Raw genomic sequence first — 40,959 nt, forward strand, 5'->3', positions numbered from 1 at the left:
ATGAACCGGTCCAAGTCACCCTTCGGCTTGGGCGCCTTGAACGCGTGGTGCAGCAGCTGCCCCATGCGGAAACTGGTGGTGAAGCCCATGGCGTAGGGACCGTTGCGGAAGATCTTCGGATCGCGCCGGACGGTGATTCTGAGGCCGGAGACGCCTGCCGAGTCCCCGCCCAGGTGCACCCGCCCGTCGTGGACGAGCCCGACGATCACGGTCATGGTCCCCTCCTCCGCTGTACCACCCTCTCGATACTGCGCACGGCGAAACGGGCGGAAACCGAGTGGGGGCGGGAAGTGGGGGCCCGGTCCGTCCCAGCCGGCGGGTGGGCGGGTGCCTGCCGAGTCACCCGGTCGGCGGTGCCGCGTGGCGGTGGTGCTGTGAGAGGCCCACGATGACGGATGGGCGTGGGTGGGAGGCGAACGCGGCCGTACCGACGTCGGGGGCTGCCCGGAGCCGAAGGAGTTCGGACATGTCCCCACGTCGGCGCCACCTCGCCGTCTTCATAGCCGCCGCTGCCGTGACGGCCGGCGCCGGCCTGTGGGCCGCGGCCACCGTGGGGGCGATCCCCCACGTCCTGCCGGTCCCCGAGGTCACCTTGAGCCAGGCCAGTGCGGATCTCTGCCTGACCGATGCCGCGGCCAAGGCCCTCAAGGCCAACGGCCTGTCCCTCACCGCCGAGGCGCCCGCCGGCGTCATCGACAAGGGCGGCAGGGAGTGCGTGCACGTTCCCACCAAGGACGGCCGCCTTGCGACGGATTTCAGCACCGGCACCGTCACGTTCGACGGGTCGTTCGGGTTCGCCCGACCGTCGACGGGCAAACGCGTGCTGCTGAGCGACCTGACGGCCGACCTCACCAGCCGCAACATCGCCGGCACCGCGGCCGGTTTCCGTTCCGGTTTCGGGTCCGGGTCGGGTTTCGGTTTCGGCTCCGGGTCGGCCGGCCTGGCCGAGCCGAAGGAGCTGTTGAGCTTCACCCTCGATCTCACGAAGACGAAGATCGACCTGTCCCACGGCACCATGACGGGCACCGGCACGATCAGCCTGCTCGGCGCTGCGCACAGCATGGTCAAGGACGCCCTGGGTGCGGACCCCCTGCCCGGGCCGGCTCCGGTCTTCGACGCCACGGCCGGCGGTTCCGTGGCCGATTCCGTGGTCGATGCTCTTCTCCAGTCGCAGCCGCACCACGGGCACGCCCTGCCGGTACGTCGCCGATAGGCGGGAATCAGCCGCTGGAGTGGACGAAACGCCACAGCACAGGGCACCCGCCCCGGGACGGGGGAACAAGATCCAGCCACCCGCTGTTCGAAACGATCATGACAACGACATCCCAGTGGGTAGCAGGTTTCCGCTCCGCCGTCCTCAGCCCGTACGAGGACTACCAGCTCTTTCCGTCACGGAGCTTCACCGACCAGACCGTACGTCAGGTCCTGCGCCTGAACGGCGGCGGCGAAGCCGTCCGCATACGCCTGAGCAACAGGTTCGGCAAGGAGCCGCTGACCGTCGGGGCCGCGCGTCTGGCACGGCGCACCGAGGGGCACGGCATCGACGCGCAGACGTCCGTCACGCTCACCTTCGGCGGGGAGAGCGGGTTCACCCTCGCGGCCGGGGAGGAGGCCGTGAGCGATCCGGTGGTGGGCGACGTGTCCGCCGGTGACGAGCTCGCCCTCAGCCTCTACTTCCCGCACGACACCGGGCTCGCGACCTTCTCCGTGATCGCGTCCGAGACCGGCTTCGCCGCCCCGGGCGACGTGACCGCGGCCCCCGCCCTGGACGGCGCCGAGGAGTTGCTGCTCTCCCGGTACTTCGTCTCCGGCATCGACGTCCTCGCCCCCGAGGGCACGGCGGTCGCCGTGGCGTTCGGCGACTCGTGGATGGAGGGGGCGGGCACCACCCCCGGTGCCGACGCCCGCTTCCCCGACCAGCTCAACCGTCGTCTGGAGCGCGGCTGGGTGGTCAACCAGGGCATCTCCGGGAACCGGCTGCTGACCGACGAGATCGGCGAGCACGCCCTCGCCCGTCTGCAGCGCGATGCCGTCGACGTGCCCGGCGTCACCCACGTGCTGTTCCACTTCGGCCTCAACGACCTCGGCAGTCCCGGCTCCATCGACCCGGCCTCCCCCCGGCCACTGCCCACGGTCGAGCAGCTCATCGACGGATACACCGAGCTGGCCCGCAGAGTGCACGAGGCCGGCCTCACCGTCATCGCCCACACGATCGGCCCCTACGCGGGAACGGTCTACGAGGGGTACGACTCCGAGGAGGGCCGGGCCGTCCGCCGCAAGGTCAACGAGTGGATCCGCACGGCCGACGTCTTCGATGCCGTGACGGACGTCGCAGCGGCCGTCGAGGACCCGGCCGACCCGGAGCGGATCCTCCCGGCCTACGACTGCGGCGACCACCTGCACCTCAACGACGCAGGGACGAAGGCGATGGCTGCGGCGGTCGATCTGTCGCACCTGAAGCTCTAGCCGAGTTCGAGCACCGCCTTGCCGTGGAGCCGGCGGCCGAGCAGGGCCTCGGCTGCTTCGGCTGCCTTTTCCCAGCTCCCCCGCCAGGAGATCTGCGGGTCGAGGTCACCGGCGGCGACCCGGGCGGAGAGCCAGGTGAGGTCGGGGCCCAGACCGGTGCAGGCCGTCAGGAAGAACGTGACGATCGACCGGTCGTGGCGCCCCTGGTCGCCGAAGAAGGCGCCGAACGGAAAGACCTCGTCCTCACCCGACGCGTGCCCCACGGCCACGAGCGTGCCCCCCTCGCCCAGCTTCTCGTAGGCGTCGACGAGCCGGCGGCCGCCCACCAGCTCCACGATGCCGTCCACCGGTGCGCCGAGCGCCGCGGGCCCGGCGATCACTTCGTGGGCGCCGAGGGCGCGCAGGCCCTCACCGTGTGCCGCGGGGTCCGCGGCGCAGGCGACGACGTGCGCGCCGCCGAGCCGGGCGAGCTGGACCGCGTACCGCCCGACGCCGCCGGTTGCCCCCGTGATCAGTACCCGCCTGCCGAGGATCGGGCCCAGACGGTGCAGGGCGCGCAGGGCGCTGGCGGCCGCGACGGGGACCGTGCTGATCGCTCCGGCGTCGGCGCCCGCGGGGACCGTGCCGATCATGCCGGTGTCCACGGCACGGAGTTCGGCCCAGGCCCCGTCCGGGGCCAGTGTCACCACCGGGGTGCCCACGGCAGGGCCCGAGCCGTCCGCTGCGGCCTGCACCACGACGCCGGCCGCGTCCCAGCCGAGCACGGCTCCGTCGGGCGCGTTCTCCAGGCCGTACTTGACCTCGCCGTGGTTGAACGACGTCGCGGCCACCCGGATCAGGGCCTGGTGGGGCGCCGGCACGGGGTCGGGCACCTGTCCCAGGCGCAGTCCGGCGGGAACGGAGCGGTCGACGAGCAGAGCGCGCATGACGGTGGACCTTTCGGCAGGGCGGAGTGACGCTTCGGCGGACGTGCCGGAAACAGTTATGCCACTGAGTGGCATAAGTTCACAAGTGGCATTCACGCCTGTGGGGCCCTTGCAGGTACGCTGCCGCCATGCCTGACGCCGAGACCGGGACCACGACCGGAGCCACGACCGGGGCCGCGACCGATGCGGAGCGGCTGCCGCTGCGCGAGCGCAAGAAACTGCGCACCCGTCAGGCGCTGATCGATACGGCCCTGGAGCGGTTCACCGAGCACGGCTTCGACGGCACCACCCTCGACGAGCTCTGCGACGCCGTGGACGTCTCCAAGCGCACGTTCTTCCGCAATTTCACGAGCAAGGAAGACGTGGCCATGGCGCCGACCCAGGACTTCTGGACGGCCTTCGTCGACGGCCTCGAAACCCGGGCGCCGGACAGCCCCACGCTCCTGGAAATGCTGCAGGACACGCTGCTGGAGACCCTGGAACGGATGCCGGCCGACGGCTGGGCCCGTCGTGTCCTGCTCAGCCGCCGGCTCGCGGAGAAGACACCCTCGATGGATGCGCACGGCCTCCACTTCTGCGACCGCACCACCCGTGCCGCGCTGGCCGTCCTGCACCGCAGGTTCGACCTCGGCGGCGCGGCGGACCTGCGCGCGCGGCTCGCGCTGGATGTCCTGATCGCCGCGTTCCACCGCGCGCTGGACATCTGGACGGCGCGGCCGGGCACCCCCACGCGCGCCGCCCTCGCAGCCGACCTGCGCACGGCGTTCGCCGCCGTTCCCGGCAGCCTGACGCTCACCGTGACCCCGCGGAAGGCCGGCTGACGCAACGGCCGGCCGGGCCCGGCGGAATCGGCGGCTACCCGGCGCGCGCCCCGGGCACCTCCCCCACGACCGTGGCCATCCGGGCCAGGGCCTCGGCGTCCCTGCTGCCCTCGTCGGCACTGAACACGTGCACGACCAGGCCCACCTCACCGGGCGCCGTCGGCACGTGCAGCGCCTCGTGGTCCAGGTGCAGCAGCCCGGCCACCGGGTGCCGCAGCCGCTTGCGCCCCGCTGTGCACATCACGACCTCGCCCGTGGCCCAGATCCTCCGGAACTCCGGGCTGTGCCCGGACAGTTCGTTGATGAGCCCGGCCAGTTCCGCATCGTCGGGGTAACGCCCCGCGGAGACCCGCAGCTGGCCCACGGCCTCCACCGCCCTGTCCTCCCACTCGGGGAAGACCTCCCGGCAGGCGGGGTCGAGGAAGAGGTACCGGGCCTGGTTCCGGTCGCGGCGACCGGGCTCGGCCAGGCCGCCCATCAGTTCGGCGCCCAGAACGTTCCAGGCCACCACGTCGAGGCGATGGTCCGTTGCGAAGGCCGGGAGGTCGGCCATGGCGTCCATGACGCGCTGCAGCAGGGGGCTCACCCGGGCCCTGGGCGCGGGGCCGCCCCGGGAGCAGGCCAGGGTGGTGAGGTGCCTGCGCTCCGCCGCGTCGAGCCCGAGTGCCCCGGCGAGGGCGTCGAGCACCTCGACCGACGGCTGGGTGGCCCTGCCCTGTTCGAGGCGGACGTAGTAGTCCACGCTGATGCCTGCCAGCTGGGCCAGCTCCTCCCGGCGCAGCCCGCGCACCCGTCGGCGACGGCTGCCGGCCAGCCCGACGTGCTCGGGTGCGACGCGCTCCCGGCGGGCGCGCAGAAAACCGCCGAGCGCCCGCCGCGGATCGCCGAGCCCGTCGATGCGTTTGTCCGCACTGCCTGTGCGCTCCATGTGGTCCACGCTGTTCATGCGTTCAAGTATGGGTGGCCCTCGCAGTACCAGGATCGCCGATCCGTTGGTTGAACAGGGTGCTGGCTGCTCCGCCGCGGTCGCGGGAACGTAGCCGCATGATGGAAACCACACCGCAGCAGAAGAAGATCCTCGTCGTCAGCGCCCACCCCGAACCCCTTTCTCTCAACGCCTCTCTCACCGCCTTCGCCGTAGAGCACTTGCGCGCGGCCGGTCACGAGGTACGGGTGTCCGACCTCTACGCGATGAAGTGGAAGGCGACGGTGGACGCCGACGACTTCCCCGACCACGCCGGGGACCGGCGACTGCAGGTGATGGGCGCCTCGGAGCGCGCCACGCTGGCGGGGCGGCTGTCGCCGGACATAGCGGCGGAGCAGGAGAAGGTGCGCTGGTCCGACGCGGTGGTCCTGCAGTTCCCCCTGTGGTGGTTCTCGGCGCCCGCGATCCTGAAGGGCTGGATCGACCGGGTGTTCACCAGCGGCTTCGGCTACGGCCCGGAGGTCCCGCCGCCCTACAGCGAGGGCGCCCTGGCGGGGCGGCGGGCGCTGGTGTCGGTGACGGCCGGCTCCCGCGCGTCGGCGTTCTCCGACCGGGGCATCCACGGGCGGCTGGAGGACGTCCTCCACCCGCTCCAGCACGGCTTGTTCTGGTTCACCGGCATGGAGCCTCTCGAACCGTTCGCGGTCCACGGAGCGCACGACCTGCCGGAGGAGGGGTTCGCGGCGGCGAAGCAGGCGTACGGGCGACGGCTCGACGGGCTCTTCACGGACGAGCCGGTACCGTTCCGCTCGCTCGTCGGTGGCGACTACGACCACGACATGCGCCTGCTGCCGGGCGTGGAGGTACCGGGGGCGGGCGGACTGGACCTGCACGTCCGCCCGCGGGGCTGAGCGGGATCAGGCCGGCAGTACGGCCTCGACGGCAGCGGTGACCTCGGGGGCGTCGGGCTCGGTGCGCGGGCTGAACCGGGCGGCGACGGCGCCGTCGGGGGCGATGAGGAACTTCTCGAAGTTCCAGCGGATGTCGCCACTGTGGCCTTCGGCGTCCGGCGTGCCGACGAGTTCGGCATACAGGGGGTGACGGTACTCGCCGTTGACGTCCGTCTTCTCGGTCATGGGGAAGGTGACGCCGTAGGTGGCCGAGCAGAAGGCGGCGATCTCCTCATGGGTGCCGGGCTCCTGCCCCATGAACTGGTTGCAGGGGACGCCCAGGACCGTGAATCCGCGCGCGGCGTACTGCTGGTGGAGCTTCTCCAGACCGGCGTACTGCGGGGTCAGCCCGCATCGGGAAGCGACGTTGACGACCAGGACGGCCGTGCCCTTGTACTGGGCGAGGTTCGCGGGGCCGCCGTTGAGGGCGTCGATTTCCACATCGTGGAGGGACATGTCGCTCCTTGCGTTTCGGTTGGTACGGCTGCTGTACCGGTGTACCGGAATTCCGGTCGATTGTCGCCGATCAGGCCGGCGGCGCAGCCACGGCCCGGGCGCGGACCAGGAGGACGACGGGCAAGGCGGTCAGCGGGTGGTGTTTGAGGACCGAGGCGACGCCGAAGGCGAGCCCCAGGGTGCCGAGAACCAATGTGGGCCGACGGGGCCCCTGGGAACGGCGAACGCTGCGGCCGGGAGCCCCGTGGCTCCCGGCCGCAGTCGGCTGTCGATCGGCTGTCAGTCGGCGTCCGTGGTGACCTGGAGTGCGGCCAGGGCCTCCAGGCGTGGCCCCTCGGCCGCGCGGGAGACGTCGGTGAACTCGGCCGGCAATTCGATGTCCCTGCTGCGCTGACCCGCATCCGGTGCGAAGGTCACCGGAGGAGCGTCGTCGGCGTACGCGGCCAGGGCCACTACGCGCCCACTGCTGTCATGCGTGACGAAGGCTCGCATTTCCCTCCTCGTTTCCCGTCAAGGCGAGATGAGGCCGAGTTCCACGTACCAGATGTACATGGTGTCGCGCCCCGTGTTCCGGACCGTGATCTCGACGAACTGATCGGGGGTGGTGCGACGCCGCACCTCGGTCACCACCAGGGTGCGGTCCGATCCGGAGGCGTCGAAGGGGTGCGCATTGACCAGTACGGCACTCTGGTTCCATGCGTACGGACCGAAAAAGAAGCCCCGGGACGTTCCGGGCGCAAATCCGTTGCTGTCGGAGAACTCGTAGTGGAAGTGGGTGACACTGGCCACGCGGCCTCCTGGGGTTTCCACCTCGGCGGCGGTGATTTCACCGTCTGCACGCCGATGCTGGCAGGCCCTCCGATACGGAGGTAACTCGGCCACCGGCCAACCCGCATGATGTTCCGTCGCACTGATGCGACGAATGCGTTCGGCGTCGGCCCGCTATCGGCGGACCATTGGGCCGGGCCGGGAACACCGGGGAGCAGGGGGCGGCCTTGGGTCCGTATTTTCCGCTTGTCGTACGGCGTATGGGTGTGGCCGAAACCGCACCGCCTGGCACCGCACTTTCGCGGTACGCCTAGGAGTGCAGGCTGATCAGCATGACCCCTGCCAGCGTCATCACCAGGCCGGCGAGGGCCAGGACGACTCCGCGGATGCGGAAGCGCGTCACGCTGGTGCCCCTCGCGAGCGTTGCGGGCGTGCCCAGACTGTCGAAACCGCCGAGAGTGCCCTGGCCGCCCAGTCGGCGGTAGACGCGTTCGCTCCGGGCTTGGGCGTTCTGTGACAGGGCGGTGGCCACGCCACCGATGTCGAAGGCGAGGCTGATACCGAAGAGGGCCGCTGCGGCGCCCAGCACGGTGAAGACTATCGGCACGATCATGGCCGGAATCCTACGGTCTCCGCCTCCTGCACCAGGCTCCCCCGGTGGCCCCGGGTCGCCGCCGCGACGGGCGCGGGGCAGGTCGGCCGCCCGACCGGGCGGCGACCGGGGCGGTCACCAGGGGACGCCGGCCGGTGGGTCAGCAGGTGACGACCTTGCCGTAGGAGCCCCTCCCCCAGTGCCATTCCCACTGGTAACCGGGCTGGTAGGTGAGGCAGCGCGAGTCAGGGCCCCAGTCGATGACGACCTTGAGGTGCATCACCTCCCGACAGGTGTTGGTCACCTTCACGTACTTCTCGTGCTTGATGACGTCCCGCGTGACGCAGGCGGGGGCCGTCCCCGTCACCTTGACCGCCGCGGGTTCGGCCGCCGTGGCCGGTGGGGCCATGACCAGGCCGCTGCCCAGGACGGCAGTGGCCATGATGCCGAGGGCGGCGCTCTTGCAGATCTTCATGGTGGTGATCCCTTCAGATCGCGTTCAGGGCACGTCTGTCCCGGCACGGGACCTACCCTGCTGCACACGAAGCTCACCCGATGTTGACGCAAGAGTCAGTCTGTGGGGCCGCCTTGTGCGAGTGAAGGGTAAATTCCGCCTATGCGCACCCGTCTGCGGAAAAGGTTCCGGGCCGGTGGAGAGCATCGGGCGCATCGCGGCCGCCGGCCTGGTCCAGGTCGTAGCTGAAGGTGTACGAGAAGGACGGTTCGCCGTGCCTGGCCGTGAAGGTGCCGGTTCCGTGGAGGCCCGTCAAAGCTCCGGTGCCCGATCCCGGCACGACCTCGAAGGTGCAGTGCACGGTGCCGTCGTCGTCGAACCGGCCGCGTTCCTCGACGACGAGCGTGCCCTCGCGCCCGTCCAGCCGGCCGCTCAGCACCTCCATGCCCGTGAACGTACCGGTCTTCGCCGTGACGTAGGCGATGACGTACTCACACGCCGTCTCCACCGCTTCGATGCCCCCGGAGAAGGCGTTGACCACGGAAGCGCGGGCGAGGCGCGGACCGGGCCCGCCCTGCTCGGCAGGCGTGGGTTCGTCCCACGTGACGGGCGTGATGTGGCCGGTGGTGTGCATGGGCACGGGCGTCCTCTCGATCGGTCGCACGCGCAGGTGCGCGGCGGTGTGCACCCAGCCTGACCGCCCTACCCGACACCTTCTGTCAGGTACACGAGAGAATTCCGCCATGCGCGCCGACCGACTTCTCCGCCTGCTCCTGCTGCTCCAGAACCGCGGGCGCATGACGGCCACCGAGCTTGCCGCCGAGCTGGAGGTGTCGGTCCGTACGGTCTACCGGGACATCGAGGCGCTCCAGGCGTCGGGCGTCCCGGTCTGCGCCGAGCGCGGGCCCGACGGCGGCTACCGCCTGATGGACGGCTACCGCACACGGCTGACGGGGCTCACCGACGCCGAGGCCGACGCGCTGTTCCTCGCCGGAGCGCCCGGCCCCGCCCGTGAACTGGGCCTCGGCGCCGTACTGGCGACCGCCCAGCTGAAGCTGCAAGCCGCCCTCCCGAGCGGGGCGGCCGAGCGCACCCGGCGCGTCCAGGACCGCTTCCACCTCGACGCGCCGGCTTGGTTCCGCGACAGCGACCCGGTCGCGCATCTGGGGCCCGTCGCGCAGGCAGTGTGGGAACAGCGGGTGCTGCGCGTGCACTACCGGCGCTGGAGCGGCGAGATCCACCGCGAAATGCACCCGCTCGGCCTCGTCCTCAAAAGCGGCATCTGGTACCTGGTGGCCCGCACCGACGACACCGTACGGACCTACCGGATATCGAGGCTCGTGGCCGTGGAGGTCACGGACACGGTCTTCGAGCGGCCCACCGACTTCGATCTGGCCGCCCATTGGCAGGAATCCTCCCGGCGCCTGGAAGCCACGTTCCACCAGGGGACTGCGCACCTGCGGATTTCTCCCCGGGCACAACGGCTGTTGCCCGTGCAGTTCGGAAACGCCGGCTCCCGAGCCCTGGACAGCGCAGGGCCGCCGGACGACGAGGGCTGGGTGCGGGTGGACATGCCGGTCGAGTCGCCCACCGTCGCGGTCGGCGACCTGCTCAGACTCGGCACGGAGGCAGAGGTCATCGGCCCGCCCGCCCTACGACGGGCCGTCGCCGAGGCCGTGACCGTCCTGGCCGACCGCTATGCAGGGACACCCTGAACACGCCAGGCTGTCCCTGCCCCACCCCGCGCGTCCGTTCCGTTGCGCACAACTCCCCGGCTGAGAGCCGAAGGCTCCTCCCTGAGAAGGAGTGACATGCCCACCTTGCGCTCCCGGCCGTGGCTGCTCGCCACGGCCTGCACTCTCGCCACGTCCATAACCGCCTGCGCAGCCATGGCCGCGCCCACCCCGGCGACGGCACACGGGCCCGAGCGGCCGTCACCCGCCGCCGACTGCGCGCTCAAGGGCCGGACCGGCTGGACCGACGAGGGCCATGACACCGACCGGGCGCAGTTCCGGCGTGCCACGGGCGTCCACCGGGTCCTGACGCTGTTCGTGGACTTCCCCGATGCCCGGGCCACCGACTCGACCGCCGCGTACGCCGACCTCCTCGCCCCCGCCGCCGAGTGGATGCGCACGGCCTCCTACGGCCGCTCGCAGCTGGACCTGACGTTCGCGCACCGCTGGATCCGGATGCCGGCGGCGTCCACGGGTTACGGATTCCAGCGCGGGCTCACCTTCGAGGCCCACGAACGCTACCTGCGCGACGCGGTCGCGGCCGCCGACCCGTACGCGGACTTCTCCCGCTACGACATGGTCTACGTCGTCCCCACCAGAGCGGCCGCAGCGATCTCCTTCTCCCCCACCTACCTCTACGACCCGTCCACGCCCGGTGTCGTGGCCGACGGAACCCGCGTCAAATGGGCCGTCACCTTCGGCCAGGACATGTGGCGCTGGGGGCACAAGGTCGCCGCGCACGAGACCGGCCACGTCTTCGGACTGCCCGATCTGTACGCCTTCACCGGCGACACCCACGGATTCGTGGGCGGCTGGGACGTCATGGGCAACATCGGGGGCCATGCCCCGCAGCACCTCGGCTGGCATTCGTGGAAGCTCGGCTGGACCCGTGACGACCAGGTCGCCTGCCCGGCCCGGCCCGGCCGGCGCACCGTCCGGCTGACGCCTGTGGAGCGCCCGGGCGGCACCAAGATCGCCGTCGTCCGCACGGGCGCGACCACGGCGTACGTGGCCGAGTCGCGTCGGGCCGAGGGCAACGACCCGCGCCCCTGTTCCACGGGTGTGCTGATCTACAAGGTGGACTCCGCGGTCACGACGGGCAACGGGCCGGTCCGGGTGTTGAACGGACGCCCTGCCACCACCCCGCCGGCCGGGTGCGGCCCGCTCGACCTCGCGGCGTACGGGCCCGGCCAGTCCTTCACCGACCCGGCCGCGGGCGTCCGCATCGACGTCGTCGCGGGCGGCCGCTCAGGAGACACGGTGCGCATCACCGCCACCGGACAGGCCACTTGAGACGCACCCGGCTCCCCGGACGAACCGGACGACCGCCACGACGCCCGTGAGAAGATCCACCTGCAGTGTGCCCTGATTCCTGTGGTGGAAGGTGACGATGTACGCGATATCCCTGGGCGACGACGGTGCGGAACTGCGCCCGCTCGAACCGTGGCAGGCCGAGGAGTTCCTGGCCCACATCGACCGCGGACGGGAGTTCATCGGGCAGCACAACGGGCTGCCCGACATCGTCACCGACCTCGCGTCGAGCCGGGCGTTCCTCCAGGCTTACGCGGACAAGACCGCGGCCGACGCCGGGCGGATCTGGGGCATCTGGACGGACGGCAAGCTGGTCGGCGCCGTCATCTTCCGGAGGATGGACGTCGGGCAGCGCACCGCCGAGGCGGGCTGCTGGCTGGAGCCGTCGGGGGTGGGCCAGGGGCTGGTGACCCGGGCCGTGCGCGTGATCATCGACTGGGCCGTCGAGGAGCGGGGCATCCATCGCGTGGAGTGGTGGGTGTCGTCGGCGAACGAGCCCAGCATCGCCGTGGCCCGGCGGCTCGGGATGACGAAGGACGGCGTGCTGCGGGAGAGCTACCTCTACCGCGGGAAGCGGCACGACGAGGAGATCTGGTCGGTGCTGGCGCCGGACTGGCGGGCGGCCAGGCAGACGTCCTGAGCCGGTCGCTCCGGGTACCGCTGCCCGGGCGGTGTCGGTGCCGGCGCTCACGGTTTCCGTGCGGCCGGCCTGTCGCAGCATCAGGTCGCGTGCTTCTCGCCCGCGTTCGCCTGCCACGTGTGTCCGATCGCCCGGAGCAGCGCCGGATACACCCCCACGTACCGGAAGGGTTTGATGCTTGCCATGTAGACGGCGCCGAGCAGCCCGTTCGGCTTCACCAGGACGGCCATCTGGCCGCGGTAGCCGCCGGCCCCGTCCGGGACCCAGCCGATGTGCATGACCCCGTGCATGGTCCGGTTGGCTATCTCGGCCGCCCACTCGTCGTGCGTTCGGTAGACGGAGGTGAACGGGCGCGAGGAGAACGCGGGCCCCTGGGGACCGTCGCGGAGGTCCGCCGGCAACCGGTCGCGCAGTGTCTGCACCCGGCCGCCGACGCCGGCGTCGGGCTTGTCCCAGCCGAGCAGCGCTCCGAGCTTCCAACGGATCGCGAAGAGAGCGCGCGACACGGGTGAGGAGTCGCCCGTCGCGTCGCCTTCCGTGAACTGGCGCACCAGTCGCGGGAAGTCGTCGGGGCCGCCTGGTGTCGGGAGCGCCCACACGTCCTCGACCTGGAAGTCGCCGGCGATCCCGTGGATCCGCCAAGGCCGGGAGGTGTGGGCGGTTTTGGGGAGTCTCATGGAACAAGCCCCTCGATCTATACGGCTACGTATAGATCGAGGTTAGTCCCGTCCGTGCACCCGCGTACAGCCGACGGGGCGTGAGGGCGGACACACCGGCTCCTCCGGGGTCGCGCGCCCGCTTGCGAGGGCTGGCCTACCGTTGCGCCGGCTCGACCGACTGCCAGAACCCGCAGTGGTGGTCCGTGCCGAAGGTGTTGGTGGTGACGCTTCCCGTGGGGCGGAGGGAGAGGAAGCTGTCCGTGGGGTTGCGGTATGCGTACCAGCGGGCGCGGTCCTTGCCGTTCGGGTCGAGGGTGGTGACGAAGGAGCTCCAGTAGGCGATCATCCGGTCCGAGAGCTTCTGCTGCTTCTCGGTGAAGGTGACGCCCGGGAAGTCGAAGAGATAGGGCAGTTCGGTCGCGTGGGCGGCGAGGACGTTCTTGGTGCCGAAGAACTGCTGCACGCCGGACCAGGCGACGGGGGCGGGGTCCGCGAACTCGTAGGCGTACACCGGCATGTGCGGGGAGAGCGTACGGTTCATGGAGCGGGCCCGGCAGGCGAAGTCGCCGTCCGTGACGGCGTGGCCGTAGGCGAGTCCGGCGTCGCCCTTGTGGGCGCTCCGGGGGTACGCGCGGGCGATGGCCCCGCCCTTGGCGCCGTAGTGGGCCTTCAGTCCGGTGACGAAGTCCTGCTGCGGGACCTTGCCGGTCAGGGTGTAGGTGAGCTCGTCGTGGTTGGTGCCGTTGAGGACGGGCACCTTGACGGCCGGGACGCCGGCAGCGGGGCCGGGCAACAGGGCCGTGCCGTACGAGAGCGTGCTCACCGAGGCGGCGGGTGCCTCCGGGATCGCGAAGACGCCCTTGGCGCCGTGCTGCGGCGGGTTCGTCAGGGCGCTCGCGGGCAGGGCGCGCAGGCAGCCGGCGGCCGTGGCCTCGACGAAGCAGCCGAGCGACGCGGCGAAGGCCGTACCGGCCTGCCGCGCGGCGCCGGCCTCCTGGCCTCCGCACGGGCCGCTCTGCAGGATCGCGGCGCGGAACAGGCCCCGCGAGGCCGGGGAGTTGAGGAGGGCGCAGACGGAGGCGCCGCCCGCGGATTCACCGGCGACCGTCACCTTGGCGGGGTCGCCGCCGAACGCGGCGATGTTGCCCTTGACCCAGCGCAGGGCCGCCTGCTGGTCCATGAGGCCGTAGTTCCCCGTCTCCTTGCCGTTCGCGAGCGCGGGGTGGGCCAGGTACCCGAGGGCCCCCAGCCGGTAGTTGATCGTGACGACGACGATGCCGCCCTGCGTGGCCAGCCGCCGGGCGGGGTACGCGTCGCCGCTGCCCCAGCTCAGGGCGCCGCCGTGGAGCCACACCATGACCGGCGCCCGTTCCCCGCGGCGCCGGTCCGGCGCCCACACGTTGAGGAAGAGGCAGTCCTCGCGGCCCGTGGCCGCCGATCCGGCCACCCCCGGCTGCGGGCACTGCGAGCCGGGCATGGTGGCGTCCCGGACGCCCTCCCACTCGGAGGGCCGCTCCGGGGCGCGCCAGCGGCGTCCGCCGGTCGGCGGTGCGGCGTACGGGATGCCCTGGAAGAGCCGGTAGCCCTCGCGGACCGCCCCGCGCAGCCGCCCCGACTTCACGGTGACGACGTGCCCGTCGGCCGCGTCGGCCTCCTCGTCCCCCAACGGGGCGCAGCCCGCGACGGTCAGCAACAGCACGGCCGCCACGGCGAGCAGCCGGATGAACCTCGACCTCGCCGGTGGCAGCACGGTGCCTCCTGAGAGACGTCACAGAGAGTCGGCATTCGCACTGTATGCGAGTGATGCCGGTCCCGCCGCCCGGGAGCCGCCGCCCGGGTACCGACTCGCCTGGCCGCCGCACCCCGGGGCCGGACCTGCGGTTTTGCGCGGTCGGCCGGCCCGTGCGCCTCAGCCCGCTGCCGGGGCCTCATCGACGCCGAGGGGCTGCGGGGCCCGGGCGCCGGCACCCCCGGGGAGCGTCAGCGCCGAGTCCGCGTGCAGGGTGATGCGGACGGGTGCGAAGTCGGTGGCGTCGACCGCCGACTCCCCCGTGCCGGGGTTGCGGGCGTAGCGGGGGTGGGCGCCGCCGCTGATCTGCCAGCGAATCCGGTGACCGGCGGCGAAGCGGTGGGCGGTGGAACTCATCGGCACCCTGACCGTCGTCGGCGCCTGCCCGGGCGCCCGCAGCCGGGCCAGCCCGTCGCAGACGTTGGTGGAGCGGCCTTGCGCGTCCACCTCGGACAGGCGGGTGAAGACGTCGGCGTGTCCGGTGTCCGTGGAGACGGTCAGCCGTGCGGTGACGGGGCCGAGGACGTCCACGGGCTCGGTCAGCGGCGGGGTGGTGAACGTCAGGACGTCCTCCCGGGCTTCGAGTGCGCTGTTGTCGCGGGGGCCGGCGGCGCGGGAGAGCAGGGGGCCGCCGACGGACGGGGTGGGGGCGGCCGGGTCGTAGCGGAAGGAGGCCAGCGGTGCGGAGTCCGTGGGGGCCAGCTCGGTGAGGTGCCCGCCCGGGGTGGGGAACCACGCCGTGGTGGCCGGAGCCTGAGCGAAGGCGACGGCCGGAGCGGGGGGCGGCGGCCAGTCGTCGAGGTCCCGCCATGCGTTTTCGCCGCCGATGTGCACGCGCACCCGGGTGGGGCGCAGGCCGGAGGGATCGTCGCACAGGTGCGCGCGCAGCCAGGCCAGGCTCTCGGCGAACACCTCGGGCCAGCCCTGCTGGAGGGCGGAGGTGTGGGTCCAGGGTCCGACGAGCAGGGCGGTCTCGCAGCCGGCCCGGCGCAGTCGGCCGTACTGCTCGAAGGTCTGGTCGGCCAGGATGTCGTGCCATCCGGTGATCAGGGCGGTGGGGACGTTCAGCCGGTCCGCGGCCTCCCCCACGCGCGTACCGGACCAGAACGGGTCGTCGGCGTCCGGGTGCGCCATCACCTCGTCCAGCCAGGGCACTTCGCCGAGGGCGGCCACGTGCGCCCGGCGCAGCGGCCGTGCGGTGGTGATCGTGCGCAGGTGGCGTTGCAGGCGCATCGTCGCCTTCACGAGGGGGACCAGCCCGCGGTGCTGGGTGGTCATGGCGGCGCCGATGATGAGGGCGTCCTCCAGGTGGAACGCGCCGCCCGCGTGGAAGAGGGCGTGGGGATCGTGCAGCCCCACCTGCACCGCCATCGCCTTCAGCTCCGGCGGCGGGTCCAGGGCGAGCGCCCACTGCACGTGGCCCAGGTAGCTGGGGCCGACGGTGCCCAGCGTTCCGTTGAACCAGGGCTGTTCCCGCAGCCAGGAGACCGTGGCCCGGCCGTCGGCGGCCTCGTCGCGCCACAGGTCGAACCGGCCGCCGGATCCGCCGGTGCCGCGGCAGCTCTGCAGGACCACGTGGAAGCCCTGTTCGGCGAAGAGGATGCCGTACATCGGTGACCACGGCACGCCCCTGCCGTAGGGCGAGCGCACGAGGAGGGTGGGGAAGTCGCCCGCTGTGCGGGGGAAGTAGTGGTCGGTGATCAACGGGCTGCCGTCCGCGGCCGGAACGACCAGCCCGGGCTCCCACCCGACGTCGTACCGCTTGGGCGGGAGCTTGCGCCAGGCCGCCCGCATCATCCGTGAGGGCAGTGGCGGCTTCCCGGAAGTCGGCGTCCAGACCGCCGCCCGCGGCGCGGCGGCGTCACGCGTGGGTGATGTCATCGTTCCCCTCCACCATTTCCGTACGTCGTACGAGAATGATGATAGGGGATGCTGGAACCCCACCCACCCGTGCTGCAGCCGCAAGGCGACGCGAGAGAAGGAGTACGAAGATCGTGACCGGTGACGGCGGGTCGGACGCCTCGGGCGTCGACCCCCAGGAACTCTGGCTGACGTCCGACCGGCCCCGCAGGGGGCGCAAGCCCGCCTTCAGCCGTGAGTCGATCACGGCGGCCGCCGTCGCCCTCGCGGACGCGGAGGGGCTCGACGCGGTCACGATGCGGCGGGTCGCCTCGGAGGTCGGAGCCGGCGTCATGTCGCTCTACAGCTACGCCCCCGACAAGGCGACGCTGATCGAGCTGATGGTCGACCACGTCAGCGGCGAACTACCGGTGTCGGGCGCCCCCACCGGCGACTGGCGCGCCGACCTCAAGGCCATCGCCCACCTCCAGCGCGCCCTCATGCTGCGGCACCCCTGGCTGCCCGCCGCCTTGTCCACCCGTCGTTCGCTCGGCCCCCACACCCTGGCCTTCCTGGAACGCGCGCTCGCGGCCCTGCGGCCCACCGGGCTGGACGGCGCGGCGAAGCTGGAGGTCTTCGCCCAGCTCACCGGGTTCGTGGCCGGCCACGTCGCCCACGAGATCGCGCAGGCCGCAGCCGCACGTTCGCCCGAGCGGGCCGCTGCCGAAGCCCGCTACCTGGCCGTCGTCGCCGCGGACGGCCACCACCCGGAGCTCGCGGAAGCCCTCGCCGCCCCCGGCCGCGCCCTCACCCCCGAGGCCACGTTCACCCGGTTCCTCAACCGTCTGGTCGACGGGCTCGACAGCGACTGATCCGGCACAGTGGGGGCATGAACGCAGAGGAGAGCAACGCTCTGGCCCGGGCACACGTGGCGACGAGGCTTCCGGCCCGGAGTCTGGAGCGGGCGCGGCGTTTCTACTCGCAGCAGCTGGGCCTGGAACCCGTCGACGAACGGCCCGGTGGGCTGCTGTACCGGTGCGGGGGCGTGGAATTCGTGGTCTTCCAGTCGACGGGCGCCTCTCCCGGCACGTTCACTCAGATGGCGTGGACGGTCGACGACATCGAGGCGGTCGTCACGGAGCTCGGGCGGCGCGGCGTCGTGTTCGAGGAGGTCGACGTCCCGGGGTTCCGGACGAGGAACGGAATCGCTGAGATCGAAGGGAACTACCCCAGCAAGGGCGCCCGGGGTGAACGCGGCGCCTGGTTCCGTGACAGCGAGGGGAACATGCTGGGGATCGGCGCGCCGGTCCGGGACGACCCCTCCCGCAGCACGTGATCTCCGTCGTAGTGACGGTGGTGACGGCGGGCATAGGTTCCACCCGTGAACAGACACATATCCTTCGAGCGGTTGCACAACTTCCGTGATCTGGGCGGCTACACGACCGAGGATGGCCGGACGGTCCGTTGGGGCCGGCTGTTCCGGTCCGACTCGCTGGGCAAGCTCCAGGGCGCGGACTGGGAGCGGTTCGTCGCCCTCGGCATCACCACCGTCATCGATCTGCGCTACCCCTGGGAGATCGCGGCCAAGGGCCGCGTCCCGGACCACGCGTCACTCGCCTACCACAACCTCAGCATCGAGCACCGCCCCTACGACCAGGCCGCGCTCGGCGCCGATGTCGAGACCGGGCCGTTCCTTGCCGACCGGTACATGGAGGTCGCCCACGACGGCGTGGAGGAACTGCGCCAGGCGCTGGAAGTGATCGCCTCCCAGGACGGCCCCGTGGTCTTCCACTGCGCGTCCGGCAAGGACCGCACGGGGCTGCTGGCCGCGCTCGTCCTCTCCCTGCTGGACGTGCCCGAGAAGGACATCGTCGGGGACTTCGCCCTCACCGGGCTCGCCACCGAACGCCTCGTCGCCGACTGGCGGGCCGGCCACCCGGGCCGGGAGCCGGCCTGGCCCGGGTTCGGGCGGGCGCCCGCCGACGTCATGCGCCTGTTCCTCGCGGCACTGGCAGAGCGACACGGGTCCGTACGCGGCTACGCAACAAACCTGCTGGGCGTCGACGACGCCCTGACCGGCGCCCTGCGCCAGAACCTGCTCGAACCGGTGTGAGGGTGGTCCGGCGAGGCGTGCCGCCAGGTGCGACCCTGCCGTGCGGGGGCCACGAGGCCCACCGCACGGCAGGCCGGGGTCAGATCCCGAAGGGGGCCGCGTAGCGGACGGTGCCGCTGGGCAGCGGGTGGGTCCCGTCCAGGGTCATGGCCATCATGGCCTCGTCCGGCACGTCGACGCTCAGGCCGATGCCGTGCGCGGAGGCACGGGTGAAGCCGAACCGCGGGTAGTACGCCGGGTGTCCGAGGACGGTGACGTACTTCTCCCCCATGTCTCCGGCCGCCTTCAGCGCGGCGCGGACGGCGGCCGAGCCGGCGCCGCTCCGCTGGTGCTCGGGGCGTACGGCGACGGGGGCCAGACAGAGGGCCGGGGTGTCGTCGATGTGGCAGCGCGTGAGGAGGGCGTGGCCGATGATGCTGCCGTGCTCGTCGGTGCTGACGAGGGACAGACCGTCGATCCAGGCGGGGTCGGCACGCAGTGCGTCGACGAGGTCGGCCTCCAGCGGCGTTTCGAACGCCGCGAGGAGGATCTCGCGAACGACGGGAACGTCGGCACCGGTCTCGGCGCGGGTGATCCAGTTGGTGTGTGTACGCATGACGGGATGAAGATCCGTTTCATGGTGAGGTTCGTGCACGGACTGCAGGATCCGCGGAGAGTGCAGGATCTGCAGGGCGGCCTCGCGAGCTCACGCTCTCAGCGGGGCCGGGGTGACCGGGTCAGACCGTCGCCCGGGACGTGAGGGCGGTCCGGGCGCTGCTCGTCGCAGTGGCCATGAGCGCGGCCATCGGCCCCACCTCCCTTTCGTCCTCGATCCCAAACCGTACGAACGTTCCCCAACGTACCACGCAGGCTCCCCCGGCTTCCCCTTCTTATTGCTGGTGCCGGAACGCCTCCCGGGCGAGCCGGTCGTCGGGCGGGAGGATCGTGGAGTCCCACTCGGCCCCCCGTGCCTCGACGAGTTCGGCGGCGCCCACGTGGGCCTCCGCACCCGCGCCGACCAGGCGTGCCGCGTACGGCGAGCCGGCGTGGGCGGCCAGGACGCGGACGCGGCCGTCGCCCGAGCCGCGCGGGGAGAGGGGGACGACGGCCACCGGCAGGCCCTGTTCGTCCGCCACGAACAGCTCGAAGTCGTCGAAGCGGAAGTGGTCGATGTCCACGATCGGCTTGGGGTAGTGGTGGTACCCGGCCGCGGTCGGCAGCACGCCGGAGTGGGCACCGGCGGGGAGGGGGACCGAGGCGTTGAAGATGGAGTCCGTCCATTCGGCGACTTGTTCGGCCGTCTCGATGGCCGTGCTCAGCAGCCGTTCGCCGTCGTCGTAGCCGAGGGCGGCGTAGCCCGGAAGGGTGTCGGGGAAGGCCCGCACCAGACGCACGGCGTAGCGCCGGATGCCGTCCACCTTCTTCGGGTCCGCGCAGAACTGGGCGGACCACTCCACGCCGAGCGGCAGGAACACGCAGAACCAGCCGTCCTCGTCCTTGACCCACACGCCGCCGCCGTGGTGGTCCTGGTACGGCCCCGGGGCGAAGGCCCAGTCGCCGGTCGTGTCGACCAGCTTGCGCATCAGGTTCCGGCTCGCCCGGTACTGAGCGCTCTCCTTGCGCGGCGGGTGGTCCGCCACGGAGATCGTCCAGGGGAAGTCCTCGTGCCGCGGGTGGGTCGCCGCCCGTTCCCTGTCGTTCATGGCTCGCCCTTCTCCAGGCTTCCCGCCGCCTCCCGCCGGCCACGGTGATGTCCCCGGCGGTCGCGTCGCATCGCGTGCCGTGATGGGTCCCACGGGTGGTCCCGGCGATAACCCCGGAGGCCGCGAAGCCCACATTCGGCCCAGTGACCCCGGAGATGCCTGCCGCACCGGGATTCCGGTGACATGTCCACATCGATAGCATCCTGGGTAGTCCCGCCCACCGGTCTCAGCCCCCGTTCGCCACGGCGCGAGCACAGTGAGGGAGCCTCCCTTGAGATCTTTGCCGGACCGCCTGAAATCCTTACCGGACCGCCCGGGGTCCTCACCGGACCGTCGCCTCGTGGCCGCCGCCGGTCTCCTGGCGCTCACGGCCCTCCTGCAGCCCGTCGCGGCCCGGGCGGCCGAGCCGGTGCCGCCCGCCGGCATCGGGCACGGCGCGGAGGGCGGCCACCACGCCGGCTCCGGCCTCGCCGCAGCCGGGCGCGGCCCGGCCGCCGGCCCCGCGGCGGCGGCCGCCGTACGAGGTCTGGACGTCAGCGGCCACCAGGGGAACGTGGACTGGTCGGCCGTCGCCGCCGCCGGGGCCTCCTTCGCCTACGTCAAGGCGACCGAGGGACTGACGTACAAGAGCGAGTTCTTCGCGCAGCAGTACAACGGTTCCGCCGCCGCGGGACTGGTCCGCGGCGCCTACCACTTCGCCCGGCCCGACACCTCGGGCGGTGCCGCACAGGCCGATGCCTTCCTCGCCGCGGGCGGCGGCTGGAACGCCGACGGCAGGACACTGCCGGGGGCGCTCGACGTGGAGCGCCTCTCGCAGGACGCTCCCGTCTGTTACGGGCTGGAACCCGGCGCCATGGTCGCCTGGATCAGCGCCTTCACCGAGCGGTACCGGCAGCGCACCGGGCGGTACCCGGTCCTCTACACCAACACCGGCTGGTGGTCCCGGTGCACCGGCGACTCCCAGGCGTTCGCGGACACGTCGCCGCTGTGGATCGCCAACTACAACGGCACGGCCCACCCCTTGCCCAAGGGGTGGACGGCCCACACCTTCTGGCAGACCTCCGACCGCGGCCCGTTCCCCGGCGACCAGGACGTCTTCAACGGCTCGGAGCAGGACCTGCGCACCTTCGCGAACGGCGACTACACGCCCCCGCCGGCCTCCGACTGGCCCCTGCTGGCCCAAGGAGCCCGCGGCCCCCAGGTCACCGCCGCCCAGTACCTTCTGGGCGGCCGGGGTGCCGCCCTGGAGGCGGACGGCGCGTTCGGCCCCGCCACCCGCGAGGCCGTCGCCGTCTTCCAGCGCTCCGCCGGCCTCACTCCCGACGGCGTCATCGGCCCGAAGACCTGGCAGGCCCTCGTCGTCACGGTCCGGTCCGGCTCCGACGGTCCCGCCGTACGGGCGGCCCAGCACCTGCTCAACAGCCACGGCGCCACGCTGCAGGTGGACGGCGTCTTCGGCACGGGCACGAGGGATGCGGCCGTCGCCTTCCAGAAGTCCCGCGACCTCGGCACGGACGGCATCGTCGGCCCTGCCACCTGGAAGGCACTGCTTTCCTGAACCCCCTCTGTGCTGCGACGAGCTCAGCCGCTGCTCCGCCGAACCGCTTCCCACCAGCCCCGATGAAATCGAGCTGGGCAACCGGCCTTCCGCCCACCACACTTCAGGGAGTCCTCAGGGACGAAGCCCTCTCCCACCCGGCCGTCCTCAAGCCCCCGGAGTTGACCGATGCCGACGGAAGTCACCTTGTGGCTCACCCCCGAAGAGGCCGCCTTCGGCGTCACCAGAGCCGTCGGCCTGCCGAGCGGGCCGGTCAACGTCCGCATCCCACCGGTCCGGGACGGCGATCTCATCAGGGTCTCCACCGACAAGGGCGAGGCGCACCTCCGGATCCGTGTCGGCGGCGCGCCGACACCGCAGCCGCCGGGGGCCGGGCGGGCGCTCCGGCGCAGCCCGCTGCTCAAGCCGCTGCTCGTCCTCGCGGCGCTCGGCGTACTCGTCGTCGTGCTCCTGACCCAGCGCGACGGCTCCTCCTCGTCGGCTGCGCCCGGCTCCGGCAGGACCCCGTCGCCGTCGACCTCCCGCACGCCCTTCTCCCCCGGCACGGGCGACGAGCACACGGCTCCGGGCCTTCCCGACCCGCTCGGCAGCACCGACCGCCCCACCCGCGGCCCCAGCAGGCTCCCCACGCCTCCCGCCCCCTATCGCACGGGGACGTGCCTCAACGGGACCATCCCCGACTCCACGACTCCGGTGAAGGTGAACAACGTCGGCGTCGTCGCCTGTTCGTCGTCCGACGCGCACTACCGGGTCATCCAGACGTTCCACGGCACCACCGACATGAGCCGCTGCCGCGAGAACTCCGACACCCAGTACTCCTTCTCCTCCGAGACGACGCTGGGGGGCCGGACCATCAGTTCGGTCGTCTACTGCCTGGTCGGCATCGGTTCCTATGAGAGGTGAGAGGATTCCGGGGTTTCTCCTGATCTGATGTGGCGTGAGCAAGGAACGTGACGATGGACGAGCCCAGAAGTCTGATAGAGCGCTTCGAGGAAGCCCGGCCTCATCTACGGGCGGTGGCCTACCGGATGCTCGGCTCGCTCAGCGAGGCCGATGACGCCCTGCAGGAGACCTGGCTGCGCGTCAGTCGCGCCGACACCACCGGCGTGGAGAACCTCACCGGGTGGCTGACCACGGTGGTGGGGCGGGTGTGTCTGAACATGCTGCGTGCGCGCCAGTCGCGGCGCGAGGACCCCTTCGAGATGCAGGCGCCCGGCCGGAGCGCCGGCCAGGAGGAGGCGGACGACCCCGAGCAGGAAGCGCTGATGGCCGACTCGGTCGGGCTGGCGCTGCTCGTGGTGCTCGACACGCTGACGCCCGCCGAGCGGCTCGCCTTCGTGCTGCACGACATGTTCGCCGTGCCCTTCGACGAGATCGCCCCGATGATCGAGCGCACGCCGGCGGCGGCCCGGCAGCTGGCGAGCCGCGCCCGACGCCGGGTCAAGGGGGGCACCCCGGCGCCCGACGCCGATCCGGCCCGGCGGCGCCGGGTCGTCGACGCCTTCCTGGCCGCGACCCGGGGCGGGAACTTCGAGGCGCTGGTCGCCCTGCTCCATCCGGACGTGGTGCTCCGGGCCGACGCGATGGTCGTCCCCTCCCCCGAACCCATCGTCGTCCGTGGTGCCGTGGCCGTCGCCCGGGGCGCGATGGCCGCCATGGGGCGCGCCCGGTTCACCGGTGCGGCGCTGGTCGACGGGGCGGCCGGGCTGGCGATGGCCCCGCGCGGCAGGCTGTTCCTGGTGCTCACCTTCGCGGTCACGGACGACGGCCTGATCAGTGCCGTCGATGTGATCGCCGACCCGGAGCAGCTCCGCCGGGTCGACATCGCCGTTCTCGACGCCTGACGGCGCGGCACCGGCCGGCTCCGCGCAGCGGGAGCCGGCCGGTGTTCGCTCCGCGAGCCGGGGTCCGGTCGGAGGGAATCAGGTGCCGAGGGCGCTCACGGCCTGGTAGTAGGTCCAGGCGGTGGCGTTGCACGCGGTGTGCTTGGCCCCGGTGTAGGCGTTGCAGACGCGCTTGAGGTCTTCGTGGAGAGCGTTGTCGAGGCGGGCCTTGTTCGCCTCCAGGGCGCCGGTGACCTTGTGGTTGCGGTAGCCGAAGTCGTGGCGGGCGCAGGAGTTCTGGAAGGGGAAGCCGAAGGGGTTGTCGGGCGACTTGGAGCAGTAGTCGGTCGACCGGTCGAATCTGTAGGAGGCCCAGGCGCCCTGGTTCTGGCGGGCGCGTTCCACGCGCTGGAGCTGGAGGCACTGCTCTGGGTCCAACTGGCCAGAATCTGTGCCTTGTCAGCGGGGACGGCCTGGGCGGGTGAGGCGAGGTGACCACGGCGGTCACGGTGAGGGCGGCTGCGGCCAGGGGGGGTGGTGAACCGATGCACGGAGATCCTCCGGAGGGGCACCCGCACACGTGCGCGGGAGGGATGACCAGGAGCTGTGCTCACCGGCAGAGAGCGCCGGGGGGAGCAACGCGCCTCATCCCAACCGATCATGCGTTGGGCTGTCCATGCCCCACGGCGTGATGACCGGAACCGGGTCGGCGGAGGAGCGGAGGGGCTGCGCCGGCGTGTCCTGAAATCAGCGCTCCGCTTACCGTGCAGTTGCACGCGCCGGCGTCGGCGCCGCCCTTTCCCGGGCGACGCACCCGACGGCCGGATCCGGCGTGGATTCAGCGGGCGTGGATTCAGCGGGTGTGGACGACGCGGAACGGGATCCCGGCCGCCTCCAGCCGGCCGATCAGCGCGTCGCCCATCGCCGTCGCCGGCGTGACCTGGCCCGCAGTCTCCGGCAGATCGTCCAGGGCGAGGCACAAGGACGCCTCCGCGAGCATCTTCGCGGTCTCACCGTAGCCCGGGTCACCGCCCGTGACCTCGGTGAACACGCGCCGGCCGCCGCCTTCGCCGACGAACCGCATCCGGAACCAGCCGCGTGCCCGCTGCCGCGCGCTCGGCCCGCGCCCCGCCGGGTACCGGTTCATCAGCCAGGTCCTGGCGGGCGGCAGCTGCGCGGCGGCCGCCAGCGCGCCCAGTCCGACCGGTCCCGCCAGGGCCATGGGCAGCGTCTTCACCGACGCGTAGTGCCGGTAGCGGAAGTCGGGGCCGTAGCGTTCCAGTGCGGCGGCCGAACGCCCCACGACGAGCGGGTCGAGCGTGGGCAGCGGCAGCGCCCACGTGCCCGTCTCCTTGCTGAAGCGCGGTGCTCCCAGCGGGGTGCGGACGCGGCGTCCGGCCGGCGGCTGCTCCAGCCGCCGTCGCTCCCGTGCCGCCGCACCCGCCTGCCGCTGCCGCCCGATGATGGTCAGGGACGAGGCGAGCGTCCCGCCGGAGATCAGTCCCGAGGCCCGTACGAAGCCGTCCACGCTCAGCGGTACCTTCTCCGGCAGCTGCTGGACGGTGAAGTACGCGCCCAGGTCGTGCGGCAGGGAGTCGAAGCCGCAGGCGTGCACGAGCCGCGCGCCGGTCTCCCGGGCCCGCTCGCCGTACCGCACGAACATCAGGTCCACGAACTCCGGCTCGCCGGTGAGATCCGTGTAGTCGGTGCCGGACTCCGCGCAGGCGGCCACCAGTTCCTCGCCGTACCAGATGTACGGCCCGACGGTCGAGGCCACGACGTGCGCGGATTCTGCGAGCGCGCGCATCGCCGCCCGGTCGCCCGCGTCCGCGGCCACCAGCGCCAGGCCGGCGGCGCGGTCGGGGTCGAGCGCGGCCAGCCTCTCCCGCAGCTTCTCCAGCTTCTCCCGGCTGCGTCCGGCGAGCGCCAGCCGGCAGTCCTGCGGCGCGTGCGCCAGCAGGTACTCGGCGGTGAGCTCCCCCACGAAGCCCGTCGCCCCGAAGAGTACGACGTCGTAGGGGCGTTCAGTACCGGTCCGCCTGTTCATGGCACCTCCGTCACAGGGGTCGCGTCACTGGAGACCGTAACGCGTGAAGGATCGTTTCAGCCCCTGATTCGGGTGACCGGACAGCGGGCCCACGCGCTCGTACGCCTCAGCGCTTGGGCCAGTGCCACAGCGGTTCGTCCAGGAGCCCCTGGCCCTCCACCTGCGTCTGCCCGAAGTCCTTGACCAGCTCGATGACGTTGGCTCCGCGGGCGAGGGCGGCCGCGAGCGGGCGGGCGTGCGTCACGACCACGACCTGGCTGTGTCCGGACGCCCTGCGGATCAGGTCGGCCAGCGGCGCGAGCAGGTCCGGGTGGAGGCTGGTCTCGGGCTCGTTCAGGACGAGGAGCCGCGGCGGGCGCGGGGTGAGGAGGGCCGCGGTCCACAGCAGGTAGCGCAACGTCCCGTCGGAGAGCTCGGCGGCGGTCAGGGGGCGCAGCAGTCCGTGCTGGCGGATCCGCAGTTCGAAGCGCGGGCCCAGCAGACCGATGTCGACGCGGCTGCCGGGGAAGGCGGCGTCGACGGCCTCGTCGAGGGCGTCGTGGTCGCCGGTCTCGCGGATGGTCTGCAGGGCGGCGGCGAGGTCGGAGCCGTCGCCGCTCAGGACGGGCGTGCGGGTGCCGATGTGGGTGGCGCGGGCGGGCGCGTGGGCGTCGGTGCGCACGTGGTCGTAGAAGCGCCAGTCGCGGATCTGCTCGCGCACGGCGAGCACGTCGGGGGCGTGCTGCGGGTCGGCGACCTCGCCGAGCATGGAGTCGTACGGGCGGATCGCCCCGGCCCGGCGGTGCCAGGTGCCGTCCAGGCCGCGGACCTTCACGGCGCTGCCCTTGCGTTCGGAGAGCAGGGCCGCGGGGCGCAGGACGGGGCCGCTCCAGATCGCCTCGGACTTGATTTCGGGGTCGAGGGAGAAGAGGGAGGTGGCGGGTGTGCCGCCGGGGTGTCCGAAGTCGACGGCGTATCCGAAGTCGTCCCCGGCGAAGCCGAGGCGCAGGCCGGCGGGGGCCGTGGAGGCCGTGCCCTGGACGGGGTGCAGGCCCTCGCGGACGGCGCGGCCGACCTTCTCCGGGCCCGCCCAGAGGGTGGACGGAAGGCCGCCCTCCCGGGCGAGCGCGGCCACGGCCCCGCCGCGCGCGGCGTCGGCGAGCAGTTTCAGGGCCCGGTAGAGGGAGGACTTGCCGGTGCCGTTCGCGCCGGTCACCACGTTGAGGCGGTCGAGGGGGACGACGAGGTGGCGTAGGGAGCGGTAGTTCTCGACGGCGAGCGTGGTGATCATATGTTCGAGCGTACGGGGTCGGCCGGTGGTGTGCGGGGCAGCGGCGCCGCTGCGGCTCGCGCGTGCGCGGCCGGCCGCCGGTGGGTCCGGCGGCCGGCCGCGTGGCTCACGCCTGGGCGGCCAGGTCGCGGCAGGCCGGGTGGCCCCAGCCCTTCGCGTTCTTGGCGATGGATTCCCCGGCCGCGTACGACTGTCCGCAGACGCACCGGCCCGCGAACTTCGCGCGGAGGGTCTTCGTGCTGCGCGCGGCTCCGCCGGTCGAGGGCTTTCCGGCCCTGGCGGCACGGGGCTTGGCCTGCGCGGGTTCGGGGCGCTGGGCGGGCACCGGCGGGGCCGACGCCCCGTGGGACGTTCCCGCGGGGAGCTGCGCGGTGGCCGCGTCGCTGGCCGCCTGGTCGGCGATGGCGTTCAGGTGGTCCCCGTCCACCTGGTGCGCCGGTACGTAGCGGAATTCCACCGGGCGGCCCGTGAGCAGGGTGTCGATGCGGGCGACGAGCTCCTGGTTGGCGACGGGCTTGCCGGCCGCGGTCTTCCAGCCGTTGCGCTTCCAGCCGGGCAGCCACTTGGTGACCGCGTTCATGGCGTACTGCGAGTCCATGCGCACCTCGATGGGCACGGCCGGGTCGGTGGCCCCGAGAAGCTGCTCCAGGGCGGTGAGCTCCGCGACGTTGTTCGTGGCCCGGCCGAGCGGGCCCGCCTCCCAGCGCTCGGGGGTTCCTTGCGCGTCGGCTATGACCCAGGCCCAGGCTGCGGGCCCCGGGTTGCCCTTGGAGGCCCCGTCACAGGCGGCGATGATGCGTTCAGACATGCTCCGATGATCTCAGCTCGGGGCACGGTTGCGGCGCAGGCCCGGCGGGGGCCCCGGGCTGCCCCCTCTTCGGCGACGACCGGCCGCTAGGGAGTGAAGCGCAGCGCGCGCAGCAGTTCGTCGTCGTCGGCCGGGTGGGCCTTCTTCAGCATGCGGCGCAGTGCGGGGGTGTCGGCCGGCCCGGAGACGGTGACGGTGAGGGTGAGGCCCTCCCGCCGCAGGGCCAGCGTGTGGGAGGTGCTGCCGTCGCCCAGTCGCCGGGTCGCCTCGACGAATCCGCCGTCCAGGTCGGTGCAGGTCGCGGGGCCGGGCAGCGTGGTGTCGGCGCAGGGGGAGGCGTTGCCGGGCGCCACCTCGTACTGGAGGGTCTCCCGCGCCGTGCCGGGGCCGGCGTAGCGGTAGCCGAGCCGGAACCCCTGGCGCGACACGCTGCCGTTGCCCGCGTCGATCGTGTAACCGTCGGGGACCTCGGGCACGAGGAGCTGCTTGCGGGACAGCGGAGAGTCCTCCAGCAGCGACGCCAGCTCCTTCGCCCGGTCGCCTTGGTGGCCGGACCACGCCACGAGGACCACGGAGCCGGCCACCGCCGTCGCGCCCACGGCACGGGCCGCCCGGCCGGGGACGAACAGCGCCGCGACCAGTGCGTACGGCAGCCCGCACCAGAGGAAGAGGGTCGCGTCGCCACCGAGGCCGACATCGCCGGAGAGCCGGGCGCGGTAGCCGAGCGCGACTCCCGCGCCGCCGCCCAGGAACACCGCGACCGCCCATGCCAGGCGTCGCCCGGCGGTGCGGCAGGCGGGCACCGCGTCCCGGACGGCGGTGCCGGCGGCGAACAGCCATGCCACCATCGCCGCGCCTGCGGCCCCGAACGCGACCGCCAGGCCGGGCAGGCCCCCCGCCCAGGCCCAGGCGACGCCGACGCTCCAGGCCGTCGGCACCAGGGCCGCTCCTGCAGCCCATACCACCGCCAGGAAGAGGGCGATCTGCGTCCGGCGTGGTCTTTTCCCTTGATGCATGGGGCAAGCATGCGCACCTGTACCGGGAGGCGCCTGAGTACGCGTACTCAGGCGGTCCGCCTGCGGTGAGGTCCCGCGACCGCGCGCGGTCGCGGGACCCGCGGCCGTGACCGGCGCCGTTCAGTCGTCGGCGAGTGCGACCGCCTGCACCGGACAGGCCATGGGCACGTCGCGTACGTGCGGGTCGGCCGTGCCGTCCTCGTGCCCCGGGAGCAGGGTGACCAGCCCGTCGTCGTCCTGGGTGAAGACGGCGGGCGCGGCCAGTACGCACTGGCCGGCGCCGATGCACCGGTCGCGGTCGATGGTGATGCGCATGGCGCGCTCCGTCTCCGTTCCCCCGGCCCGCGTCGTCACCAGGTGACGGGGAGCTCGATCGGGCCCTGGGCGTCGTGGCCGGCCTTGATGGGCACCTCGTCGAGGGGGACGGCCAGCCGGAGGTCCGGGATGCGGGCGAAGAGGGTGCCGAGGGCGATTTCGAGCTCGGCGCGTGCGAGGTTCTGCCCGAGGCACTGGTGGATGCCGTGGCCGAAGCCCACGTGGTGACGTGCGGACCGCCCGATGTCGAAGGTGTCCGGATCCTCGTAGGCCTTGCCGTCGCGGTTCATCAGCGTGATGGAGACGATCACGGCGTCGCCGGCCTTGACGGTCTCGCCGCCGACTTCGATGTCCTCCTTCGCCAGCCGGACCATGTAGTCCGAGACGGAGGTGAAGCGCAGCAGCTCCTCGACCGTCTGGGAGATCAGAGCGGGGTCGCGCCGCAGCGCGTCGAGCTGCTCGGGGTGCTGCAGGAGCGTGAGGGCCCCGAGGGCGATCGCGTTGACGGTGGTCTCGTGGCCGGCCACCAGCAGGACGAGGGTCATCAGGACCAGCTCGTCGTAGTCCAGCTTGCCCTCGGCGAGCTGAACGGCGATCAGCTCGTCCAGCAGGCCGTCCCCGGGCTCGTCCCTCTTCCGCTCGACCAGGCCGTGGAGGTACTGGTGCAGCTGGGCGAAGGCCGCGTCGGCCTCGGCCGACGTCGCCGCGCCCACGAAGTCGCGCGAACGCTCCTCGAAGAAGTCGTGGTCGCCGTAGGGCACGTCGAGCAACGAGCAGATCGCCATCGAGGGCACGGGAAGGGCGAAGGCGGACACCAGGTCGGCGGTCGGCCCCTTTTCCAGCATCGCGTCCAGCAGCCCGTCGACGTCGCGCTGGATCATGGGGCGCAGGGCGGCCATGCGCTTGACGCCGAAGCTCGGAATGAGCATGCGCCGTTGCCGTGCGTGCTCGGGGTCGTCGACGCCGATCAGCGGGAACGAGAGCCCGCCGCGGCCCTCCGTGCGCTGGACGACGACGGGGAAGATCGGGTTGCCCCACTCGGAGGACAGGCGGGGGTCGGCGAGCAGGGCGCGTCCCTCGGCGTGCCCGGTCACCATCCACGCCATGCGGCCGTCGAAGAGCCGCACCTGCGTCAGCGGTGCGTCGCCGCGTAACTGCGCGTAGCTCTCCGGCGGCTGGAACGGGCAGGTCCTGTCCTTGGGGAAGGCGGGGGCCGAAGCCCCGGTGGGGCGGATCTCGGTCTCGGTCATGTCGTGCCTTTCAAGCGATCGGTGGGCCTTGCCCAGTCCGGCCGGTGCCTGGTCGTCCCGTCCACGTTTGGATGCTATGTGCATGAATTGCTGGACGGCAGTGGGTGATTCCCTAGTGTTCCCCGGCTGCCGGCGGTGGGCCGGCGGGTCCCGGAGGGGTTACGCGTCGTGGATCTCGATCGCCCCCGACGGGCAGAACCGCTCGGCGTCGCGGACCTCTGCGCTCAGGCGCTCGGAGGGCCGGCTGACGAGCAGCACCACGCAGCCGTCCAGGTCGTCCTGGTCGAACACCTCGTCGGCGGCCCGGACGCACTGCCCGGCACCCACGCACCTGTCCCTGTCGATCGTGATCTTCATCGTGGTTCCTCAGCGTCTGGAATGCGGCAAGCAGCGCCCGCAGGCCGCGGGCGCTGCTTGCCGGGGGGATTCACCGTGGTGCGGGGGTCACCAGGTGACGGGGAGCTCGTGCACGCCGTAGAAGACCATGTCGTTGCGGAAGCGGAGCTCCTCCACCGGCTTGGCCAGGCGCAGCGTGGGGAAGCGCCGGAACAGGGTGCTGAAGACGATCTGGAGCTCGATGCGGGCCAGCTGCTGCCCGATGCACTGGTGCGGGCCGAAGCCGAACGCCAGGTGCGGGGCGGGGCGGCGGGTGATGTCGAAGCGCTCCGGCTCGTCCACGAACGCGGGGTCGAAGTCGGCGGCCAGGACGTGCGCCACGACCTGCTCGCCCTTGCCGATCCGCACGCCGCCGATCTCCACGTCCTGGGTGGCGACGCGCTCACCGCCGAACTGGCCGATGGTGAGGTAGCGCAGCAGTTCCTCGACGGCGTTGCCGATCAGCTCCGGGTCCTCGCGGAGCAGGGCCAGCTGGTCGGGGCGGTCCAGGAGCAGGGCCGCGCCGAGGCCGATCATGCACGCGGTGGTGTCGTGCGCGGCGATGAGCAGGGTGCCGGCGGCGTTCATCAGGAACATGTCGTCGACGGCGCCGTCGGGGTCCTCGGTGGTGATCAGCGCCGAGATCAGGTCGTCGCCGGGGTTGGCCCGGCGCTCCTGGACGAGCTGGTAGAGCAGCCCGCCGAGCCGCATGCCGGCGGCCTCGGTGGCGGCGGCGTCCTGGTCGACGCGCATCATCGCCTCGGCGATCTCCTGGAACTCCGCGCGCCGCTCGACCGGGACGCCGAACAGGTCGGAGATCACCATGGACGGCACCGGGTTGGCGAAGGTCTTCACCAGGTCGACCGGGCCGCCCTGTGCCTCGATGGCGTCGAGGTGGTCGTCGACGATGCGCTGGATGTTCGGCCGGAGCGCCTGCATGCGCCGGACCGTGAACTCCTTGGCGAGGAGCTTGCGGTCGGTGGTGTGGTCGGGCTCGTCCTGCCACAGCAGGCTGCCGCGGCCCGGCTTCTGGGTCACGACGCCGTCCTGGGTGTGCAGCGCGTGGGGCACCTGGACGCTGAACGACGGGTCCCGCAGCACGGCGCGCACCTGCTCGTAGCCGGTCACCAGCCATGCCTCGTCACCACTGGTGAAGGTGGCCCGGCTCACCGGAGCGGCCGAGCGGACGCCGGCGATGTCGTCCGGCGGCAGGAAGGGACAGCTGCGGGCCTTGGGGACGGCGGGGGCGGTGGTGGGCTCGGTCATGACTCTCCTTGCGCTTGCTGGTGTGAGGGGCGGTCGTGCGGCGGGAACGGTCAGGCGGTGACGGGGAGTTCGAGCGTCGTCTGGCCGCGGTGGGTCGCGTTCACAAGGACGGCCATGTTCCCGGAGGGGTGGACGTTGTCGTGCATCATCTGGTGCATGCGCCCGATGTCCTCGAAGCCCTCGCAGGCCGACAGGCAGGGGTCGAGCAGGCCGGCGCCCACCAGGTTGATGACCTCGCGGCACTCGCGGGCGCCGGCGTAGTGCGAGCCCTGGAGGCGCTTGGAGCGCATCCACAGGTGCCGCAGGTCGATGTCGCCGTTGTATCCGGAGGTGCCGCCGCAGATCACCACCATGCCGCCGTTGTCGCACAGGTACATCGACGTCGGCAGGGTGTCCTGGCCGCTGTGCTCCAGCACGATCCTCGGGGACTTGCGCTCGCCGAGGATCTCCCAGATCTGCTTGCCGATGCCGCGCGCACCGCGCAGGAACCGCGCCGACCCCTCGGCGTCGTCGACGTCGGGCAGCCGGCCCCAGTGGTCGAAGTCGCGGCGGTTGATGGTGCCCTTCGCCCCGAGGCTGCGGCAGTACTCGGCGCGGGCCTCGTCGGAGACCACGGCGATGGGGACGCCGCCGACCATCTTGACGAGCTGGATGGCCATCGAGCCGAGGCCGCCCGCACCGCCCCAGATCAGCACGGGGTCGCCGGGCTTGACCGTGTTGCCGTGCCAGCCGAACAGCTGCCGGTAGGCGGTGGGCCCGGTGAGCAGGAAGGCCGCCGACTCCTCCCACGACAGGTGCGCGGGCTTGGGGTGGCACTGGTACTCGTCGACCCGGCAGAACTGCGCGAACGAACCGTAGTTGGTTTCGTAGCCCCACGCCTGGATGCTGTTCGAGACCAGGGGGTCCGTGCCCAGCCGGATGTCCTCGGCGGTCTCGTCCCACTTGCCGCTGGTGAGCGCCACGTGGTCGCCCACGGAGACGTTGCTGACGCCCTCGCCGACCGCCCACACCACGCCGGACGCCTCCGAACCGCCGATGTGGAAGTCCTCGGGCTGCCCCTGGCGCTGCCGCATCCCGATGACGTCGACCGGCGTGCCCAGCGAGGACCACACGTTGTTGTAGTTGATGCCCGCGGCCATCACGTAGACCAGCACCTGGCCCCGGCCCACCTGGGGTGTGTCGACGACCTCCGTGCGGAACGCCTGCTTGGGCGCCCCGTAGCGGCTCTGCCGGATCACCGAGGCGTACATCTGCTGCGGGACCTCGCCGAGCGGTGGGGTCTCGCCCATCTCGTAGAGCGCCTTCGTCATGCTTCTCTCCCACATCTGCTGTGTTCTGCGCTGCTGTTCGTGTCCGTGATCTGCCGGGCGGGCCCTCGGTCAGCTGCGACCGGGGGGCTCCGTGTCGATGCCGGCCAGCCAGGACTGCACCGCTGCGGCGGTGGTGTCGGCGTGGTGCTCCATCATCGAGTAGTGGTTTCCGGCCACTTCGACGACGGTGTCCACGTGCTCGGGCGGTGCTGCGCGTCCGTCGCCGTCGGCGGCGTCGCGCAGCATGGGTTCGCCCGCCCGTACGAGCAGGGTCGGTGCGGTGACCGACGGTGCGTCCCACTCGTCGAACAGGCCGATGTAGCGGCCCATCGCGGTGAGCTGTTCGGCGCCGGAGCTCATGAAGTCCAGACGCTGCGACTGCGCTTGGGCCATGGCGTTGAGCACCTGGTGGTCGAAGGGGACCTCGCGGCTGAAGCTGTCCACCATCACCACGGCCGCCGGTTGCACGCCCTGGGCCTCCAGGTGCGCCGCCACCCCGTGGGCGATCCAGCCGCCCGAGGAGTAGCCGAGCAGGACGACCGGCTTGCCGTCGGCGCACTCCAGCACGGTGCGGGCGTGCAGCCGGAGCACGGCGTCCACGTCGGCCGGGACCAGCTCGCCTTCTTCGTAGCCCGGGTGGGCCAGCGCCCACACGTCGGCCCGGTCGCGGAAGGGGGCGGCGAACCGCGCGTACTGGAGCACCCGGGACGGGGCGACGTACGGCGCGAAGCACATCAGCGCGAACGGCAGGTCGCCCTGCGAGAGCCGCACCGTTTCGGGCCGTCCGGCCAGGTCCTCGGGCCGTTCGAAGGAGGGCCGGAAGCGGGCCGCCTGCGTCAGCATCGCCATGGCCTCGCCGGCCGTCCCGTTCTCGCTCGCGTGCCGGTAGAGCTGCACCAGCATGTCGACGGACCGCTCCTGGGCGGGGCCGCGCCCGGAGTCCGAGAGCAGCGTCCGCAGGTGCTTGGCGAGCCTGGCGGGCGAGGGGTGGTCGAAGGCCAGCCCGGCGGGCAGCTTCAGACCGGTCGCGGCCGACAGGCGCCGGCGCAGGTCGATCGCGGTGAGCGAGTCGAAGCCCAGCTCCAGGAACTTCGCGGTGGGGGGTACGTCCTCCGCCGACGCGTGGCCGAGGACGACGGCGCTCTGGGAGCGGATGTGCTCCAGCAGCCTCTCCTCCTGCTCGGCCGGGGCGAGCCCGGCGAGCTCGGCCGCCAGGGCCGCTTCGCCGTCCGTCTCCTCGGAGAGCTCCTCGGCCTCCAGCAGCCGCTGGACGTCCGGCAGGTCGGCCAGCAGCGGGCTCGGCCGTCCCACGGTGAAGGCGGGCAGGAACCGCTCCCAGTCGATCGGGGCGACGGTCAGCACCGGCTCGTCGTGCTCGACGGCCTGGTGCAGCGCGGAGATGGCCAGTTCGGGGGCCATGAAGCCCAGGCCCCGCTTCTCGCCGCGCTCCTGGACGGCGTCGTCGACCATGCCGCCGCCCGCCCAGCCGCCCCACGCGACGGAGGTCGCGGTCAGGCCGCGCGCCCGGCGGTGCAGGGCCAGGGCGTCGAGGAAGGCGTTGGCCGAGGCGTAGGACGCCTGGCCGCCGCTGCCCCAGACACCGGCCCCGGAGGCGAAGAGGACGAAGGCGTCCAGCTCGCGGTCGCCCAGCAGTTCGTCGAGGTGGACGGCGCCCGTGACCTTGGAGGCCGCCGCTTCGGCGAACTCTTCGTGACCGGCGTCGGTCAGCAGGGACGAGCGTGCCGTGCCGGCGGCGTGCAGCACCGCGGTGAGCGGGTACCGGGACTCGATGCCGGCGAGCAGCCGGGCGACCTCGTCGCGGTCGGCGATGTCGCAGGCGGCGATGGTGACGTCGGCGCCCAGCGCGGTCAGTTCCGCGTGCAGTTCCTGCATGCCGGGGGCGTCGGGCCCGCGCCTGCTGGTGAGCACCAGGTGCTGGGCGCCCGCGCCGGCGAGCCATCGGGCCAGGTGCCTGCCGACGCCTCCGGTGCCGCCGGTGATCAGTACGGTGCCGTGCGGCTGCCACTGCCGGGCGGGCTGTGCGTCGGCGGGCCGGGCGCGGACCATGCGGCGGGCGAACACGCCGTCCGCGCGCACGGCCAGCTGGTCCTCGCCGTCCTGGGCCAGTACCCCGGCCAGGCGTCGCAGGGCGTGCTCGTCCAGTGCCTCGGGCAGGTCGATCAGTCCGCCCCAGCGCCGGGGCTGTTCCAGCGCGGCCACGATGCCGAGGCCCCACAGCTGTGCCTGGGCGGCGTCGCGCAGCGGGTCGGACGTTCCGACGGAGACGGCGCCGCGGGTCGCGCACCACAGCGGTGCCTCCACGCCCAGGTCGCCCAGTGCCTGCAGCAGGGTCAGGGTCGCGGCGAGGCTCGCGGACAGCGTCGGGTGGGCCGGGTGCAGGCCGGGGGCCAGGCCCAGCGTGGAGAGGACTCCGGTCGGCTGTTCGCCGGCGAGTTCCGCCTCCAGCCGGGCCGTGGCGTCCTCGCGGTCGCAGTCGACGGGCAGTTCGACCACCCGCACCTTGGCCCCGTGGGCGCCGAGCGCGCCCACGACACTGGCCGCCCACTCCTCGTCCGCCAGCCCGGCGGGGAGGACGGCGAGCCACAGGCCGTCCAGTTCGGGGGCCGCCGGGTCGTCGGTCAGCTGCCGGAAGGTGATCCGGTAGCGCCAGCCGTCCACCGTGGACTTCTCGCGGTGGCGCTGCCGCCACGCGGACAGCACCGGCAGCGCCGGGCCGATGAGGGCTGCGCCGTCCGCATCGAGTTCGCCGACGAGCTCCTCGACGTCGGCGCGTTCGACGAGCTCCCAGAAGCGGGCCTCGACCGGGTCGGTGCCCGCGGGCGCCGGGTCGGCGTCCTCCAGCCAGTACCGCTGCCGCTGGAACGCGTACGTCGGCAGGTCCACGCGCCGTACGGGGTAGCCGGCGAAGGGCACCGTCCAGTCCACGTGCACGCCGTTGACGTGCAGTTCGGACACGGAGCGCAGGAAGCGGTCCATGCCACCCTGGTCCCGGCGCAGCGACGCACCGGTCACGGCCTCGGCGTCGGTGGTCTCCGCGATCTCCTGCACGGCGCCGACCAGCAGCGGGTGCGGGCTGCATTCGACGAAGACCCCGTGCCCGTCCTCCAGCATCGTCTGCACGGTCTGTTCGAACTCCACCGTCCGGCGGGCGTTGCGGTACCAGTACTCGGCGTCGAGGCCGGTGGTGTCCTGGGCGGTGCCGGTCACCGTGGAGTAGAAGGGGATCTCCGCCGGGCGCGGCAAGACGGGGGCCAGCAGTTCCAGCAGCTCCGTGCGCAGGCTCTCGACCTGGGCGGAGTGCCCGGCGCCGGTGGCGCCGCGGACCTTGCGGACGCGCAGGCCCTCGCCTTCGAGCTCCGCCATCAGTTCGTCGACCGCGTCCGGGTCGCCGGAGACGGTGAGGGTGGCGGGCCCGTTGACGGCGGCGACGGACAGCCGGTCGCCGTACTTCTCCAGCCTGCCGCGTATCAGGGCGGCGGGTGCCGCGACGGCCAGCATCGCGCCCTTGCCTATCAGCTTGGTCAGCGTCCGGCTGCGCAGCGCCACGATCCTGGCGGCGTCGTCCAGGGTCAGGGCCCCCGCGACGTACGCGGCGGCGACCTCGCCCTGCGAGTGGCCGATCACGGCGGCGGGCGTCACGCCGTGGGAGCGCCACAGCGCGGCCAGCGACACCATCACCGTGAACAGCGCCGGCTGGGCGACCTCCACCTCGTCCACTCCCGGTGCGCCGGGCTCGGCGCGCAGGACGTCGAGCAGCGGCCAGTCGACGTAGGGGGCGAAGGCCGCCGCGCAGGCCCTCGCCTGGTCGGCGAAGACCGGGGAGGTGTCGAGCAGTTCCCTGGCCATCTCCGTCCACTGCGAGCCGTGCCCGGGGAAGACGAAGGCGACCCTGCCCGAGGCCCCGGCGGAGCCCTGGACGACGGTGTCCGACGGCTCGCCCTCGGCGAGCGCGGCGAGCCCGGCCCGCATCTCGTGCCGGTCGCGGCCGACGACCACGGCCCGGTGTTCCAGCTGCACCCGCGTGGTCACGAGGGCGCGGCCCACGTCGGGCAGGCCGAGTCCGGCGCTGCTGTCGAGGTGGCCCAGCAGCCGGCGGGCCTGCTCGCGCAGGGCCCGGGCGGACTTCGCGGACAGCGGCCACGGGAAGGCGTCCACGGACTCGGCGGCGCCGTCCGCGTCGGCGGGGGCGTGCTCGTCCTCGCCGGCGTGCCCGGTCTGCGGAGCCTGTTCGATGATGGTGTGCACGTTGGTGCCGCTCATTCCGAACGAGGAGACGGCCGCGCGCCGGGGCCTGTCCTGGTCGGGCCAGGCGATCTGCTCGGTCAGCAGGCGCACGTTCCCGGCGGACCAGTCGACGTCCTGGGTGGGCTCGTCGACGTGCAGCGTCTGCGGCAGGACGCCGTTGCGGAGGGCCATCACCATCTTGATGACGCCGCCGACGCCGGCTGCCGCCTGGGAGTGGCCGATGTTGGACTTCAGCGAACCGAGCCACAGCGGCTCTTCGCGCTCCTTGCCGTAGGTGGCCAGCAGCGCCTGCGCCTCGATCGGGTCGCCGAGCTTGGTGCCGGTGCCGTGGGCCTCCACTGCGTCCACGTCGCCCGGGGTGAGCCGGGCGTTGGCCAGTGCCTGTCGGATGACCTGCTGCTGGGCCTTGCCGCTGGGCGCGGTCAGGCCGTTGGAGGCGCCGTCCTGGTTGACCGCGCTGCCGCGCACCACGGCCAGGACCTCGTGCCCGTTGCGGCGGGCGTCGGAGAGGCGCTCGACCAGGACCAGGCCCACGCCCTCGGCGAAACCGGTGCCGTCGGCCGACGAGGAGAACGCCTTGCAGCGGCCGTCGGCGGCCAGCGCGCGCTGCCTGCTCGACATCGTGAACGCGGACGGGCTGGACATCACCATGACGCCGCCGGCCAGCGCCATCGAGCACTCGCCGTTGCGCAGGGCCTGCACGGCGAGGTGGAGGGCGGTCAGCGAGGACGAGCACGCGGTGTCGACCGTGACCGACGGGCCTTGCAGGCCGAAGGTGTAGGAGAGCCGGCCGGCGATCACGCTGGCCGAGTTGCCGCTGGAGAGGTAGCCCTCGACGCCGTCGGGGACCTTGAGCGGGCGGGCGGCGTAGTCCTGGTAGCCGGAGCCGACGAACACGCCGGTTGCGGTGGAGCGCACGGCGTCGGGGGCGATGCCGGCCCGTTCGAAGGCTTCCCAGGAGGTTTCCAGCAGCAGACGCTGCTGCGGGTCCATGGCGACGGCCTCGCGCGGGCTGATCCCGAAGACCGTGGGGTCGAACTCGGCCGCCTCGTGCAGGAAACCGCCCTGTGTGGTGTAGGTGGTGCCGGGGTGGTCGGGGTCGGGGTGGTAGAGCGCCTCGACGTCCCAGCCCCGGCTGCCGGGGAACTGCGAGACGGCGTCCCGTCCGGACAGGACGAGCTCCCACAGGTCCTCGGGCGAGCGGACCCCGCCGGGGTAGCGGCAGGCCATGCCGATGATGGCGATCGGTTCGTCCAGCACCGCGGCCGCCGCCGCGACCGTGGCCTGCGGTCCTTCGCCGCCGAAGAGTTCGGCGTTCAGGTGGGCGGCGAGGTCGGCGGCCGTGGGGTGGTCGAAGACCAGGGTCGTGGGCAGCGCGAGGCCGGTCTCGTCGTTGATCCGGTTGCGCAGTTCCACCGCGGTCAGGGAGTCGAAGCCGAGGTCCCGGAAGGGGCGGTCGGCCTCGATGGAGGCGGCTCCGCGGTGCCCGAGCACGGTCGCCGCGTGCGTGCGGACGAGGTCCACGAGCGAACGTTCACGGTCGTCCTGCGCCAGCCCGGCGAGGCTCTCCGCGAGCGCCCCGGAGCCGCGGTCCTCCGCGGGAGCGCTGTCCTCCGCCTGCGCTTCGCGCACCTCGGGGAGGTCGCCGAGCAGCGGGCTGGGGCGGCCGAGGGTGAACGGCACGATGAACCGTGCCCAGTCCACGTCGGCAACGGTCAGCAGGGTCTCGTCGCGGTCGAGCGCGCGCTGCAGGGCGGTGATCGCCGCCTCGGGGGCCATCGCACACAGGCCCCGGCGGCGCAGCCGCTCCTCGTCGTCGCCGTCCTCGACCATGCCGCCGTCGGCCCACGGGCCCCAGGAGACGGCGGTCGCCACGAGCCCGCGGTCGCGTCGTTGCCGCGCGAGTCCGTCCAGGAAGGCGTTGCCGGCCGCGTAGGCGGCCTGGCCGCCGCTGCCCCAGACGCCGGAGATGGAGGAGAAGAGGACGAAGGCGTCCAGCTCCTGCTCGCCCAGCAGTTCGTCCAGGTGGGCCGCGCCGTCGGCCTTGGCGGCGAGCGCGGCGGCGAAGGCGGCCGGGGTCGTGTCGGCCACCATGCCGGCGTCGGCGACTCCGGCGGTGTGCACCACGGCGGTGAAGGTGTGCTCGGCGAGCAGGGCCGCCACGGCGTCGCGGTCGGCCACGTCGCACGCGGTGACCGTGACCCGGGCGCCGAGGGCCTCCAGTTCGGCCCGCAGCCCGGCGGCGCCCGGTGCGTCGGCGCCCCGGCGGCTGGTGAGCACGAGGTGTTCGGCACCGTTGCGCGCCAGCCAGCGGGCGACGTGACCGCCCAGCGCGCCGGTGCCGCCGGTGATGAGGACCGTGCCCCGGGGCTGCCACCGGCCGGAGGCCGGGCGGGCCGGCGCGTGCGCGAGCCGCCGGGCGAAGACGCCGGAGGGGCGGATGGCGAGCTGGTCCTCTTCCCACCGGCCCGTCCGTACCTGTCCCAGTACCGCGGTCAGGCGTGCGGCGGCCTTGTCGTCGACGGTGCCGGGCAGGTCGATCAGACCGCCCCAGCGCCGGGGCAGTTCCAGGGCGGCCGTCCGGCCGAAACCCCAGACCTGGGTGTGGCGTGCGTCGCGCAACGCGTCGGAGCCGTCCACGGCCACGGCGCCCGAGGTGAGGCACCACAGCGGGGCGTCGATCCCCGCATCGCCCAGGGCCTGGACGAGCAGCAGCGTCGACAGCACCGGGCTTCCGGTGGCGGGCAGGGACAGCACGCCGTCGACCGGTCCGAGCCCGACGAGCTCCCGGGCCAGGCCGTCGCGGTCGCTCACCGCACCGATGACCAGGGTCTTCAGCTCGGCACCACGTGCGGTGAGCGCGGCGCGGACCGCGGCGACCTGCTCGTTCTCCTCCTCCGGCACGGCCAGCAGCCAGGTGCCGTCGATACCGGCCGGGGCGGGCTCGCTCAGGCGCTTCCACGATTCGCGGTAGCGCCAGCCGTCCACGGCGGACTGTTCCTTGCGCTGCCGCCGCCACGACGACAGGCGCGGCAGGACGTCGCTGAACGCGTCCTCGGCACGGACGTCCAGCGTGGCCGCGAGCGAGGCGAGGTCCTCGCGCTCGACCGTCTCCCAGAACTCGGCGTCCACGGGATCCGCCGCCACGGCGGCGGGCTCCGGCGCGTCCACCCAGTAGCGCTCGTGCTGGAACGCGTACGTCGGCAGGCCGGCCGTCCGCGCTCCGGAGAAGAACACGCTCCAGTCCACGGGGACGCCGTGGGTGTGCAGTTGGGCGACGGCCTTGGTGACGGCCTCGCGTTCGGGGCGGTCGGCGCGCAGCACCGGCACTGTGACCGCCTCGTCCAGGCAGCCCTGCGCCATGGCGCTGAGCACCCCGCCGGGGCCGATCTCCACGAACGTGGTCACGCCCTCGGCGTGCAGCGCCTGGATGCCGTCGGCGAAACGCACCGCCTCGCGGACGTGCCGGACCCAGTAGTCCGCGGTGTACTCCTCCACGACACGACCGGTGACGTTGGAGACGACGGGGAT

38 protein-coding genes and 1 pseudogene (1 of these 39 cut by a window edge) are annotated in these 40,959 nt (G+C 72.6%); 13 read left to right on the forward strand and 26 right to left on the reverse strand.

The annotated features are described in order from the left end of the window. Positions 1 to 215 carry the beginning of a hypothetical protein gene (locus IE182_RS20510; protein WP_190111342.1) on the reverse strand. It extends 334 nt beyond the left edge of the window, so 215 of the gene's 549 nt are visible here — the first part of the coding sequence; its start codon is at positions 213 to 215; its stop codon lies beyond the left edge, outside the window. A gap of 251 nt (positions 216 to 466) precedes the next feature. On the opposite strand from IE182_RS20510, the gene IE182_RS20515 reads away from it, so the two are divergent. Next, entirely contained in the window at positions 467 to 1,213 is a 747-nt protein-coding gene (locus tag IE182_RS20515) for a hypothetical protein (RefSeq protein ID WP_190111343.1), read from the forward strand. 98 nt (positions 1,214 to 1,311) lie between these two features. Beyond that, complete coding sequence (locus tag IE182_RS20520; protein WP_190111344.1) at positions 1,312 to 2,466, forward strand: SGNH/GDSL hydrolase family protein; 1,155 nt, start codon at positions 1,312 to 1,314, stop codon at positions 2,464 to 2,466. On the opposite strand, the gene IE182_RS20525 is transcribed toward IE182_RS20520, so the two are convergent. Continuing rightward, positions 2,463 to 3,392: a zinc-binding dehydrogenase gene (locus IE182_RS20525; RefSeq protein WP_190111345.1), complete on the reverse strand. Its 930-nt coding sequence runs from the start codon at positions 3,390 to 3,392 to the stop codon at positions 2,463 to 2,465. The genes IE182_RS20520 and IE182_RS20525 overlap by 4 nt on opposite strands. A 128-nt stretch (positions 3,393 to 3,520) precedes the next feature. On the opposite strand from IE182_RS20525, the gene IE182_RS20530 reads away from it, so the two are divergent. Beyond that, positions 3,521 to 4,213 carry a TetR/AcrR family transcriptional regulator gene (locus tag IE182_RS20530; RefSeq protein WP_190111346.1) on the forward strand — a complete coding sequence of 231 codons (693 nt, stop codon included), beginning with the start codon at positions 3,521 to 3,523 and terminating at the stop codon, positions 4,211 to 4,213. Between the two features lie 34 nt (positions 4,214 to 4,247). Here IE182_RS20530 and IE182_RS20535 read toward each other — a convergent pair whose 3' ends face one another. Further along, on the reverse strand, positions 4,248 to 5,159 hold the full coding sequence (locus tag IE182_RS20535) for a helix-turn-helix transcriptional regulator (protein WP_190111347.1): 912 nt from the start codon (positions 5,157 to 5,159) through the stop codon (positions 4,248 to 4,250). A 98-nt stretch (positions 5,160 to 5,257) separates the two neighbouring features. Here IE182_RS20535 and IE182_RS20540 point away from each other — a divergent pair, with 98 nt between their 5' ends. Then, a complete protein-coding gene (locus IE182_RS20540) occupies positions 5,258 to 6,049 on the forward strand; it encodes an NAD(P)H-dependent oxidoreductase (protein ID WP_190111348.1) in 792 nt (263 codons plus the stop codon). 6 nt (positions 6,050 to 6,055) lie between these two features. On the opposite strand, the gene IE182_RS20545 is transcribed toward IE182_RS20540, so the two are convergent. The 7 genes from IE182_RS20545 to IE182_RS20570 form a co-directional block, all read right to left on the reverse strand. Next, on the reverse strand, positions 6,056 to 6,544 hold the full coding sequence (locus tag IE182_RS20545) for a glutathione peroxidase (RefSeq protein ID WP_190111349.1): 489 nt from the start codon (positions 6,542 to 6,544) through the stop codon (positions 6,056 to 6,058). A 70-nt stretch (positions 6,545 to 6,614) separates the two neighbouring features. Then, positions 6,615 to 6,737, reverse strand: a complete 123-nt coding sequence (locus IE182_RS32510; protein ID WP_268249631.1) for a hypothetical protein — start codon at positions 6,735 to 6,737, stop codon at positions 6,615 to 6,617. An 86-nt stretch (positions 6,738 to 6,823) separates the two neighbouring features. Beyond that, the gene (locus IE182_RS20550) at positions 6,824 to 7,036 is read right to left on the reverse strand and encodes a hypothetical protein (protein WP_190111350.1); all 213 of its coding nucleotides are present in this window, start codon (positions 7,034 to 7,036) and stop codon (positions 6,824 to 6,826) included. 18 nt (positions 7,037 to 7,054) lie between these two features. After that, on the reverse strand, positions 7,055 to 7,333 hold the full coding sequence (locus IE182_RS20555) for a hypothetical protein (RefSeq protein ID WP_190111351.1): 279 nt from the start codon (positions 7,331 to 7,333) through the stop codon (positions 7,055 to 7,057). A 289-nt stretch (positions 7,334 to 7,622) separates the two neighbouring features. Further along, a complete protein-coding gene (locus tag IE182_RS20560) occupies positions 7,623 to 7,925 on the reverse strand; it encodes a hypothetical protein (protein WP_190111352.1) in 303 nt (100 codons plus the stop codon). Between the two features lie 139 nt (positions 7,926 to 8,064). Next, entirely contained in the window at positions 8,065 to 8,379 is a 315-nt protein-coding gene (locus IE182_RS20565) for an alpha-amylase inhibitor (protein WP_190111353.1), read from the reverse strand. A 139-nt stretch (positions 8,380 to 8,518) separates the two neighbouring features. Next, positions 8,519 to 8,992: a DUF3224 domain-containing protein gene (locus IE182_RS20570; protein ID WP_190111354.1), complete on the reverse strand. Its 474-nt coding sequence runs from the start codon at positions 8,990 to 8,992 to the stop codon at positions 8,519 to 8,521. A gap of 109 nt (positions 8,993 to 9,101) precedes the next feature. Between IE182_RS20570 and IE182_RS20575 the strand changes: the two genes are divergently transcribed. From IE182_RS20575 to IE182_RS20585, 3 genes are all read left to right on the forward strand, one after another. After that, positions 9,102 to 10,073, forward strand: a complete 972-nt coding sequence (locus IE182_RS20575; RefSeq protein WP_190111355.1) for a helix-turn-helix transcriptional regulator — start codon at positions 9,102 to 9,104, stop codon at positions 10,071 to 10,073. A gap of 96 nt (positions 10,074 to 10,169) precedes the next feature. Then, positions 10,170 to 11,384 (forward strand): M6 family metalloprotease domain-containing protein, encoded by a 1,215-nt coding sequence (locus IE182_RS20580; protein ID WP_190111356.1) that lies wholly within the window; start codon positions 10,170 to 10,172, stop codon positions 11,382 to 11,384. A 97-nt stretch (positions 11,385 to 11,481) separates the two neighbouring features. After that, on the forward strand, positions 11,482 to 12,042 hold the full coding sequence (locus IE182_RS20585) for a GNAT family N-acetyltransferase (RefSeq protein ID WP_190111357.1): 561 nt from the start codon (positions 11,482 to 11,484) through the stop codon (positions 12,040 to 12,042). Between the two features lie 80 nt (positions 12,043 to 12,122). On the opposite strand, the gene IE182_RS20590 is transcribed toward IE182_RS20585, so the two are convergent. The 3 genes from IE182_RS20590 to IE182_RS20600 form a co-directional block, all read right to left on the reverse strand. Continuing rightward, positions 12,123 to 12,719 (reverse strand): DUF2867 domain-containing protein, encoded by a 597-nt coding sequence (locus tag IE182_RS20590; RefSeq protein ID WP_190111358.1) that lies wholly within the window; start codon positions 12,717 to 12,719, stop codon positions 12,123 to 12,125. Positions 12,720 to 12,855: 136 nt separating this feature from the next. Next, entirely contained in the window at positions 12,856 to 14,451 is a 1,596-nt protein-coding gene (locus IE182_RS20595; RefSeq protein WP_190111359.1) for a carboxylesterase/lipase family protein, read from the reverse strand. 159 nt (positions 14,452 to 14,610) lie between these two features. Next, complete coding sequence (locus IE182_RS20600) at positions 14,611 to 16,371, reverse strand: CocE/NonD family hydrolase (RefSeq protein ID WP_190111360.1); 1,761 nt, start codon at positions 16,369 to 16,371, stop codon at positions 14,611 to 14,613. A gap of 113 nt (positions 16,372 to 16,484) precedes the next feature. On the opposite strand from IE182_RS20600, the gene IE182_RS20605 reads away from it, so the two are divergent. The 3 genes from IE182_RS20605 to IE182_RS20615 are packed head-to-tail and all read left to right on the forward strand — an operon-like array spanning position 16,485 to position 18,442. Next, entirely contained in the window at positions 16,485 to 17,201 is a 717-nt protein-coding gene (locus IE182_RS20605) for a TetR/AcrR family transcriptional regulator (RefSeq protein WP_190111361.1), read from the forward strand. A gap of 17 nt (positions 17,202 to 17,218) precedes the next feature. Then, positions 17,219 to 17,665, forward strand: coding sequence for a VOC family protein (locus IE182_RS20610; protein WP_190111362.1), 447 nt, complete (start codon positions 17,219 to 17,221; stop codon positions 17,663 to 17,665). A 45-nt stretch (positions 17,666 to 17,710) separates the two neighbouring features. After that, positions 17,711 to 18,442, forward strand: a complete 732-nt coding sequence (locus tag IE182_RS20615; RefSeq protein WP_190111363.1) for a tyrosine-protein phosphatase — start codon at positions 17,711 to 17,713, stop codon at positions 18,440 to 18,442. Between the two features lie 79 nt (positions 18,443 to 18,521). On the opposite strand, the gene IE182_RS20620 is transcribed toward IE182_RS20615, so the two are convergent. Both IE182_RS20620 and IE182_RS20625 read right to left on the reverse strand, forming a co-directional pair. Next, on the reverse strand, positions 18,522 to 19,037 hold the full coding sequence (locus IE182_RS20620) for a GNAT family N-acetyltransferase (RefSeq protein ID WP_190111364.1): 516 nt from the start codon (positions 19,035 to 19,037) through the stop codon (positions 18,522 to 18,524). A gap of 274 nt (positions 19,038 to 19,311) precedes the next feature. Beyond that, positions 19,312 to 20,124 carry a DUF6424 family protein gene (locus IE182_RS20625; RefSeq protein ID WP_190111365.1) on the reverse strand — a complete coding sequence of 271 codons (813 nt, stop codon included), beginning with the start codon at positions 20,122 to 20,124 and terminating at the stop codon, positions 19,312 to 19,314. Positions 20,125 to 20,464: 340 nt separating this feature from the next. On the opposite strand from IE182_RS20625, the gene IE182_RS20630 reads away from it, so the two are divergent. From IE182_RS20630 to IE182_RS20640, 3 genes are all read left to right on the forward strand, one after another. After that, complete coding sequence (locus IE182_RS20630; RefSeq protein ID WP_229844976.1) at positions 20,465 to 21,682, forward strand: GH25 family lysozyme; 1,218 nt, start codon at positions 20,465 to 20,467, stop codon at positions 21,680 to 21,682. Positions 21,683 to 21,850: 168 nt separating this feature from the next. Next, on the forward strand, positions 21,851 to 22,585 hold the full coding sequence (locus tag IE182_RS20635) for an LppU/SCO3897 family protein (RefSeq protein WP_190111367.1): 735 nt from the start codon (positions 21,851 to 21,853) through the stop codon (positions 22,583 to 22,585). A 53-nt stretch (positions 22,586 to 22,638) separates the two neighbouring features. Further along, positions 22,639 to 23,526, forward strand: coding sequence for a sigma-70 family RNA polymerase sigma factor (locus IE182_RS20640; protein WP_190111368.1), 888 nt, complete (start codon positions 22,639 to 22,641; stop codon positions 23,524 to 23,526). A 78-nt stretch (positions 23,527 to 23,604) separates the two neighbouring features. Here the strand turns inward: IE182_RS20640 and IE182_RS20645 are convergent. The 11 genes and pseudogenes from IE182_RS20645 to IE182_RS20695 form a co-directional block, all read right to left on the reverse strand. Further along, positions 23,605 to 24,034, reverse strand: a pseudogene (locus tag IE182_RS20645) (phospholipase). A 324-nt stretch (positions 24,035 to 24,358) separates the two neighbouring features. Continuing rightward, entirely contained in the window at positions 24,359 to 25,552 is a 1,194-nt protein-coding gene (locus IE182_RS20650) for a saccharopine dehydrogenase family protein (protein ID WP_190111369.1), read from the reverse strand. Positions 25,553 to 25,658: 106 nt separating this feature from the next. Then, on the reverse strand, positions 25,659 to 26,822 hold the full coding sequence (locus IE182_RS20655; RefSeq protein ID WP_190111370.1) for an AAA family ATPase: 1,164 nt from the start codon (positions 26,820 to 26,822) through the stop codon (positions 25,659 to 25,661). A gap of 106 nt (positions 26,823 to 26,928) precedes the next feature. Continuing rightward, complete coding sequence (locus tag IE182_RS20660) at positions 26,929 to 27,630, reverse strand: ribonuclease H family protein (protein ID WP_190111371.1); 702 nt, start codon at positions 27,628 to 27,630, stop codon at positions 26,929 to 26,931. Between the two features lie 86 nt (positions 27,631 to 27,716). After that, positions 27,717 to 28,646 (reverse strand): hypothetical protein, encoded by a 930-nt coding sequence (locus tag IE182_RS20665; protein ID WP_190111372.1) that lies wholly within the window; start codon positions 28,644 to 28,646, stop codon positions 27,717 to 27,719. Between the two features lie 120 nt (positions 28,647 to 28,766). Continuing rightward, on the reverse strand, positions 28,767 to 28,961 hold the full coding sequence (locus IE182_RS20670; protein WP_190111373.1) for a ferredoxin: 195 nt from the start codon (positions 28,959 to 28,961) through the stop codon (positions 28,767 to 28,769). A gap of 35 nt (positions 28,962 to 28,996) precedes the next feature. Beyond that, positions 28,997 to 30,211 (reverse strand): cytochrome P450, encoded by a 1,215-nt coding sequence (locus tag IE182_RS20675; protein ID WP_190111374.1) that lies wholly within the window; start codon positions 30,209 to 30,211, stop codon positions 28,997 to 28,999. A gap of 159 nt (positions 30,212 to 30,370) precedes the next feature. Then, on the reverse strand, positions 30,371 to 30,568 hold the full coding sequence (locus IE182_RS20680) for a ferredoxin (RefSeq protein WP_190111375.1): 198 nt from the start codon (positions 30,566 to 30,568) through the stop codon (positions 30,371 to 30,373). Between the two features lie 87 nt (positions 30,569 to 30,655). Then, a complete protein-coding gene (locus IE182_RS20685; RefSeq protein WP_190111376.1) occupies positions 30,656 to 31,852 on the reverse strand; it encodes a cytochrome P450 in 1,197 nt (398 codons plus the stop codon). A 50-nt stretch (positions 31,853 to 31,902) separates the two neighbouring features. Then, positions 31,903 to 33,162, reverse strand: coding sequence for a crotonyl-CoA carboxylase/reductase (gene ccrA, locus IE182_RS20690; protein WP_190111377.1), 1,260 nt, complete (start codon positions 33,160 to 33,162; stop codon positions 31,903 to 31,905). Positions 33,163 to 33,231: 69 nt separating this feature from the next. Beyond that, the coding region (locus IE182_RS20695; protein WP_190111378.1) for a type I polyketide synthase at positions 33,232 to 40,959 on the reverse strand (7,728 nt) is incomplete at its 5' end.

This window comes from Streptomyces cinnamoneus, from assembly GCF_014650495.1.
GTDB lineage: Bacteria > Actinomycetota > Actinomycetes > Streptomycetales > Streptomycetaceae > Streptomyces > Streptomyces cinnamoneus.

Excerpts from the sequence above, each read along its gene's own strand:
- IE182_RS20545 (WP_190111349.1), bottom strand. The coding sequence starts at position 6,544 with ATGTCCCTCCACGATGTGGAAATCGACGCCCTCAACGGCGGCCCCGCG.
- IE182_RS20550 (WP_190111350.1), bottom strand. The coding sequence starts at position 7,036 with ATGCGAGCCTTCGTCACGCATGACAGCAGTGGGCGCGTAGTGGCCCTG.
- IE182_RS20570 (WP_190111354.1), bottom strand. The coding sequence starts at position 8,992 with ATGCACACCACCGGCCACATCACGCCCGTCACGTGGGACGAACCCACG.
- IE182_RS20540 (WP_190111348.1), top strand. The coding sequence starts at position 5,258 with ATGATGGAAACCACACCGCAGCAGAAGAAGATCCTCGTCGTCAGCGCC.
- IE182_RS20620 (WP_190111364.1), bottom strand. The coding sequence starts at position 19,037 with ATGCGTACACACACCAACTGGATCACCCGCGCCGAGACCGGTGCCGAC.
- IE182_RS20670 (WP_190111373.1), bottom strand. The coding sequence starts at position 28,961 with ATGCGCATCACCATCGACCGCGACCGGTGCATCGGCGCCGGCCAGTGC.
- IE182_RS20650 (WP_190111369.1), bottom strand. The coding sequence starts at position 25,552 with ATGAACAGGCGGACCGGTACTGAACGCCCCTACGACGTCGTACTCTTC.
- IE182_RS20575 (WP_190111355.1), top strand. The coding sequence starts at position 9,102 with ATGCGCGCCGACCGACTTCTCCGCCTGCTCCTGCTGCTCCAGAACCGC.
- IE182_RS20675 (WP_190111374.1), bottom strand. The coding sequence starts at position 30,211 with ATGACCGAGACCGAGATCCGCCCCACCGGGGCTTCGGCCCCCGCCTTC.
- IE182_RS20520 (WP_190111344.1), top strand. The coding sequence starts at position 1,312 with ATGACAACGACATCCCAGTGGGTAGCAGGTTTCCGCTCCGCCGTCCTC.
- IE182_RS20580 (WP_190111356.1), top strand. The coding sequence starts at position 10,170 with ATGCCCACCTTGCGCTCCCGGCCGTGGCTGCTCGCCACGGCCTGCACT.
- IE182_RS20530 (WP_190111346.1), top strand. The coding sequence starts at position 3,521 with ATGCCTGACGCCGAGACCGGGACCACGACCGGAGCCACGACCGGGGCC.
- IE182_RS20600 (WP_190111360.1), bottom strand. The coding sequence starts at position 16,371 with ATGACATCACCCACGCGTGACGCCGCCGCGCCGCGGGCGGCGGTCTGG.
- IE182_RS20680 (WP_190111375.1), bottom strand. The coding sequence starts at position 30,568 with ATGAAGATCACGATCGACAGGGACAGGTGCGTGGGTGCCGGGCAGTGC.
- IE182_RS20635 (WP_190111367.1), top strand. The coding sequence starts at position 21,851 with ATGCCGACGGAAGTCACCTTGTGGCTCACCCCCGAAGAGGCCGCCTTC.
- ccrA (WP_190111377.1), bottom strand. The coding sequence starts at position 33,162 with ATGACGAAGGCGCTCTACGAGATGGGCGAGACCCCACCGCTCGGCGAG.
- IE182_RS20625 (WP_190111365.1), bottom strand. The coding sequence starts at position 20,124 with ATGAACGACAGGGAACGGGCGGCGACCCACCCGCGGCACGAGGACTTC.
- IE182_RS20610 (WP_190111362.1), top strand. The coding sequence starts at position 17,219 with ATGAACGCAGAGGAGAGCAACGCTCTGGCCCGGGCACACGTGGCGACG.
- IE182_RS20665 (WP_190111372.1), bottom strand. The coding sequence starts at position 28,646 with ATGCATCAAGGGAAAAGACCACGCCGGACGCAGATCGCCCTCTTCCTG.
- IE182_RS20560 (WP_190111352.1), bottom strand. The coding sequence starts at position 7,925 with ATGATCGTGCCGATAGTCTTCACCGTGCTGGGCGCCGCAGCGGCCCTC.
- IE182_RS20585 (WP_190111357.1), top strand. The coding sequence starts at position 11,482 with ATGTACGCGATATCCCTGGGCGACGACGGTGCGGAACTGCGCCCGCTC.
- IE182_RS20660 (WP_190111371.1), bottom strand. The coding sequence starts at position 27,630 with ATGTCTGAACGCATCATCGCCGCCTGTGACGGGGCCTCCAAGGGCAAC.
- IE182_RS20525 (WP_190111345.1), bottom strand. The coding sequence starts at position 3,392 with ATGCGCGCTCTGCTCGTCGACCGCTCCGTTCCCGCCGGACTGCGCCTG.
- IE182_RS20685 (WP_190111376.1), bottom strand. The coding sequence starts at position 31,852 with ATGACCGAGCCCACCACCGCCCCCGCCGTCCCCAAGGCCCGCAGCTGT.
- IE182_RS20515 (WP_190111343.1), top strand. The coding sequence starts at position 467 with ATGTCCCCACGTCGGCGCCACCTCGCCGTCTTCATAGCCGCCGCTGCC.
- IE182_RS20535 (WP_190111347.1), bottom strand. The coding sequence starts at position 5,159 with ATGAACAGCGTGGACCACATGGAGCGCACAGGCAGTGCGGACAAACGC.
- IE182_RS20590 (WP_190111358.1), bottom strand. The coding sequence starts at position 12,719 with ATGAGACTCCCCAAAACCGCCCACACCTCCCGGCCTTGGCGGATCCAC.
- IE182_RS20640 (WP_190111368.1), top strand. The coding sequence starts at position 22,639 with ATGGACGAGCCCAGAAGTCTGATAGAGCGCTTCGAGGAAGCCCGGCCT.
- IE182_RS20655 (WP_190111370.1), bottom strand. The coding sequence starts at position 26,822 with ATGATCACCACGCTCGCCGTCGAGAACTACCGCTCCCTACGCCACCTC.
- IE182_RS20565 (WP_190111353.1), bottom strand. The coding sequence starts at position 8,379 with ATGAAGATCTGCAAGAGCGCCGCCCTCGGCATCATGGCCACTGCCGTC.